40 protein-coding genes and 1 pseudogene are annotated in these 55,991 nt (G+C 39.6%); 23 read left to right on the forward strand and 18 right to left on the reverse strand.

The window, feature by feature from the left end:
- Nucleotides 1-699: 699 nt before the first annotated feature.
- From GWO68_RS15645 to GWO68_RS15655, 3 genes are all read right to left on the reverse strand, one after another.
- The gene (locus tag GWO68_RS15645; protein WP_162347411.1) at nt 700-1,275 is read right to left on the reverse strand and encodes a recombinase family protein; all 576 of its coding nucleotides are present in this window, start codon (nt 1,273-1,275) and stop codon (nt 700-702) included.
- A 209-nt stretch (nt 1,276-1,484) separates the two neighbouring features.
- Nucleotides 1,485-2,012: a hypothetical protein gene (locus tag GWO68_RS15650; protein WP_162347412.1), complete on the reverse strand. Its 528-nt coding sequence runs from the start codon at nt 2,010-2,012 to the stop codon at nt 1,485-1,487.
- Nucleotides 2,013-2,210: 198 nt separating this feature from the next.
- Nucleotides 2,211-3,416 (reverse strand): hypothetical protein, encoded by a 1,206-nt coding sequence (locus GWO68_RS15655; RefSeq protein WP_162347413.1) that lies wholly within the window; start codon nt 3,414-3,416, stop codon nt 2,211-2,213.
- Between the two features lie 52 nt (nt 3,417-3,468).
- On the opposite strand from GWO68_RS15655, the gene GWO68_RS15660 reads away from it, so the two are divergent.
- On the forward strand, nt 3,469-3,909 hold the full coding sequence (locus tag GWO68_RS15660; protein WP_162347414.1) for a hypothetical protein: 441 nt from the start codon (nt 3,469-3,471) through the stop codon (nt 3,907-3,909).
- 6 nt (nt 3,910-3,915) lie between these two features.
- On the opposite strand, the gene GWO68_RS15665 is transcribed toward GWO68_RS15660, so the two are convergent.
- Entirely contained in the window at nt 3,916-10,092 is a 6,177-nt protein-coding gene (locus GWO68_RS15665; protein WP_162347415.1) for a DUF6443 domain-containing protein, read from the reverse strand.
- A 100-nt stretch (nt 10,093-10,192) separates the two neighbouring features.
- Nucleotides 10,193-13,597, reverse strand: coding sequence for a hypothetical protein (locus GWO68_RS15670; RefSeq protein WP_162347416.1), 3,405 nt, complete (start codon nt 13,595-13,597; stop codon nt 10,193-10,195).
- 1,172 nt (nt 13,598-14,769) lie between these two features.
- Between GWO68_RS15670 and GWO68_RS15675 the strand changes: the two genes are divergently transcribed.
- The 9 genes and pseudogenes from GWO68_RS15675 (at nt 14,770) to GWO68_RS15715 (ending at nt 30,512) form a co-directional block, all read left to right on the forward strand.
- Complete coding sequence (locus GWO68_RS15675) at nt 14,770-15,849, forward strand: replication initiation protein (RefSeq protein ID WP_162347417.1); 1,080 nt, start codon at nt 14,770-14,772, stop codon at nt 15,847-15,849.
- Between the two features lie 522 nt (nt 15,850-16,371).
- A complete protein-coding gene (locus GWO68_RS15680; RefSeq protein ID WP_162347418.1) occupies nt 16,372-17,130 on the forward strand; it encodes a ParA family protein in 759 nt (252 codons plus the stop codon).
- 62 nt (nt 17,131-17,192) lie between these two features.
- The gene (locus GWO68_RS15685; protein ID WP_162347419.1) at nt 17,193-17,477 is read left to right on the forward strand and encodes a hypothetical protein; all 285 of its coding nucleotides are present in this window, start codon (nt 17,193-17,195) and stop codon (nt 17,475-17,477) included.
- Nucleotides 17,478-17,804 carry a GIY-YIG nuclease family protein gene (locus GWO68_RS15690; RefSeq protein ID WP_162347420.1) on the forward strand — a complete coding sequence of 109 codons (327 nt, stop codon included), beginning with the start codon at nt 17,478-17,480 and terminating at the stop codon, nt 17,802-17,804.
- Nucleotides 17,805-18,508: 704 nt separating this feature from the next.
- On the forward strand, nt 18,509-22,480 hold the full coding sequence (locus GWO68_RS15695; protein WP_162347421.1) for a hypothetical protein: 3,972 nt from the start codon (nt 18,509-18,511) through the stop codon (nt 22,478-22,480).
- A 29-nt stretch (nt 22,481-22,509) separates the two neighbouring features.
- Nucleotides 22,510-28,227, forward strand: a complete 5,718-nt coding sequence (locus GWO68_RS15700) for a DUF6443 domain-containing protein (protein WP_202923787.1) — start codon at nt 22,510-22,512, stop codon at nt 28,225-28,227.
- A gap of 10 nt (nt 28,228-28,237) precedes the next feature.
- Nucleotides 28,238-28,804 carry a hypothetical protein gene (locus GWO68_RS15705; protein WP_162347422.1) on the forward strand — a complete coding sequence of 189 codons (567 nt, stop codon included), beginning with the start codon at nt 28,238-28,240 and terminating at the stop codon, nt 28,802-28,804.
- Between the two features lie 395 nt (nt 28,805-29,199).
- Nucleotides 29,200-30,102 (forward strand): annotated as a pseudogene (locus tag GWO68_RS15710) (RHS repeat-associated core domain-containing protein); the annotation flags it as partial.
- Complete coding sequence (locus GWO68_RS15715; RefSeq protein WP_162347423.1) at nt 30,102-30,512, forward strand: hypothetical protein; 411 nt, start codon at nt 30,102-30,104, stop codon at nt 30,510-30,512. The pseudogene GWO68_RS15710 and the gene GWO68_RS15715, both read left to right, overlap by 1 nt.
- Before the next feature lie 368 nt (nt 30,513-30,880).
- Here GWO68_RS15715 and GWO68_RS15720 read toward each other — a convergent pair whose 3' ends face one another.
- The 3 genes from GWO68_RS15720 to GWO68_RS15725 all read right to left on the reverse strand — a co-directional run bounded on the left by GWO68_RS15720 (nt 30,881) and on the right by GWO68_RS15725 (nt 33,012).
- On the reverse strand, nt 30,881-32,017 hold the full coding sequence (locus GWO68_RS15720; protein WP_317164536.1) for a transposase: 1,137 nt from the start codon (nt 32,015-32,017) through the stop codon (nt 30,881-30,883).
- Nucleotides 32,018-32,023: 6 nt separating this feature from the next.
- Nucleotides 32,024-32,416, reverse strand: coding sequence for a transposase (locus GWO68_RS17865; RefSeq protein WP_235942099.1), 393 nt, complete (start codon nt 32,414-32,416; stop codon nt 32,024-32,026).
- Nucleotides 32,417-32,586: 170 nt separating this feature from the next.
- Nucleotides 32,587-33,012 carry a lipocalin family protein gene (locus GWO68_RS15725; protein ID WP_162347424.1) on the reverse strand — a complete coding sequence of 142 codons (426 nt, stop codon included), beginning with the start codon at nt 33,010-33,012 and terminating at the stop codon, nt 32,587-32,589.
- A gap of 140 nt (nt 33,013-33,152) precedes the next feature.
- Between GWO68_RS15725 and GWO68_RS15730 the strand changes: the two genes are divergently transcribed.
- The 6 genes from GWO68_RS15730 (at nt 33,153) to GWO68_RS15755 (ending at nt 37,850) form a co-directional block, all read left to right on the forward strand.
- Nucleotides 33,153-33,380: a helix-turn-helix domain-containing protein gene (locus tag GWO68_RS15730; RefSeq protein WP_162347425.1), complete on the forward strand. Its 228-nt coding sequence runs from the start codon at nt 33,153-33,155 to the stop codon at nt 33,378-33,380.
- Between the two features lie 47 nt (nt 33,381-33,427).
- Nucleotides 33,428-34,318, forward strand: a complete 891-nt coding sequence (locus GWO68_RS15735) for an 8-oxoguanine DNA glycosylase (RefSeq protein WP_162347426.1) — start codon at nt 33,428-33,430, stop codon at nt 34,316-34,318.
- A gap of 250 nt (nt 34,319-34,568) precedes the next feature.
- The gene (locus GWO68_RS15740; RefSeq protein ID WP_162347427.1) at nt 34,569-35,777 is read left to right on the forward strand and encodes a PfkB family carbohydrate kinase; all 1,209 of its coding nucleotides are present in this window, start codon (nt 34,569-34,571) and stop codon (nt 35,775-35,777) included.
- Complete coding sequence (locus tag GWO68_RS15745) at nt 35,770-36,360, forward strand: 7-cyano-7-deazaguanine synthase (RefSeq protein WP_162347428.1); 591 nt, start codon at nt 35,770-35,772, stop codon at nt 36,358-36,360. The genes GWO68_RS15740 and GWO68_RS15745 overlap by 8 nt, the downstream gene beginning before the upstream one ends.
- Before the next feature lie 163 nt (nt 36,361-36,523).
- A complete protein-coding gene (locus tag GWO68_RS15750; protein ID WP_235942100.1) occupies nt 36,524-37,021 on the forward strand; it encodes a nitroreductase family protein in 498 nt (165 codons plus the stop codon).
- A gap of 100 nt (nt 37,022-37,121) precedes the next feature.
- Nucleotides 37,122-37,850, forward strand: coding sequence for a hypothetical protein (locus tag GWO68_RS15755; protein WP_162347430.1), 729 nt, complete (start codon nt 37,122-37,124; stop codon nt 37,848-37,850).
- Between the two features lie 70 nt (nt 37,851-37,920).
- On the opposite strand, the gene GWO68_RS15760 is transcribed toward GWO68_RS15755, so the two are convergent.
- Nucleotides 37,921-38,430 carry a PIN domain-containing protein gene (locus tag GWO68_RS15760; RefSeq protein ID WP_162347431.1) on the reverse strand — a complete coding sequence of 170 codons (510 nt, stop codon included), beginning with the start codon at nt 38,428-38,430 and terminating at the stop codon, nt 37,921-37,923.
- Nucleotides 38,430-39,491 (reverse strand): helix-turn-helix domain-containing protein, encoded by a 1,062-nt coding sequence (locus GWO68_RS15765; RefSeq protein WP_235942101.1) that lies wholly within the window; start codon nt 39,489-39,491, stop codon nt 38,430-38,432. Before GWO68_RS15765 ends, GWO68_RS15760 begins: the two co-directional genes overlap by 1 nt.
- Nucleotides 39,492-39,986: 495 nt before the next feature.
- On the opposite strand from GWO68_RS15765, the gene GWO68_RS15770 reads away from it, so the two are divergent.
- The 3 genes from GWO68_RS15770 to GWO68_RS18065 are packed head-to-tail and all read left to right on the forward strand — an operon-like array spanning nt 39,987 to nt 42,419.
- Complete coding sequence (locus tag GWO68_RS15770) at nt 39,987-40,694, forward strand: multiubiquitin domain-containing protein (protein ID WP_202923788.1); 708 nt, start codon at nt 39,987-39,989, stop codon at nt 40,692-40,694.
- Nucleotides 40,651-42,084: a ThiF family adenylyltransferase gene (locus tag GWO68_RS15775; RefSeq protein ID WP_202923789.1), complete on the forward strand. Its 1,434-nt coding sequence runs from the start codon at nt 40,651-40,653 to the stop codon at nt 42,082-42,084. The genes GWO68_RS15770 and GWO68_RS15775 overlap by 44 nt, the downstream gene beginning before the upstream one ends.
- A gap of 5 nt (nt 42,085-42,089) precedes the next feature.
- Nucleotides 42,090-42,419 (forward strand): DUF6527 family protein, encoded by a 330-nt coding sequence (locus GWO68_RS18065; RefSeq protein ID WP_394367166.1) that lies wholly within the window; start codon nt 42,090-42,092, stop codon nt 42,417-42,419.
- A 283-nt stretch (nt 42,420-42,702) separates the two neighbouring features.
- On the opposite strand, the gene GWO68_RS15780 is transcribed toward GWO68_RS18065, so the two are convergent.
- Both GWO68_RS15780 and GWO68_RS15785 read right to left on the reverse strand, forming a co-directional pair.
- Complete coding sequence (locus GWO68_RS15780; RefSeq protein ID WP_162347432.1) at nt 42,703-43,575, reverse strand: hypothetical protein; 873 nt, start codon at nt 43,573-43,575, stop codon at nt 42,703-42,705.
- 33 nt (nt 43,576-43,608) lie between these two features.
- Complete coding sequence (locus GWO68_RS15785; RefSeq protein ID WP_162347433.1) at nt 43,609-44,463, reverse strand: DUF4236 domain-containing protein; 855 nt, start codon at nt 44,461-44,463, stop codon at nt 43,609-43,611.
- Between the two features lie 968 nt (nt 44,464-45,431).
- Between GWO68_RS15785 and GWO68_RS15790 the strand changes: the two genes are divergently transcribed.
- The 3 genes from GWO68_RS15790 to GWO68_RS15800 all read left to right on the forward strand — a co-directional run bounded on the left by GWO68_RS15790 (nt 45,432) and on the right by GWO68_RS15800 (nt 49,299).
- The gene (locus tag GWO68_RS15790) at nt 45,432-46,007 is read left to right on the forward strand and encodes a hypothetical protein (protein ID WP_162347434.1); all 576 of its coding nucleotides are present in this window, start codon (nt 45,432-45,434) and stop codon (nt 46,005-46,007) included.
- Between the two features lie 368 nt (nt 46,008-46,375).
- Nucleotides 46,376-48,505, forward strand: coding sequence for a cell division protein FtsZ (ftsZ, locus tag GWO68_RS15795; protein ID WP_235942103.1), 2,130 nt, complete (start codon nt 46,376-46,378; stop codon nt 48,503-48,505).
- Nucleotides 48,502-49,299, forward strand: a complete 798-nt coding sequence (locus GWO68_RS15800) for an HNH endonuclease family protein (protein ID WP_162347436.1) — start codon at nt 48,502-48,504, stop codon at nt 49,297-49,299. Before ftsZ ends, GWO68_RS15800 begins: the two co-directional genes overlap by 4 nt.
- 13 nt (nt 49,300-49,312) lie before the next feature.
- On the opposite strand, the gene GWO68_RS15805 is transcribed toward GWO68_RS15800, so the two are convergent.
- Nucleotides 49,313-50,296, reverse strand: a complete 984-nt coding sequence (locus tag GWO68_RS15805; protein WP_162347437.1) for a hypothetical protein — start codon at nt 50,294-50,296, stop codon at nt 49,313-49,315.
- A 52-nt stretch (nt 50,297-50,348) separates the two neighbouring features.
- Between GWO68_RS15805 and GWO68_RS15810 the strand changes: the two genes are divergently transcribed.
- Entirely contained in the window at nt 50,349-50,888 is a 540-nt protein-coding gene (locus GWO68_RS15810; protein ID WP_162347438.1) for a hypothetical protein, read from the forward strand.
- A 102-nt stretch (nt 50,889-50,990) separates the two neighbouring features.
- On the opposite strand, the gene GWO68_RS15815 is transcribed toward GWO68_RS15810, so the two are convergent.
- The 5 genes from GWO68_RS15815 to GWO68_RS15835 all read right to left on the reverse strand — a co-directional run bounded on the left by GWO68_RS15815 (nt 50,991) and on the right by GWO68_RS15835 (nt 55,976).
- Nucleotides 50,991-51,551 carry a hypothetical protein gene (locus tag GWO68_RS15815; RefSeq protein ID WP_162347439.1) on the reverse strand — a complete coding sequence of 187 codons (561 nt, stop codon included), beginning with the start codon at nt 51,549-51,551 and terminating at the stop codon, nt 50,991-50,993.
- Nucleotides 51,552-51,645: 94 nt separating this feature from the next.
- Entirely contained in the window at nt 51,646-52,545 is a 900-nt protein-coding gene (locus GWO68_RS15820; protein ID WP_162347440.1) for a hypothetical protein, read from the reverse strand.
- A 211-nt stretch (nt 52,546-52,756) separates the two neighbouring features.
- On the reverse strand, nt 52,757-53,128 hold the full coding sequence (locus GWO68_RS15825; protein WP_162347441.1) for a hypothetical protein: 372 nt from the start codon (nt 53,126-53,128) through the stop codon (nt 52,757-52,759).
- A gap of 114 nt (nt 53,129-53,242) precedes the next feature.
- On the reverse strand, nt 53,243-54,070 hold the full coding sequence (locus GWO68_RS15830) for a DUF4163 domain-containing protein (protein ID WP_162347442.1): 828 nt from the start codon (nt 54,068-54,070) through the stop codon (nt 53,243-53,245).
- An 82-nt stretch (nt 54,071-54,152) separates the two neighbouring features.
- The gene (locus GWO68_RS15835) at nt 54,153-55,976 is read right to left on the reverse strand and encodes a S9 family peptidase (RefSeq protein WP_162347443.1); all 1,824 of its coding nucleotides are present in this window, start codon (nt 55,974-55,976) and stop codon (nt 54,153-54,155) included.
- Nucleotides 55,977-55,991: the final 15 nt, after the last annotated feature.

A 55,991-nucleotide genomic window follows, 5' to 3' on the forward strand; every position in this document is an offset into this window, starting at 1 on the left:
TTTTCCTGCTATGAATTCTTTAGCAGTTTCTAAAGCTAATCTCAGATTTGTTTTGTCAACCATAAATTTTTATTCCATTCTTTTCCTCACCTTGAACGGAAATTCTAAATTACTAATGCACCACAACTATTGTATAAACGAATGTCTATTACGTTTATCTGCACTATATGCGAAGGTGGTTATGTCTCTAAAAGTGTCAGATTTTAAAGATTAGAAGGCCATTTAGCCTTTTCTTCCCTTATATTTTGCTTATTCAATATAAGAAAATAAATCAGCTTTACCAGCTCCTCTCCTACTCTTCTCACCCAGTGTACTAAAAAAACAGAAAACTCAAGCGTTGGTAGTGGCAAAGTGTTTAGATTGGTTGCAGATTTTTATCTTTCAAAACAATCACTACTACTAAAGCCAGCATCGTTCATCATACAAGCAACTATTACCACTTCATTTCAATGCGATTTTCCTTAGCTACTGCTAGCCGTATGTATCCGGATAATACGGATATATCCGTGTATACACGGATAAACACGGGTATAGTGATTAATACCGCACTTTGGTCAAAAGCAGGCTTGAAGTCTGGAGACTTTGTTGATGCACTTTACTTGATCTTAACCCCAAAAGCAGTACAATTTCCTTTTAAGGAAAACAAAATGATCCTGTAGCCTTATTAGGTGCTCAATAGACAGACTACATAGTGTTAAGTTAAACTACAACAGGAGCTACTTGGGAAAGATAGCGGTAGCAGGTTGCCCTGGAGATATGCAGGATTTTAGCGATCTCTTCTACTGTCTTAGTTCCAGAATCAAATAGAATACGCGCCGACTTGGCTTTCTCTAATGCAGCTTTTGATAAGCCTTGTGGTCTTCCCCCTTTTCGGCCACGGGCCTTAGCAGCATCAAGTCCGGCTTTGGTTCGCTCGCGAATGATCTCCCGCTCAAACTCTGCCAGCGATGCAAAGATGTTGAAGGTAAAGCGGCCGGTAGCGGTGGCCGTGTTGATGCCATCCTGCAAACTGACAAAGTCTACTCCCCTTTGCTTAAACTCTGCTACCAGGTCAATCAAATCCCGAAGCGAGCGGCCTAACCTATCCAGCTTCCAAACTACCACCGTATCACCAGCTCTAAGCTGGGTTATTATCTTCTCAAGCTCGGGGCGTTCTTTACTTTTCCCTGATTTCTTTTCTTTGTAGATATGATCGCAGCCGTAGTGGGAAAGGGCATCAAGCTGCAATTCTAATTTCTGGTCCTGGGTCGAGACCCGGGCGTAGCCTATCTTCATGTTTTGTCTCAGTAACTCGTCTCAAATATAAAGAAAAACATTTGATTTGTGAGACGGCAATTTGAGAAAGAATTTAAAAGGATAAGAAGTTAATGGTGCCATAGTCATTTAGTCTCATATAACGGAGGTTTGATGAGATAACAATATTCAGGGCTAGACAAACTTATGTGCTTATAAAATACTTTTTATCTCGTTATAATCTCTGCATTCTATATTTCTGGGTTAGTTTGTCTTCTATCCATCCAATAAAATAACATTACAATCACAGGAACTAAATTTATTCCTAATTGAAAATCATGTGGAATACCATAAAAGAAACTAACATAACTTCCTGGCTCAATATCAAATAATTTACTAGGGAATTTATTGATATTAAAACTTACCAGTGTTTGGCTTCTATATGAAAAATTATTGATTGTTATTATCGGAACCTGCATAACCAAGGTTGATAGCAAAATTGGAAGTGCTATCTTAGGTGTTTTAGTATAAAGTAAGCCTCCAATTGATTGTGCTATAAAAAACATAAGTATTAACACATATACTGTAGAATAAGACTCTAATAATGTTTGATTATAAATCGTAATTATAATACCTAGTATTCCTCCCACAAAAAAGAGTAGTGAGGCAAAGCCAGCAAAACTTCTCTTCTCAGGAACCTTGCGAGTCAATAGCTTATACAGCCACTTAAGACACAGGACTAAAAGAATTATAAAAAAACCATTTAATATATCTCCCATTATGTTTTATATAGTTAAGCTTACTGATAGATGAGATGCTTGTACATACTTTAAATTTTATCCAAACTACTTCAAATCTAAATAAAGGTGGTTGAGTTATCACCTTTATTTAGATTAGAATCGATACTATTTATTAACTAAAGAGTAACGATTAACCACCTACAAAGCTTTTGTAGGTTCTATACAATTTTAACCTTATTATTTAGCTTTAAGGTTCACAGCCAATTGGTTAGCCATAACAAAAAAACCAATACTAGCCTGAAAGGGGTGTAAATAAGGAGTTTTATTATGCTGGTGAAGCAGGTTGTATTGAGCTAATGCATAGCCGCTTACAGATTTATAAAATGTATATGTTTTGCCTAATCCTAATGAAAATCCTTTTACCCACTTATTCTGAGATGATTCCAAATTGTTCAATGGAGTAGATCGGGGAACTACATTATAGAGATTTTCAAACTGTATTCTGCCAAAGAATCCATTCATAATCTTACTATCTAAGTAAGAGAAATGCCCCATGACTTTATCATCCGTGTTTAACCAGATCTTGTCCTTCTCATTAAAACTTATTCTGTATTGAAATCCAGTTCCTAACGAAAATATATCTGTGAGATTCCAAGCTAGATTTGGCCCTATATCCAAATGGAATTGCTCTTGATTACTGTAACGCACTAGCATATCAAGTTTAACCCGTTCTCGCCAAGGTCTATTTTTAAGTGGATTAAGGAATAAAAATCTGCCTTTTACTTCTCTTAAATCACCTATACTATCTAGTCTATTAGTATAACGCGATAATTGTTGGCGAGCATGGTTAAGTTCGCCCTTATGATGCTCAAAAAAATCTTTAGCCCCCTCTGTTACCTGTTCTACATTTTGAATTATGGGTATGGGGTTAGGTATAAACTTAGGTAGAATATTGGGTACTGAGATAGCGCTGGGGAATAAAACTGTATTGAATTTATTAATATTTTCATTCAGAGAAAGAGTAGTGGATTGATTTATTTGATCATTTAGACGGAATTTATTAGAATCAAATAGCTGATTTTTTTTGAGTAAACTATGCTGTGCTAGCTGAAATTCAAAAACTATTCCCTCTCTAACTTGAAGTACATGATTATGGGGTAAAATAACTACCTTATGGAGACTATCAGCAGTCCTTAGACCATTATTTAGAAAACATCCTAAGGAATATTTAAGGACTAGAGTGTCTTTAGAGTTTGATCCAAAATTGTAGTCCTTCAGAATCGTTTGAGGGTTTACTTTAAATTTCTCAATTTGCTTTTCATTTAAGACTTCTTGTATTTGAGAAAAAGAAGGAATTGGCAAAAAAATTAAAGAAATGAATAAATAGATTTTACCTATTGATACAGGAAATCGCAGGAAGTTCTCTAAATAAAGCTTACTCATAATCAGTTGAAAAAATTTTTACCTTTACCATAGCTAAATATCAAAAAATCAAATGAAGAAATTGTTTTTTGCTCTTGTTATTCCTGTGTTTTTAAGCTCATGTAATGTTCCTCGAATTGAGTTGTCTGACAGGGAAAAAGAACTCGAACATCGATTGAAGGTTGCTTATAAGTGCGATTTGGAGTTAAGACATGATTATGACGCCGTATCAGAAAATAAAAGTAATGGCCAGTTTTGGGTTTCAATTAATAATTCAACCCCAGATATATGCAAATTGGATAGTACATCAATTAAAGATTTAGCTGTTGCCTTAACTGATTCCATTTTACCCGTACTTACCCATAGAGAAAATTATGAATTAATTAATTTCCATTTTAGCACTAATATTGCTATTGATGAAAGGATGGATAAACAAGTATGTAATAAGGGCATACTTGTTTATCTGAATCCTGGTAAGACGACTAAGTTTGAATTTTATTATGAGAATTTTTAAACCTCACTAATCTCTATAGTATAAAACACCGCCCTCCCCTTCTACTCTTTTTACATCTGGACTATTAATGAATTGACCTAAAAGATCTACAAATGCTTTGAGTGCTGCTCTGGTAGGTGTTCTGCCATGAGCACTACCTAGCCGGTCACCCAAGTCAAGACTTTTAAAATTCTTGTAAGTCATTGAGTAGTCAACTCCTTTCAAATCATAAAATATGGGAGATACCCAATCAAAAAGATCATGAATGCGAACTGTAAGAGGTTCTTCAGGTGTTTCGAATTCATCTGCTTCATCAGGCGAAAAATGTAATACCCATGAAACTTCAGGTGCTTTTTTATCTGTTAATCGTCGCATAATAAAATAAGCGGCCATTCCTGCAGCAAAGGCAGAACCTTCACTATGAGAAACGAATTTAACTTTTTCCCCAGCTTTCATGTCTTTTATTATGTTTTTATAATTCCTGTGAGCGTATGTATAACCTATATTATACCTATCTGCGCCACTTAAATCCCCCCCAATTAAAGAAGATCCATCTGCGAAGAAGTTATTTTGATCATTCCCGAAGAACTCATTCACAGCTGTGACAAAACCTGGATCAAAATACCTCCAATAGTCTAGTTTTGGTTTTGTTGGCCCAATTCCTTTTTCACCGAACATTTCATGCCCAAAAAGCTCATTATAATATCCATTTACATAGATTACTAATCTACCATCTGGATCTATGGCATTAACAGGATTATTTAGAGTATAAACATAAGGAGATGTGCTTCCATATTTTTCACTGAGAGGATCACTTACATGCCATCTTCCAATTTGAGAGTCATACATTCTAGCTCCATAATCAATCCAATTAATACCCAAATCTGTTTGTTTTTCTTTGCCATTAAATTGAAACTTAGAGTCTGGACTCCCTAACTTTTCGATGCCTGTTAAATTAAGCCCCCAAGGATCATAATGATTTTCTTGTACAACAATATGTTCATGCGATATAGTCAAATCATCGAAATAGACATCCACATTTTCAATTCTCTCATGTGTTAGCTCAATCTTAACATATCCGGCCTCTGAGATAGGAGGCAAAGTGAGTGAAAGTTCTTCATGTGGAGAATTAAGGCTATTAGCATCCCACACTGCAGCATTACCTGACACACGTTTGGCACCAGAAGTAATAAGATTATGGTAGTCATCGTAGTAGTAATACTTCAAAAAAGCAAGCGGAGCGCTCTCCCCTGAGCTAGCAGAAGCTGATCCTAAGGAACCAACTAATGTACCGTTCGTGGTTGTAATAACAGAACCACCGGCCTCAGGTATAATTGAAAAACCACTTCCCCCAGCTATTGCCGTAATAAGTGTACTCACGTTTACTGCATCCTGATTTGATCGTAAATCCAAATATTTTACATACACTTTTGCTGATACTTTATCTCCAGGCATTACATGGAAGCTACGTCCGGGCGCTGGTTTTATTTTTTCTCCTGCATTAAGTCTTACTACTTCAGTGTTATCTCCTGTTGCTTTGTTTGTAAGATGCGTATGGTCAAAGGAAGGATTAACAATCGCTCTTGTAGCATCTAAACCAGTAAATAAGCCATTCTCATCCAAGTATTCAGACTCCATTGAGGCAAGAGCAACTTCGGTCTTCGGCTCCCCTACAATCATACGTGAATTACCTAAATGATCATTAATAGTATATTGATAAGTCCATGGTCTTTCTGGTACAGCTGGTTGGTACAATATTCGACCATCTGGTATCTGGATAAATTGTAGCTTTTGGTTTTCGTAAACCATACTTCCTACATAATCAGTGGTGTTTTGAAGAACATTATTGAGGTAGACTGTTTTCTTTAATTTAGTGCCTGTAGCTGAATAATAAAATTCAATCCAGTTGCTGCTACCGAATTTTACTTTATGCGGTAAGTTGAGATGATTGTACAGAATCTCTGTTATCCCTTTATTATCGTCTTTTGTTAAATTCCCATTCGCATCGTAACTGTATTCATAATCACTCGCAGATCCATTAAATAGTTGGCTATTTTTATCCTCAAAATCATGTAAAGTGCCTGTCATGATCTGAATATTATTGAGATTCTTATCATCCACTGCCACCAAATGGTTACTTACAGAAGTATTGGTTGTACCATTAATCTCTCCATAATGATAACTCAAGTTATCTAGTAAGCCATATGTCTTATTTCCATTTATTTCAGAAATTAATCCCCTCCGTGTTAGAGTCTTGATATTACTATTTCCATCATATGATAAGTTACCAGTAGTAAATCTTTCTACTTCTTCTGTCCAGGAATTGGTATAATCTAAATCGGCTCTATAGTTTGCATCCAGTAACCTATTAAGCTTATCATAATTATACGAATAGCCTCTGAGTGTATTGTCTGTGGAGGAACGCCAGAGGGCTTCCGAAATATTCCCATTAAATTGATTTCGATTTGGGTAAAAGCTATCAAGCTTAAGATCAGAATTGTATTTAAGTTCGAGTCCGAATACATCATTATCATCATCATTTGTATTCAATGTACTCTGATCGTTTTTAATGTTGGAATTATTAATATGAGTAAGCCATCCTCGAATATTATAACGCCTGTCTATTGATTGTAGGAAGGTAGCACCTCCGTCCATTGAATGCACATTCTTGTCCACTAATTGTCCTAATTCATTATACTCATTCCTAGCCAGTATAACTTGTGACTGCGACATAATGGTATTATAGTCTGTGCTTATGCGTTGCTTAGTTTCAAGCAAGCGCCCGCCATCATCGTAAATAAATTCTTTCTGCACAGCAAAGTGCTCGCTACCATAACTGCTTCCTTTTATCTGTGATAATAAGGTTTCTTGTACCTTACCGGCGAAGTCAAGGCGTGTTGTTATCCGATCAATTCCTGCTAAGTTATTATCTTCAATGGTCTGAATTGGCTGATACTTATCATTGTAGAAGTTAACTTTAGTTAACCAGATAGGGGTGTTTAACACTTTAACTTTCTGCCCTGTTACTTGCCCTTTAACCGAGAGATTTACGTTATTGTATGTTTTGGCTTTACTCGGGTCATTGGTTACACCTATCTCACTTGTAAAACTTTTTCCTGCAAAAGCTGCATGATCATAATGATCGTAATAAGTATAAACCAAAGGCTCTTTTTGAGCAGCCTGCATTACATAAGGAGCCCCATTAGTGTTTTGGAACCAGTTATCTAGTTCAGCCTGTAAACCCTGTCTGTCAAGCTGTAAAGTTGGTCGATAAATACCAGTTTCCACAGGTCGGTTGATTGCATCGTAAATTGTATAACCCCATTCATGTTGCTGCCGTTGGCGGGCATCCTGTGTGAACGCAAGTCGGTCATAGTTATCATAAATAAAGTGCATCCAACCATTTCCAGGAACATGCTTTTCTATCAAGCGTTTCCGGGCATCGTATAAATAACTAAAGCACCAATTGGCAACAAAGCTTGAAGTAATGTTAATTGTTATATTCCCCTCCCCATTAAGAGGAGGTAAATGATTGCGGTACCCTTCTGGCTGAATTACCAATCGAAGATTATCAAAGTCATCATACACATAATAGGTCAAGAGAAAGTCACTTTCCCCAGTTGTGTTTGTCCCCTCTCCGCTTACCTGAACTTTTTTTAAGACCAGCCTTTCATCAAAGTCTTTATATTCGATCGCAACGGCATCGGCTTCGTCTCTAGTTTCGGTTACATACAGGGTATTGGGTGCGTAAAAGCCTTTGCTCTCAATGTTTTTAGAATTAAAATCAAAATCCCATACTCTCACCTCTCCTGCCAGATTTGTACGGTAAAGTGTTTTAATACTATGGTCAATGCTTTGAGAAGTCACCGTTTCAATGGGCTGCCAAGCTATACCTGGCGCCCCCTGTTTTACCACATGGTTTAAAGGAGACGCATTAAAAATAGTTTGGGCAAAGGGTGCTTCATCCTGGGAGTGTTTCCCTGCAATAGCTTTTGTAGCCTGGTAGAAGGTATACTGATCACTTTTGATATAACTGTTATCTTTTACTATAGCGTTTGATTTAAAGAAACCATTGCCATCGTTAGCTGCATAAGGTAAATATGATTTTTCTTTTCGTCCATAAACATCATAAGCAAACGGCTGCACGAGATCTTTCCCTAAAGGGCTACCTTGTGTAATTATCGTTTGCACTTCCCTACCAAGTCCATCAAGATATGTAACATTCTGCTCCCGCTTATCTGCCCCTAATTGTTCTAAAGACTCAACTGTCTTCTTACCTTCTTCTAAGATAATATTGCTAACAATGTAGTTGTAGTTATTCGGAGATACTGTGATAGAAGCTTGGCTATAACATGCACCATTCCAAAAGGTCGCTGTATAAGTTGTCGGAACTACGGGATTGACAATGACAGTAGTATTGGCTCCATGACTTGCTTCAAACTCCTCGTCTAAATTGAGATCTGGAGAGCGGGTCCATGAGCAAGAAAGTGGTACTTGATTTTGATCGGTGACCTTCAGAATGGTAGATAACGTTACTCCTTTTCCTTGCTCAGCTGTGATAGTTAAAGCGGGTTTAGTCAGAACGTCAAGAGCTAATTCTTTTACTTCACTCCACCCACACATTGTATTATATGCCTGAGTCCTGATGATCCATTTGCCAGGTGTAGTTAAATTCAGTGTAAAAGAGCTGCCAGGGGTTATATCATTATAGATATTCCATGTTACTCCACCATTATTTGATACCCAAAAATGGGGTGTTCCATCGTATCCACTAACCAGAATGGTGGTTGAGACATTTTCTCCAGCGCAAAATATGGTTCCACCAGAAGAAGAAAGGGTTCCTGCTTTAGCTTCATAAGCATCTAAGAATATAATATTAGAGGAGGCAGTAAGGTTACCAGGTAAGCTGCTGGTTACCACTACTGATACTTCATCGTCAGTGTTAAAGGGCCCTAAAGAAGTGAGGGTAGCACTATTTTCACCAACGTTATTACCGTTAAGTTTCCATTGGTAGGAAGGGGAAGCACCTGCATTTGTTGCTGTTGCTGTAAATGTAACACTACTATTCTTACAAACTATATCCCCTACTGCATTAGATACAATTGATACAGTAGGTGGCTGGGCTATCGCCTGTATTTGAGTAGTGATGCTACCTGCATTGCTACCAGAACCTTCTGAAACTACGTAATACGTCCCAGGCTGAAGGTAGGTGCTGAGAGAGGCGCGGCTGGTAGTACATACTGGCCCATTCCCTCCATTTGATTGCAGTAAATTCCCATTACTATCTAATAGATGTAAGTAAGTAGCAATGCTGGATGCACAATGGGATATTTGAATATCATTGGCTTCTGAAAGAGTAAATTTATAATAAATATCATCACTTGGCTGGCCGTAATTTTGACAAAAATAATTACTTGATATGTTGCTTTGCGTGTTAGAGTAAGGAACTCCACCTAACGAGATGGTTCCAGCGTTGATCGCATTTTCTTTGGTTGATCCGGCACGAGCGGGTACACTTATCTGTGTCGTGATACTGCCGTTTTCCCCATATGCGCCCTCTGTTACAACATAATACACACCTGCTGCCAATGTTTTCCGAATGGATGCTTTTCCTGAACAAATAGGGCCAGTACCATCGTTGAATTCAATTTCCTGAAAGGAATTGTTCAATAGGTATAGAAATGTGCCAGAGAGGGCTGAACCACAATGTGAGATTTCCACTTCCTGTTGTTCATACAGCGTAAATTTGTAAAAAATATCATCTCCTGTATCGCCATAATCATCTGAATAATAGTTGGCAGGAATCATATTGGCCGTATGGGTAAATGATTTGCAGGGTGTTATGACACCTGCATCTACAGGGGTCTCCGCATATCCTCCAGGGGAGACGACATCTACTGTAAGTTCAAATTCCCCATCAGAATTAATATATTTTATAACATTGATACCAGGAGTTGTCCATTGTATATTGGCATAACTTTTTGAGGTATAGGTCTTCGTACCGCCAGTTACTTGCCAGGAATAGCTGTCGGGGAGATAGGTATCAACAAAATCATATGTATACGTTTGACCTACTGTACAAAAAGTAGGGCCATCTATATGTTGTGCAACAGCTAAATTAACGACTAGTACTAAGGGCAGCAGAAGAAATCTTTTAACTTTTAACAAACTTAAGCTGATTGGTGTGAAGTAAATCTTTTGCAAAGTTTCTTTTCTGTAGAAAGGGATCATAAATGTCTTAACAACTATAAATAGATTAAATACTATCTCTTAGGATAAAATTAAATGCCTGTACTAAATATGGCTATTGCTTGTACTTATAATCAAAGTACTTTATGATATTACCATTCGTATCCTTAATTAACTTCAACCGATTTAAATCATCGAAGGAAAAGAAGCTTGTAGAGCTATTGGGATCCGAACTGGAACTCATATTTCCGAAGCGATCATAAGTATAGGTAGTCATTTGGGCATTAATAGGGTGCAAGCGTACATCATCTATGTAGTTTAAACCGCTGTTGTTAATTGTTACAGAACCCGGATTGATTAACACCCATTTATATTCCTTCCATGCACTTCCTTCCACCGGAGTTACTATCATCGGGGCTTTACTGTTAACCGTAATCGGAGCGGTGCCCTGAGCCCATAGACTTATTTGATAGGTATTATTAGGCAGAGTAGTTTTAGTAATGGTACTACCTTTAAAACTTATAACCCCTGAGCGTGAGGTGCCTACTTGAAAGGTCTGAGAATAGGTCCAGTTACCATAGTTATTAGCTTCTTCAAAACTTGTAAAAGCAACTTCGCCATTCCCTGCGTGGAGTACTTGAGCAGTTGGAAGCTGCTTATAATTTCCCCACAGGTAAGCTCCATTTCCGATTGTATTGCCATTAATATCAACATAACGGTATGAAAGTAGATTACCTACTTCATCGTATTGATCAAAATTTGTTGCGGGTTTAAAACGGGTGTCTAAATTAAAAGCAGATGTTGCTGGAGTATAATCACTTAGAGGTGCTGACGTTTCTAACTTTAATTGTTGTGCAGGTTTAAAGGTGCCACCTTCCAGCAGGTTCGTTACAGGATTAAGTGAACAACCATAACAATTATACAGAGTAGCTGCCCCCTCAATAACCTTGTTGCCTTTGTAATGAATTCCTTCAACCGGGGTGTTTATCAAATTTATACTCTTCATCGAATTAAAAACTTGATTGGCTGGAAAGTCATGTGGGTATTTATAGCTATTTTTATTGATTTGGCCGCGGCTATCTATAGTTTGTTCTTCTTTCAGCTGCTTATAGATAGGATCATATGCATATGAAATCATGGATGTTACCGCGTTTCCATTTTTATAGGAAATCTTGGTCTGCTTTTGAAGGTAGGGGTAGAAAGTATATATCTTCTTGGCAGCTAATCTTACAATAAAGCTGTTATTTGCTTCAAGAATTATATTGTTAATACTTTTAATATAATCTTCATATCTGTTTGGATCATTATTGTATTCCAAAACAGTCTCTTCAACAGGCTGATTATTTTCATCAAACACTTTCTTTGAGAGAAGTAGCCCTCTTTCCAATTCTTTAGATGTTATTGCATTATAAACCATTTTCCCTTCCGAATTATAAAAAAATGCAACCGGAGGTTCATCTGGATACAGATCAGTATTAGAATAATTAAATATAGTATACCCGTTCCCTATCATCTTCTCGACAACTCTGGAATAAGTTACATGATTGCCGCTGGTGTTACTCATGGGGTTCTGCGGATACTCCGTATGAATCCAGTATGTTTGATTAATTTCTAAATCTATATTAAAATAAACTGTACCAAGAAATCCAGAATATTCAAAATCCACCTTATGTTTACCGTAAGTTTTGTAAATCGGTATACCTGAAAGTATACCACTTGAAGTACCATCTTCGTTTAGATAGGAATATTCCCAAACCAGAGGCTTAGGATCAGATGGAGATGTGCGTGAAATTATTTTTTTGACACGAAGCCCTCCAGCAATACCTGGATCATTTGCTAATTCAAAGGGATATTGTTTTGCAATTTTTGAGTAATCATGGGCTTCAAATTTAAATATAGTTTCTCCTCCTGTTGGATAGACAATCTTTTCTAAGATTTCCGCTTTCATAAAAGCTGTATCAGCAGCTCTATAATTATACATTGCGCTGAAATCAACCCCGTTATAATTTTTATTGTTGAAGTATCCCCAATTATCACTCAACTTGCTGTTATAAGGAGGTAAGGTGTGGGAATTATAGGTAAAAGTGTAGTTCTGTTTCGTTGCTTCATCATAAGGTGAAGCAATAACTAATGCTCCCAGGCGTAAACGTTGATTTGCATTATTACTGTAATTGAAAGTTGCTTCTAATCTTCCTTCAATTTTTATTTTATCTAGTTGCAAATAATAATTACCAAGAAAGAATTCAGGATAGAATGCATCATGAAGGTTATCAAATACATCTACATGATAATTATCTGAATAATCATACATCAACTGTTTTGACGGGCTGGTCATAAATTCAACTGTTCTTCCGTCAGGCGCAACAATTTTCGAAAGATAGCTTGGGTGCTGCAACGAATAACTCATTTCTGCTTGCTGGCTTAGCACCTGAGGATTACAAATTGTGTAATCAGTATCTTCATCATCAGGAACAACTACGCACTGTTGATATTTACTTCTTCTTTTTACAAATACATCTCCTTCCTTTTTATACTGAAGTGTGACTGCATATTTATCAGGTGATTCAATTTTAGTTAGGTGCCAGCTTGTTGCAATTGTCGTATATGTCCCCCCTGTTCTTACTGTATTCATATCCATGGAAGTTACATCACCGCCAAAATAGTACTTCATTCCATTGGGCCGGGTGATAGTAAAGGCCATGAAAGATCTCTCCATTTTGACTTTAAAATCATACTCAGGATACTCCCAATTTTGAAAAATACCTTGTTGAACAGTACCAGGGGAAACAACAGGTTCAATTTTTAAATGCTCTCCTGTTTTTGATTTCACTTTTACAACCAAATTTCCATTCTGATCTTTAGCCATATAAAAGCTACCACTCAGATCCCCAACATTGAAGACGAATTCATCTGGCTCTGCATCAAAAGGCATTAAGCCTGCATAAAGTAGATTATCATTTTCTGCATAGTCAACTATAAAGGACTGTGTAGCCCAGTTAGGATCATCTAACTCAGTTGATCGATAGAAATAACCATATTCTTTATTAGTAGGATAAGCGTAATCTCCTTCTAGTACATTTTTGTTAATATCCCGAACATGAATTTCATCATGGTATCCATTAACTATTCGCGTGATAGAACCTCCTGCATTTAAATTCCATCCTAATCCTACCCAACCAGGTGAATCTTCTGTTCTAATCCCCCCGGCATGATAACTTAAACTGATTGGTAATTGAATGTCTTTAAAACGGAAATCATAAATGGGTACCGAAATTGAGGGCAACCCGTTAAAGGTACTCACAGGTACTTGCCCATACTGTCCTAAGGAAGCAGCATTAGGAGTGGGTATATCTATTAAAGATTTATTCTGAGAAACGCCAGGAAATATTACAAATGGTATGAACAAACAGCTTAAAATAAGTTTTAAGCTAAAATTTGATAGGAATGAGCTTAACTTTTGATAGGGGTTAAATAATGCAAGTATGTAAATAAAACATGTCTTAGCAATCCAAGTTTTCATAGGTATAATATAATTATTTTGATATATTTAAATAAATATATATCAAACTTATTTTACTACCTAATAAAAGTATAGCTTATGTTACTGATTTAGTCTAAAACGATAATTGCTATAGAGAAAGGATATAAAGCCTTTATTAGCTTGTATTAGTAGTTCCACTTCTTTTAACTTTCATTCCTACTCATATATAAGAGTGGACTATTTATAGCTCTATAAATGACATTACTACAGAAGATGTTTTGTGTTGAGAATATGTGTTATATCTAGAGTTTAGCTTTCATATAACAAACGTTATGATAAGTGAAGTTAAAGAGTAAATAGTTGTTGAACATTCAAGTTAAAGTTATATTTATAAAGCATGATTTCTACATATAAGGGTATCAAAAAAAACCTATGTTTATTTTGATACCGGCAAGGACTATAGTTTTACAATTCTAGGTATCTTAGAATAGTTATATCTCATAATATCAAATAGATACATTTTTACCAAATATTATCATTATTTAGTAAAATGTGGTAAAATCACCTATATGTGTACAAAATCCCACTATTTTTAAAGAAGGTATTTTGGATATATGTACAGGTTTTATTTGATACCCCCAAAGGCATAAATTCATTGTACACCATAAAATATAAGTAATTGATTTACAACCGATTAGATTAACTGCTTAAAATCGAAATTCCTCCTGATATGACCTCATAAATGTACAAAATCCCACTATTTTAAATAGATGAGACATCCTATTACAAAGTTTATAGAGGCATATATGTACAAAATCCCACAAAAGCTGATCTCTTTATTCCTTGTAAAGCATCAAAATGACCTCATTTATGGCCTTTTTTAATGTTTTTAATCTAAAAAAGAATGGAAAATCTATTTTTTTTATTCTTTATTCTTTTTCTTATTTATTATTAAAGAGGACATAAGTACTTAAAAGTAAGTCTATTATGAGCTAATATATGTACAAAATCCCACCTTTACGTGTACAAATTCCCACTTTTACATGTACACTTACCCACTTTTGTATGTACACTTACCCACTTTTACATGTACAGATTCCCATTATGTGTACAAAATCCCACCCAAAAGGTATTTAAGGGTTTAAATCTTTGTAATTATATGTACAAACAAAATAATTTATACATATATTTAAGAAAAGATATGAAAACTCATGAGTGAATTATTAAATACACCTGTTAAGCAGCCGAACAAGATAGTTACGCAACATAACAATTTAATTAATAGTCATTTTGACATCCCAACTGTTCAGTTACGAGCATTTATTTATGCATTAGGCCATATTCATAAGGATGACAAAGAACTCACTCATGTAAAAATACCTATATCTGCTCTTTATACATCTAAAGGCGGTAAGAACTTTAAACAAGTAGCTAAGTTAGCGTCTGATTTACAGGAGATAAAATTCAAAATTGAGAATTTGGGTGCTGATAAGAATGGTCAAGTTAAAAGAACTTTTGCCAGTATGGTTATTTTCCCAACTGTTACTTATACTCAAGATAGTAAATACATAGTAACTAAAATTAACAATGACCTTGCACCTTACTTGCTTGATTTAAAGGGAAATTATACCCAAGCAGAACTTGAACAGCTTCTGGGCCTTAAAACAATCCAGGCTTACAGGATTTACATGCTAATAAAGCAAGGTCAATTCAAAGACAAGCCCACTACTATCTCCTATAGAGAGCTTCGTTTGATGTTAGGTCTTGATATAGAATTGAGTGACGAAGAAGCTAGAAAGCTAGGATTACCTGAGGGAGAGACTGTACAGGTTATCAAGTATCCACTTTTTGCTGAATTTAAGCGTAGGATTTTAGATGCTGCCAAAGAAGATTTAAAGGATACAGACATGGCTTTTGATTACAAGATTAACAAAAGAGGTCGGAATGCAGATTCTATTACTTTTTCATTAATTAAAACTATTAGAATACAATCACCTGAATCTGGGAGGTCAAGTAAGTTAGAAGCTTCTTTAATTCAACAAGAGCTTTTCTTCTCCCCTACTCCGAACCCAGCTATAGATAAAGTGACAAGAAATGCAATTCGTATTATGAAAGAGAAATACTCTTTCTCAGACGAGTTGATTGATAGATATATCCGACTCTTAGATCCAGTTGTTATTACAAAAGCTAACAATTGGTTTTCAACAAATAAGGGGACCTTGAGCTTTACTTCTGAAAGTGAATGGTTTTCTAAACATTTAGAAAATAAAATAGAAAAGAACAAACGTTAGTTATAAAGCATCATATAAATGTTTTATTCATTGTTAATACTTTATTAACTATTTGCAAAGGTGCGTTTTTTAATAATGTGTGCAATGTTAATACTGTTAATAACCTTAATAATTTAGCTTTAGTTAAAATGTATTTTTGGCCATAGATATAATCTGGTGTTAGTTCCTCTACTTCCATCAACTTAATATTCATGAATAGTAGTATTGTCCATCATAGTTTTAATATTAGATACTGCCATACCTAATAAATCTGATAAACTAGTTAGCAAATTTGGCCCATGGAGGATATTGAGTAAATCTTAAGATCTTCCATGAGCCAAATGCATGATATAGTTATGCAATTAAATATTGATCTACTCTGCTTCATTTATTCTTTGCCCAATATCATCAATATATGATATATTTATTAATAGTTAATAAAATTAATAAATTACCAATTATGAATAATTTGCTAATATTAAATAATGTTAATATAATTACGTGATTATTTAAATTATTAACTTTTAATACTTACTGAATGTCATGGCAAAAGTTCTTTCTATTGTAAACGCAAAAGGTGGAGTAGCCAAAACTACAAGCACACAGAGTATAGGATTTGCATTAAAGGAGATGGGTAAGAAAGTTCTTTTAGTAGATCTGGATGCACAAGCTAACCTAACAACCTCAGTTGGAATATCGCCCAAGGAAGATCTAAACATATCTGATGCTCTTCTTGATAATTGTAAAATTACAGACGTAATTAAATGGGTAAATGGAGTAGACATCGCTTATTCAGGGCATTCTCTTATTTCTAGAGAAAATGCTGTAGCGCATTCAGTAGCTGGTGCGGCAAAACTTAGATCAATTTTGAAAAAGGTTAAAGAGAAATATGATTTTGTAATCATTGATTGCCCACCTTCTTTGGGTATCTATACAGTAAATGCTTTAATAGCTTCAGATAAGGTTTACATTCCTATGGTTGCTGAGCCTTTTGCCTGGAATGGATTAGATAAGATGCTTGAAACAATTGATATAATAGTCGAAGAGGAGCTAAATCCAAAGTTAGAACTTGGAGGTTTGTTCTTTACAAATCACTCTAAAAATGCACAAACTATACTAGGGAAAACAATTGTACAGGAAGCACAGCAACAGTTAGGAGATAAGGTGATGAAGACTTCTATACGAACAAATGTAGCACTGCATGAATGTTTAGTTATGAACCAAGATGTGTTCTCTTATGCTCCAGACTCTAATGGGGCAAAAGATTATAAAGAATTAACTGAAGAAATTATTAATAGTTAATACTTTATTTAATATTAATAAATTATTAATTTTATTAATTACATAGAGTATAGTCAAGAATCATGGCAAATAAAGAGACGAAGAGATTTGATAATGTTTTAGGGAAGCTACATGGATCAAAGCCTTCTGAGACAACTATAAATACATCAAAAGCAGAAAAAACTATAACTGTTCCATCGAAAAAAAAGAAGGAATCAAATAGAAAGCGAATTACTTTCTTCGTTGATGAAGTTTTAGAAGATTATATTGACAAAGGTACATTGCATGAAATGTATAGAAGCAAATCAGACTTTGTTGAATATATCTTAAAGGAATACTTTAAGGGGAAACCTTATCTAAAAAAATAGATGATTTTAGAAGGCCTCAAAACCTATAGTAGGAAAGAGGTGCTAAAGGCATTTAAGCACCTGCGGTACGTTCGTGATAACAACACATATTTTCTTTATCTCATCTTTGAAGGTAATGCCTGTGTTTATGTAGGAGAGACAAGTAACATCTTCTGGCGCATGGCCAAGCACAAAGCAAAATGTAGCGACAGTTCGCAGATATACTTAAGAGAGTATACAAGCAAAGAAGAGGTTCTCCGCTTAGAAAAGCATTTCATCTGGATGCTCAAACCAAAGTTCAACAACCGCTATTGCCTGGAAGGACAATTAGAACTCTTTGCTGCATAAGGGTAGGGGAGGGGCTATATCTATTATTTTGTGAGGCGCTACTGAAAGGATAGCGCCTCTTTTGTTTTCTCTCTATTTCGAACCAGATAGAGGATTTAGTCTGGTTTTTAGCCTGGCTTATAAGTAAGCTTATGTTAAAAACAAGAGAAGGGCTTAGACTTGAAACCTTTTGCCAGATTAGCATAAAGCCTGTTATGGATCAGCTTAGATGATTAAATCTTGATGAAGTCCTAACAGAGGGTGTTTTAATATATCCTTAGAAAAGCTATTCCGCTTCTTAAACAATTAAATTTCAATGTTTAGATGCAACACTCCTTATTCAGCCCGTCTGAGTCCTAAACCAAGACATATTAAGTAGTTTAAACAGGATCCCCATCCTTCAGTTGGACTTCATAAAACACAATCAGTCTGTGAAGTTTTGAAAAATATTTTTTGTCCTGTTTTTTTCAGCCCTAGGACTTACAAAAGATGCTCCCCAAGGCATTTTATCAATTCAAGGGGTGGGAAACTGCTCTAACCAGTTGCTATCAAAAAGGGTAGGTTAGTACATTTCCATTTCCTATTTTGAACTATTCTAATGGTTATTTTCTTTCCTAACAAAAATTTAGCTGTAAGTGGTCCCAGATACGCAGTTTAAATGTGCTTCTGGACAGGATCTACTTATGCCTTATACGCAGGAATACATCATAAATTAATAATACGATATGAAAATAACTTTACCCTTATTGGTATTTCTTCTTATTTTTTTCAATTCTCTTGGGCAAAGTGTTGCACAAAACGAGGCATATGATGCTGGGTATAACAACTTTGTTCCTCCTTCGCCTACGGCTTATGAACTTGGAAAGTACGGTCAAATACCCGTCAGTTTGTCCACTGGTACACCCAATATCAGTGTTCCGCTTCATACCTTTTCCACGTCTAATTTACAACTCCCTGTTTCCCTTAGCTACAACTCTAATGGCATTAAAGTAGACCAGGTAGCTTCCTGGGTAGGACTCGGCTGGTCCCTAAATGCAGGAGGTGTTGTAACCAGGATTGTTCGTGACAGACCCGATGAAGACAACAGTTTCCCTTATCCTGAGAAGCTTTCTTCAAATGATATATATAGTATCAAATACATGGAAAAGGCTATGAACGAACAGACGTTTGATTCAGAGCCAGATTTATTTTCCTTCAATTTTATGGGCTATACGGGCAAGTTCCTCTTTGACAGAAATGGCCAGGTACGGGTAATGCCCCACCAAAATATCAGAGTTGAGCGCATGAGAAGTACCCAAGAAGATCGGGTTGTGGTCACTACGCCGGATGGAATTAAATATTATTTCGGGGGGACTGGGGCCACAGAGTATACAAAGCAGATGGGTTACTGTACTCTGAACCGGGATCGCGCTATACAAACAGCCTGGTATCTAACGAAAATAGTGCACCCTAAAGGAGATGAAATAGACTTAGAATATACTTCCTACACCTATTCCTATATCGCAGGCGTCAACCAGACGGTAACCAAGAACCTGCAAACCCTGAATGAATGTACCGAGTGCCCTGTCGTCAATACCCTAGATTCATGTTCCGGGATGGTCGTCATGGAAGGTGTGGTGCTTTCGCGGATTAAAGCCAAGAACTTCGGGGAAATTCAATTTCAGGCCAGTGACGATCGATTAGATATTATTAGAGAAAAAAAGCTAAACGCGCTGGTCATTTTAAAGCCAAATGGACAACCGCTGCGAAGGTTTGATTTTGTTCATCAATATGCTCAAAAGAGACTCTTCTTGAAAGAAGTGGTTGAGAAAGATGTAGCCAATAAGCAAAACCAGGTGTATAGTTTTGAATACAACCAACTAGATAAGATGCCCGCGATGCTATCTTTCGATCAGGATCACTGGGGCTTTTACAACGGAGCAGCAAACAAATATTTTGTACCAACCAACACAGGTGTAACCGATTTTTACGGTAGGCTTTTGTTTACGGGTGTTGGCGGAAGTGGCAACCGGGAACCCAATAGCGCATTTTCTGGGATCGGGTTACTGCAGAAAATTACCTACCCCACTGGCGGACATAATGCGTTTACCTATGAAGCCAATACCTATTACAGTTGGGAAATGCATTGCCCGGATTATAGGGAATTTGAGCTCTTAACACCAGCTAGCCGGACAGAAGAAGTGGTGACCCAAACACAGGATGTAGTTATTTACAGCGATGAAATCACGCTTAATTATTTTGTAGAAGAGAATGATGATACCGTTAGCCACCGGGAGCTAGAGTTCATAAGTGTTAAAGTAACAGATAAACTAACGGGTGAAGTTAAATATAATGAAGCCCTCTCTTCCGGTAATGAAGTTAGTGCCGTTCTAAAACTAATAAGTGGTAACACCTATACCATCTCGCTAATCTCTCATGGATATGAAGTGTATGCAGGTGTTAATTTTGGCTACTGTGCGGCGCCTCCTTATCAGGTTTACCGCAATTTCGAGACAGGGGGCTTGCGCATTAAAGAAGTGACTGCCACTGATCCGGTTGTGGGTAACAGTCAGCTAACCCGTTATCATTATGGGAAGCTAGACAGTCTGAATGCATCCTCTGGAGTCATAGGCTATTCACCAGAGTATTTTTCTACTTATGCCAGACCTGAACTTTGTCCAGTAGATAATGGTGCTTCTACCTCAAATGGCCCTTCCTATATCTCTTGTTATGAAAATGCTTGTAACTATGGTGTGTTACATTCCAATAGCCAAAATGCCCTTTTCAATACCTCGGGGCAACATATAACCTACCAGTATGTAACCGTAAGTTATGGCCAAGATTTTGAAAACGGGGGAGAGGAGCACCGCTTCCTGGTAAGCGAAGATGTGCCCGGCGAAGCGATATATGGTAATCCTATTGCAAGTGCGCCCTATTCGAACACAGCGTGGGAAAATGGCTTGGAAGATAGAGTGCTGATAGTTAAGAAAGGTCCAGATAACACCTTTATTACGTTGCAGGAAACTACCCAAGAGTATGCAAAGGATATACGGAATGAGCATAGAGTGAAAGCCATCGTAGCAAAGAAGAAAATGCTGACAGATTGCGTCACCAATGCCACATTTACCTGTGATGGGACCGCGAACAGCCTTTACAGATGGCAATGCACTGCGGATCATGAGCATACCTATGCCGTGTCTTGGTTTTGGGAAGGGTGGAAATGTGTCTCTTACTATAAAAGTTTGACAGAAATAGTACCACCCCATAACGTTTGGACAAAATATTGGACTTCGCCATGTGAAGGAAAAGCGGCCGGTGAGACTATTATCATGGGTAATGTGATGGATAACTGGGATGTAACCGAATATGAGAATAATACTTACTGGCATTACCTGGCATCCACTATAACCAAACAATACGATGATAATGGGCAAAACCCTGTCGTAAACACTATTAAATATTATTACGATAATCCTGTACATAGTCAGTTGACCCGAACCGTAGCCACTTCCAGTGCCGGTGATACGCTTACTAGCTGGATTGCCTATCCCGATGATTACGATAGTATTGACTTTATCCCATCCCTGAAAGAAAAACATATAGTATCGGTACCAATCAAGACAATCAACACGGTAAACGATAACCAGGTGGCCGGTCAGGTGTTAGCGTATAATGCTGTAGGCCAAGTCACACAAGCCTACGCTTACGAAAGTAGTACACTGAAACAAGCGACACCGCATTCGCCTGCTCTGCTTATTCCTTCAACGGACTATAAGCATAAGGCTAGCCTTGGGTACTCCTCTAAAAACAGAATACAGGAATCTATCGGAGCAGATGGCATCCGTCACAGCTATATCTGGGGGTATGATGACACGCAGCTCATGGCCCATGTCCAGGATGCTGCCCCCAACCAGGTTGCTTACACTGGTTTTGAGCTGTCTGGTACAGGGAACTGGATCATAGAAAAAAACAAGACACTACAACTGACATCCCAAAGCAGGCAAGTCTCTTTCCAAACCTACCGTACCCAGCAAGTCGATTTTACCAATTCCATGTCCCTTGGCACCGAGGGGAGCTTAGAACTGATCTTTACGAGCGAGGCTGGAGAAGAGGTGAGGACTACGGTGACGGACGCAAATAGCCACGGTACTGTGCAGCTGGTACCCGGTAGCTGGACTGCCCATATCGTAGGAAAAATAGTTACTATGGGAAGCATAGCATTGGATGTTCGCCTGATAGAAGAGACAGATTTGCCTAAGAGTTCAGAATACAAACTCGGAGCCCAAAGTCTGAACATGGCCCTTATAGACCATATTGCGAAGAAAGGCTTAACAGCGGGCAGTTATCAACTCCTCTACTGGAAAAAGAACGGAGCAGTCATCGCCAAGTTAAATGGGCAACTGCTACCTGAGACAGTGCTGAAAACGGATGCGGATGGGTGGGAATTGGCGCGCATTACGCTTCCTGTCGCTCAGGCAACAGACGAGTTGCTCCTAAACGGAACAGGCCTTCTGGACGAGTTGAAATTATTCCCGGTCGACGCCTTTATGACAACCTATACCTATGAGCCCGGATTAGGACTGACTTCTAAGACGGATCCAAATCAGGTAACCGAATATTACGAGTACGATAGCTTCGGACGCATGAAGGGGATTAAAGACGACCAGCGCAATGTCTTGAAATCTTACCAGTATCATTACCAAACCAGACAGCAATAAGGACTAAAACAAATTATTACCCTTAATTTATGGAAAACCTCTACTTACGAAAGCAGCTAAGGCATGTCCTGTTGGTTGTCGCTTTTCTGGTGCTAGTCCCATTATCTGGCTACTCCCAAGAGAATAAAAAAGAAACTGAAATAAAGAAGGAAAGTGATGTAACAATGAATGCCATCATTCCTCCGGGTGGTGGCGACACCCCCATGTGTGATGCGGCGTACCTGACGCGCGTGAGCCAGGGTTGTACCAATGCAGTCCTGCAGGCTTCCCCGCCGGAAGGCTGTAGTACTATGACCTTCACCCTGTATGGTCCTTCCGGATTCACAAATAACGGCGGAGGCAAATATACGGTCACACAGAACGGGAACTATTATGTGGTAGGACAGGGCCCGGAAGGGAGCTTTACCAGCAATACGGTGACGGTGACCAGCATTCAGCCGGTTGCCTATACAGTGACGGGTGGAGGGAGTTATTGCCAGGGGAGCAGTGGCGTGCAGGTAGGTCTGTCGGCCAGCCAATCGGGCATGAGCTATCAATTAAAACGGGATGGGAGCAATGTTGGGGCTGCTGTAGCAGGATCGGGGACTGCTCTTACCTTTGGCAATCAAACCACTGCAGGTACTTACACCGTGGTGGCCACAAATACTTCCTCCAGTTGTGTCACGACAATGATAGGCAGCGCGCTAGTAACCGTAAAGCCTTTACCGACTGCGACCATCACGGCTACAGGGCCGTTAACCTTCTGCCAGGGAGGGAGCGTTACTTTGAACAGCAGCACTGCGACAGGGTATACTTACCAATGGCATAAAAATGGCGTAGCCCTTTCAGGGGTGACCTCTTCGAGCCTGCTAGTACAGGAGTCCGGATCTTATACGGTAACGACGACGCTTAACAATTGCTCGTCAACTTCATCAGCTGTCTCAGTAACAAAAAATGCGTTGCCAGCAGCCCCGAGTACACCTGTTATTTCAAGTACTTGCGGGAACAGTACCTTAACGCGCGGTACGCCGCCTTCCGGCATGACCTGGTATTGGCAGGGAACAAACGCGGCCGGAACAGACACGACGAAAACTAGTACGACCTATCCTGTTTCGACTAGCGGGACCTATTATATCAGGGGCCGAAGCTCGTCAAAGTGTTGGGGACCAGCAACAGGGGTATCGGTAACCGTAAATCAAATCCCAGTCAAGCCTTCGGTATCTTCTTCTGCGCGCATTGGACAAGGAAGTTTAACCTTGAGTGTGAATTCCCCAGTCACGGGGTATACCTACCGCTGGTATACGGCTGCTTCCGGAGGTACACCCGTGTTCACCGGTGCTACCTATACCCTGAACCTAAGTCAAACAATAACCTATTATGTGACCGCCGTCAGCCAGCAGGGCTGTGAGAGTACCAGTCGGTCGGCTTTTACAGGAACGGTACATCCCTGGCCAGAAGTGGTGGCAAGCGGCCCGCTGATCTTAGCGCCAGGAGAGAGCGTAACCCTTTCAACAAGCGCTACTTATGCTACCTATCAATGGCTAGCATCTGGTAGTGAACTGGCAGATAAAACGGCACAAACCTTGAAAGTCCGGGAGCCCGGAAGTTATACCGTGCGCGTAACAGCCCTGGATGCGGCGGAGAGCGCTACGTCCGAGGGGGTACAGGTGCTGCACGCAAGGGATGTGGTTGATATGAACTATGTCGTGGAAAACACGGTAACGGTACCAGGTGTGAAGAGTGCGGAAGAAGCAGATCTGTTAGCAGTAGGTTCGCTGGTACAGCAGATAAATTATTTTGATGGGCTGGGGCGTTCCCTACAAACAGTGCTTACCCAAGCAAGCCCTTTGAAGCAAGACATCGTCACGCCCTTGAGCTATGATGCATTTGGGCGTCCGGATACAACGTACTTGCCTTATGTGCAGGGGAAAGGTGGTGCCTTCCGCCCCCTAGCTATCGCTGAACAAAGTGCCTTCTACCGACCTGATGTATCAAATGTTAAAAACTATAGTACGGATAATAGGCCGTATGCCGTGCCCGAATATGAAGCCTCTCCCCTAAACCGGGTCTTAGAGCAAGGAGCACCAGGCGTCGCGTGGCAACCTATTGCAGGAGCGGCAACAGGCAAGACAATCAAGGCTGCCTGGCGTAGCAACCAGCCTGGTGAAGTGCGGCTTTGGAAGTATGATCAGACAAGCGATGCTTTTACAACAGCTGGATTTTACCCTGCCAATACCCTGCAGGTAACTGAAATACGCGATGAAGCGGATGCTTTGACTATGGAGTACAAGGACCTGCAGGGAAGAGTGGTGCTGAAAAAAGTACAGGAAATAGATAATCCGCAAAACGCGCAGGCCCAGGTAGGTTTTATGGTAACACAGTATATGTACGATGACCGGGGGCAACTGCGGGTAGTCATGCAGCCTGAAGGGAGTAAGAAAGTACCGGCCACTGGAACATGGTCCCCAACATCCTCTTTTGTAGAGACTTGGTGTTTCCGCTACAACTATGATGGCAAAGGCAGGTTGATTGAAAAGCAGGTGCCCGGAGCCGGAGCCGTGTTTATGGTCTACAATCAACGCGACCTACCGGTGCTCACGCAGGACAGTGTGCAGCGCGTGCGGGATGAGTGGAGCCTTACCAAGTACGACCGCGTAAACCGCCCTATCCTGACAGGGAAGCTGGTACTGGCAGGGAAAACCCGTGCTACCATTCAAAGTGAGCTGGACGCTTCAACGGAGACCATACACTTTGAAGGCCGGCTGACAAATGATCAGATTGGCTATACCCTAAATAATGCCTACCCTCGTGGCCTAACCGAAAAAAGCCTGCTTTCAGTTACCTATTACGATGACTATAATTATGCAGCACTTACTGGGTATGCCTTTGCGGCACAGCTAGGTCTTCCCGATGCGGCGGTGAACAAACAGTTGCGGGGACAAGTGACCGGCGCGCGCACGAAAGTGTTGCATACGAACCACTGGATCACCAGCGTAAACTACTACGATGAAAAGTACCGTGTACTCCAGTCCCTTTCGGATGGCTACCTGAATGGTCAAATCGTGTCAAAAGGAGAGCGCCTGACCACTAGCTATGACTTTAGTGGGAAACCTATCCAGACACTAGCCACGCATCAGGTACCGGCTAATGGTGGAAGTATGGCCAGAACACATACCGTGCTCGATAGTATGGCATATGACCACATGGGCCGACTGACGCAAACTTGGCAGCAAATCAATAACCAGCAGCAGGTACTGCTCTCGAGCCTTACCTATAACGAGCTAGGGCAGATGGTGGACAAGCAGCTGCATTCGCGGGATCAGGGATATACTTTCCTGCAGTCAGTAGACACGCGCTATAATATCCGGGGCTGGCTCACTTCAATCAACAACGAAAACCTGAACAATGACGGTGGTATTAAAAATGAAGATAGCGGGGTAGGAGAAGACTTGTTTGGGCTGGAACTTAGCTACAATATAGGCTTGCAACTGGGGGTATCCCCTGCGCAGTTCAATGGCAATATTTCGGAAATACGCTGGAAGAGCCTGAGTGATGGGGTGCAACGGGGCTATGGTTATAGTTATGATAAATCGGGCCGTCTGGTTAAAGGGACCTATCGGGCCAACATTGGTGCCGGGTGGAATGCTGAGCTCGACAATTATTCGGTAGAAATGCAACTCAAAGATGCTGCCGGCAATGTGATAGAAAGCGGCTATGATAGTAACGGGAACATCCGTCACCTCGCACGCCAGGGCCTGCTGCTGGGCAACCCGAATGATCAATTGGATCCAAGCAGGCAATTTGGACAAGTGGACAAACTAACTTACTCCTATATAGGTAACCGCCTGGTAGGCGTAGACGATGCTTCCCCTGCAGCTGGTTCTGCCGGTGATTTTCGGGACAATGGCAGCAAGTATGCTGTAGCTGGCACCGAGTACAGTTATGATGCAAACGGGAACCTCATTGCCGATAAAAATAAAGGGATTAGCCACATCCGCTACAATCTTCTGAATCTACCCGACAGTGTTGCTATCACGGGCAAAGGATATATCTTGTACCTTTATTCAGCAATTGGTGCAAAGCTGCGTAAAGAAGTCCATGAACAAGGTAAGCCGGTGGTCAGCACCGATTATGCCGGGTTGTTTGTGCACCAGGCCGATACCTTGTTTGCCCATACGCCAGAAGGGCGGGTATTGTACCAGCCTGAGGCAAGTGAGCCATGGCGGTATGAGTACCACTTGAAAGATCATTTAGGCAATCTGCGTGTTTCCTTTGCTGAAGAGACCAGTACTACCCAGCAAGCTACCATGGAGCCTATGATGGCAAGTACGGAGGAAAGCAATTTTGACAATGTCGCTGAAACCAGGCACCTGGATAGGGGCAGAGCAAGAACGGGTAGCCATGCGGCCCTTTTAAATGCAGGTAAAAATAAGCCGGTAGGCCCTAGCAAAAGAGTGCAGCTGCAACAAGGGGATTCGCTGCAGGTGGAAGTATATGGTATGTACGAGACGGTCAAAGAACAGGACCTAGCTTTTAGCTTGCTTTCCTGGCTGGCTGCCAGCGCTGTGGTAACCACTACTAATCCTGTTGGAGAAAGTAAAGCAAAACAAAACAAGTACTTGCCATACCTGGGGGTAGGGCTGGCGCTGGCTCCCCAAGTGCTACAAAAAGAAAAAGGTGTGCCCAAAGCCTATTTGCGCTATATTGTCTATGATAGTGATTCCAACTACGTGACAAGCGGTTATCAGGCTCTAGGCCGGGAAGGCAAAGGCAACTGGGAAAAGCTCGAACTAACTTATAAAGCCGAAAAAGATGGCTTTGCGGAAATGTATGTAGCCAATGAGTCAGGCAATGATGCGTGGATGGATGACTTGAGCATTACGGTCACCACGCCGATGCTGGTTCAGGAAAATCATTACGATCCGTGGGGATTGAACTTGGCTGGCCTCGAGCGGCAGAATACACCGGATCACTTGTTTCAGTATAATGGAAAAGAGAAGCAGACTGAGCTGGGGCTGAACTGGAGTGATTATGGGGCCAGAATGTATGATGCCCAACTCGGTAGGTGGCATGTCATAGATCCAATGGCAGAAAATCACTACGGATTCACCCCCTATAACTATGCCCTGAACAACCCACTTTTATTCACGGACCCTTTTGGTATGGACACACTTAGTGTTCATACAGAAAAGCCTATTAAGAAGAATGATGTACTTAAGTTAGATGATGGATCTGAAATACTAGTTAATACAGGAGAGGCAGTAATTACTGCTGAAGCCCCTAAGGAAGAAAGTCGTGATGTACTATCTACCTCAGGCCGTCACGCTGCCATCGATTTCAGTTTTTGGTTAAGAATGAAGCAAGCAGGCTTAAAGCAACTGGAAATGCTGGGCTTTCATAATGAACCTACTGAAGGTATTCCTCAATACATAGGTGGGAGCGGTCCTTCTCCTTCATTGGTTGGAGTAAGTCCTAAAGTATTGACACAGTTCTCGTCCAGTGTAATAGATGATGCAGTTGGGCTTTTGGTTAAAGATCCAAATAAGCTTAATCATCTTTTTCCTGCTAAACACAACCTTAGTTCATTAGTTAGCATGCTAGGAGGTAAAGAAAACACAATTAGAGCTGTATTGAATTCGGCTAATGGTAAGCTTCCTGCAACTGGAATATTTAAAGATGTTCCTGTTAATGTTGCCGGTCAAACTGTACTTATAAGAGGTAATGTTATCAATGGAGTTCCTCGTATCGGAACAATGTTTATTCCTTAATTATACTTAAATGAATTGGAAAGAAAAGTTAGCAGAAATAGAATGCCATTTTGGGCATCACGAGAAAAGAGATTGGCGCCCTACTATTGAATTGGTACAAAGATTTAGGATGGAGCAGCTAAGTAATGTAGAGTTACGAATACGGATAATATATTTGTTACACAATATCTTAGTTGAGGAAGAATATACACAAGAGGAACATGACTTAATCGCTAGCCTGTTAAAGTTAGAGTTTGCTGAATCTTACCAAAAGTTTTCAGATAATAGCGAGTATTTATTCTTCATTGGCAAAATTCTATATGTCGCTGAATGGTATTTTGGAATAGATGATGATACAAAACCATTAGAAGATAAGTTTGCCTTCAAAATGCAGAAGAAAGCTTTTGAAAAAGAACCCCATAATAAATTATATGAGTGGGCTTTTCTGTTTTCCAAAAATGATAAAGAAAAATCTTTCCTTCTAGCAAAGCAATTACTTTATAGTGATGCTAGTTGGTTGAATTGGCTTAAAGTTAAGGGATTTCCTGGGCTATATATTATTGAGGCACTAAAGTATTGTTATGAGAATTATAAATAGGCACTAATTTTTGTATTTTTTATTCTAACCCGATTTTGAAATCCAGTTACTCTGCTAAAAGCTTATATAAAAATTTATATTAAATCCCCGTGTGCTCACTCCATTTTATAGCAAAAGCCCTCTATACACAGATTGGGCTTTCGCTTTTTAACAGCAATTCTATAAAATTAGAGCTATCACAATATCTAATGTCAAAGGCAGGATAAGCGGTGTTCGTGCGCTCCTAACTTAGTTATGTCAGCTAACAAAGCAATACCTTCCTGTGACTTATTCATGCCGTGTAAGGTTTTAAATAGTTACTTGCCATTAACATGTTATAATAAATACACTATCTTCAGTATACAAGCTGCGCCAATCGGGTGTAGCATTGACTATAAGAGCACTACGATCCGTGGGGTCTGAACCTTGCGGGTATTGTAAGGCAGAATACGCCGGACCACCTGTTCCAGTATAATGGAAAGGAACGTCAGACCGAGCTGGGCTTGAACTGGAGTGACTATGGAGCCCGAATGTATGATGCTCAACTGGGTAGATGGCATGTCATAGATCCAATGGCAGACCAGATGAGAAGATATTCACCATATAACTATGCATTTAATAACCCGATTCGATTCATTGATCCTGATGGAATGGCACCTATAGATTGGGTCAAGTTAGGAAACGGAGCTATCAAATTTGATTCTAAAGTAACTAATCAGGAACAAGCTGTTAAAAAATATGGTGCAGGTTCTGTTAGCTTAGGGAAATCTGCGACTCTTATTAGTGAGAGCGGTGACCAAGTTACTTTAAATGATGATGGTACAGCTAGATCATCTGTATTATTATCTGAAGTAACAGTAACAGGAGAGAAAACTGATCCATCCTTAGCAGATATGACAACAGGAGTGAGCGACGCTATAGGCTTATCGAATGAAGCCCATGGTATTATATTAGGTGCTGCTCAATCCTTAGATAAAGCTGGTGATGCAGCAGGTGGCTTTAAAGCCGTCGGAAAAGTATTGGATGTTGTTGGTCAAGTTTCCGGCGTAACTAGTGCGATAAGTTCAACATCAAATGCAATAGATAATCCAACGGCTGGGAATATCTTGAAAGCTAGTTTAGACGTTTCTCTTGCTGTTTCTTCTTTTACAGGAGTTGGATTGTTGTCAAAGCCTCTCGTAGGTTTAGCTGACGGAGTTTTAGGGGCTACAGGAGTGAAAGATGCAGCTTTTAAGTACTTTGACACCAAAGTAGATAATTTTAAGTTTAATCAATTGCTTGATTCTCAAAATGTTGACACAAGTAAAATTAAATTATAATGAATTTTATAAATAAAATGATTGTTGCCCTTTATCAAAGGGAACAAATAAATATGCAGTATTCAGGTGGCACTGCAAGACTTTTCATAGCTAAATTAGTTTTTTGTCTTCTAATATGGATTTGGCTGCTACCAATTTTAGGGATTTTAGAAAACAATTTAAACTTAATTGAAATTAGTTTCGAAAAACCATCAACTAAATGGGGTTATGTTCCTATACTTATCATATTATATCTTGCTCTGCATTATTTTACATGGAAAGTTAAGGAAGTGGATGAGTTTATAGAAAATGAAGAAAATATTGAAAGTATAAAATCAGCTAAAAGGTTATTTTTTATTTTACTAGTAATAGGGTTTGTATTCTTGATAGCAGTTGCAAAGTACAATCAGGGGAACCCACTTTCAGATTAATATTTGCTCCATCAATTTTTTAAATTTATTCCTTGAGTTTATTATGCTAGAGTCCACTTGAAGAGGTGGGCTCTAGCTATTTTATTGACTGACTAAAAACTAAAAGTTGAAAGGATTGAACGATGTTACCTTACATCTTCAGGCACTAATGCATTGACGAAACCCATATTTATGGTTTTTGTATAAGATGTAAAATGCTGGCAGGATTAAGTAATAGCTGTCAACCCAGGGTAGGATTAACAGTGTAAACTGTCAACTTTTTTCAGGACGAGGCACAAGGACGAGGCACTAATCACTTTATCTCACAAAACCTCCGTGGCTGTTGCACAACTACTATTCTTATCATACGCTTTCAGCTTCTAAACTTACTAAACCAATAGCTTCACACTGGTTTCGGTAGTTTGCGTTGCATAGCGCAGTAAAAACATAAAAGGATTAGTTAAGATAGCTTCTTTTTCCAGTACCTGGGCCATGCTTACAGCTCTGGCTGGCTTACACTTCATGTACTTTTTGAGATTGAAGGCAACAGCTGCCAGCAGCATCACTTTGTGGGCTCCTGATTTTCCCAGCACGTTGATTTTGCGCAAGCCATAATGCTGCACAAGGCTTCCAAACACTGGCTCTATGGTGCTCTGGCGGAGTTTCTTCATGCGATCTCCTTGCCTGCTATGCTGTCTGGAGTAAGCCTGCTGGTATTGTTCGTCATAAGCGGTGCGGGTAATTTTGCGGCACCTGGTCTTAGGCGCACAGGTAGCTTTGCGAGGACATTGCCTACAATCACTGGGTACTGCCCAGTAATGCTTCAGTAACCTGCCGTCCGGCGTATGATCAAAGCTTTTGAATTGGAGCGCTTTTCCCATCGGGCAGCTGTACTGATCTGCTTTCTTATCATAGGGGAATCCATTGATCTCGGGCTTGTACATTCCAAAAACCGGTATCCAGGCAGTAATCCCCCGTAGTTCCAGAAAGTAATAGTTGGACCCATTCGAATACCCGGCATCAGCTAGCAGATCTTGCATCGATAGCCCATTGGTTAGGAGTCGGCTTTGCACCTGCCCAGTCAGGTTTGGCAGATACTGGCTATCACGGCCATCAGCAAAATCGGCCTGAATATGAGAGATCACCCCTTGTGCCGTATCAACTGCCATGCTGCAGTGGTAATTGAGTTTTCTGGCCTTTCCAGTCTTAACAGAGATGCGGGCATCGGGATCATGTGGGGCATAATGCGTTTTGTTGCTAACCAGCTGTGCCTTCTCATGACTTGCCCCTAAAGCGGTAGGAGCCCTTTTGAGATTTTGCTGATGCTTTTCCAGCTTCCTAAGTTGATGGGCAGGAGCTGTAATAAGTGGTAGCGGCTTTATGTTTTTAGGATATTGGACGTCATGTAGCGGAGTTGTCAGATATGGTTTTGCGGATTCCTGTGGCTGCTTTAACAGCAGCCTTTCCATCGAAGCGTTAGCCTTAATCGGGGCTGAATCGATTGCCTGCACACTACCCGACACCATGCCCTGCTATACGCACAGGCTGAAAACTTTGTCAAACAGAGTCTCAAACAGTTGTTCAGGGAATAGCTTTCGGGTTCGTGATACGGTGGAGTGCCAGGGTAGCGATTCGTCGAGCTGGTAGTCTAGAAAGTATAACAGGTCCAAACGGAGGCTACAGTGCTCGATCAGTTTGCGGTCTGATACGATGTTCTCCAGATAGCTTATCAGGCAGAGCTTAAAGAAGACGACCGGATCAATGCTTTGCTGGCCGCACTTGCCGTAGTAGGGAGCTGTTAATTCGTAGAGAAATGATAGGTCGATCCTGTCCTTGAGGCGCCGGTAAAAGTTATGTTCCGGCACATGAGCCGAAAGCGAAAAGAGCAATTGCCGCTCATCTTTAAAATTCTTCCTTCCCTGCATAGCACCTTAGAGTTAACCATTATTATTTAACGACTATATCTAAGTTGGTTGTGCAACAGCCACCTCCATTTTAAGAGATACAATTTATTTTAGTAAAAAAGTCAAAGCCATACGTTACATATATTTAACGTATGGCTTTGACAGGTGGGGAGCCAGAAGACTATGCTGGCCTAGTCTACATGCACCAAAGAGAGCGTAAATATATCTGAGCTGCCATCGGAGAAGATGATAGTTGATGTTAATTGCAAAGAGCCTTCTGTCAGAGCATCAATATTCCAGTTTTCTTCATTTGGAGTGCCTTGGAAAAGAATTAACGTATTTCCTATTAAGCGCCAAGTGCCTATGCGGGTATTGCTGGTAGTTGTTTCTGTGTAAGTGCCATTAGATTGATACTGAGCGCGAACACTGCGCATTTGAAGCATGTCTGGCTGATATGTCACGTCTTGATCATCTCGCATGATGCGACTGATTTTCCATGTCTTTTCTGTGAGTAGTTCTTCCTTGCTGGGCTGTGGATCCTCACTCTTGCTACAGCTAGCAGTAACGAAAGCGAAGCTAAGCAGGAGCATCAGGTAAAATAAGGCTTTGTTTTTCATGATTCTTTAGGTTTAGTTGGATTTTCAAAGCTAAGGAATAGAATTATATATGCATAATATAATATGTATTATATTTTATGTTTAATTAAGTAGGTAACATTAAAGATTGCTTCTGCGGAATTTCCGGCAAAAGCAGCGGCATGGATGACAAGAAACAAGACCCTAGATTAACAGCGATAGGAGATAAAATTAAACGGCTGCGCCTGGCTAAAGGCTACCGTTCGTATGAAACCTTTGCGTTCGATCATGGCTTACCTCGAGTGGGGTATGGGCGGCATGAAAAAGGAGCTAATTTAACTATGGCAAGTTTACTTCGCCTGCTCGACATCCATGGTATTAGCCTGCAAGAATTTTTCGATGATCTATAAAAACCTATTTTCGTTCACTACACTACCTTTGTATAAAAAATTAAACAATGCAATTAAGCATCCAGCTAAAAAGTGAGATAAAAATAAAAGGCTATGACTCGAATTCTGTGATAGATGAGACGGAATGCTTGGGAAGAATTTCTCTTAGTAGGTATAACATAGACTCACAAGAGGAATTATTACCAGGATTGTTGTGGGGGGATTATCATCAGTTATTTACTCCAGCTTACTGGAAACTTCAATATGATCTGTATAATGTTTCAACTCCTGTTCGCTCACACCGGCTTGGAGATAGTATTATAGAGGAAGTGGTTGCTTGCTTACTAGGAGGATATGGAATACCAGCTGAAATAGGCTTGCTAGCTCTTAGAAGGCTAAAAGATGAAGGCCTCATAAAGCAGAACGTCACTCAGCATGAGTTGGAGGCAGCACTTGAAAAGCCGTTGATTAAGTCTGACGGAAAGCAGATCAAATACAGGTTCCCTAGGCAGAAAAGTAAATACATAGCAAACTTTTTATCTGAAAACTGCCTGAACGTGATGCCAACTAACTGCGATGATCTTGATTTACGGGCTTGGCTCCTTAAAGTGAATGGAATTGGGCCTAAAACAGCTTCATGGATTACGCGCAATTGGCTTTATAGCGAACGAGTAGCTATTTTAGATATTCATATATTGAGAGCAGGGATGCTAGCAGGCTTCTTTCCTCCAGATGCTGATGTGACAAAGGAATATTCTGAGTTAGAAAAAAAGTATCTACTCTTTTGTGATGCAATTAAAGTACTACCTTCAGTCATGGATGCCATCATATGGGAACAGATGAAGTTCACTAATACTTTAGCAATTAAACTTTTAAAGAAACAAACTATATGTCAGGAAGTGGCAACACACCAGAAATCAGCAGTATGGGGGAGCAGGAGCCAGATTGCTCTCAATTAAGAATTCGAACACAGCTTTCGACACCAAATATCAGTGTGTTGGCTACTGTTTCAGTCGGCGATGTGCTAGATGTTTCATTAGCCAGTGCACAAGGACCTATACAAGTCATAACTGCTACTGGTCAGGTAGCAGGTGCTATCGTATCGCGTGAACAGGCAAGGCTTATCAATTGTATCAGCAACGGATTTACCTACCAGGCCGAGGTGTTAGAAATAGATGGAGGGAATTGTAAAATTTTTATTTCTGCTATATGATTAATATTATAGGAGGCACTTATCACGAGGTTTGCTTTGAACCTTATTGGGATGAGACGTATGGTTCTGGCCTTAGAGCCTGTCTTTCTCTGCTCGATCTAGATAGCGAGCTTGACCTGAATTTCCACACTTTCAGCGATAGAATCAATCAAAGTTATCTACAGTCTTTAGAAGCGCAATACCGAAGATTAAAGATAACCCTCTCAGAAGTAAAGGGTTCCCCGGTCTTTCAGTACGATCACCCCTTGGCTGTCCCCCGAATTTACCCACGACCCGATACACTAGAGAAAGGCTACATTGAGGCTGAGGCAGATAACGTGATATTTTACGGAATACTGGAAGGAGATGCATCAATCAAAGGAAGAAATGTAGTATATGATCCACAATCGCCTGCAAACCCAATCCCTTTCTCAAAGACTGGTTCAACAGCCGATTCACTGGCTGTCGTTGTAAATTACTCTGAGGCTAAGCTTATGAGTAAGAGAAAAGATGTTCCTGGCATTCGAGCGTTTTTCTTTGAAGAGGAAAATGTTGATGTGCTTGTGCTTAAGTTTGGCCCAAAGGGAGCAAAAGTTTTTACCCGCAATGGGGAAGAGTATGATGTACCAGTTTTCAAAACTAAATCAGTTTGGCCTATCGGCTCTGGTGATGTCTTTACTGCTGTATTTGCGTATTACTGGTTTAAAGGCATCCCGGTAGAGGGAGCTGCATTAAATGCTTCCCAAGCAACAGCAAAATACTGCAGCACGAGGTTGCTTCAGTTTTCGCCTCAGGCTGATGTTCTTAATCTAGAGCCTCTTTTGATAGCTGATTATACAGATAAGACGATTTATCTGGCAGGGCCTTTTTTCACTTTTGCTGAACGGTGGTTGATTGACCAAATAAGAACTGCACTTCAAGGGATTGGCCTGAAAGTTTTCTCACCCTTTCATGATGTAGGCCACGGATTAGCTAAAGATGTTGTGCAGAAAGATATTGAGGGGCTGGAATCGGCGGGGCTAGTTTTTGCAGTACTGGATGGTCTTGATTCTGGTACCCTGTTTGAAATAGGATACGCTGTAGCAAGGGGAATACCAGTGATAGCTTATGTGCAGAATGAAGGAGAAGAGTCTGTTAAGATGCTGGAAGGCTCTAATTGCATGCTGGAACGGGATTTGACAACGGCAGTTTATAAATCATTTTGGGTTTTGTCTGCACATGAGTAAGGCTATTTTACTCTCTGGCGGGTTGGACTCAATAGCACTTGCTTATTGGAAGAAACCTGATATTGCTTTTACCATAAACTATGGTCAGAAACCAGCCTTAGCTGAAATAAAAGCTAGTGCCGCTGTCTGTACTTCACTTAGGATTGAGCATAATGTAATCACTGTTGACTGTAGCGCGCTTGGTTCAGGGGATTTGGTGGGTGAGAATGCAATAAGTTTAGCTCCGGCTTCCGAATGGTGGCCGTATAGAAATCAACTGCTTGTTACCCTTGCCTGTATGAGAGGAGTGGGCTTGGGAGTTACGGAATTAATGGTTGGCACCGTTAAAACAGATGCATTTCATGCAGATGGTACTGAAGGATTTTACGAAAGGATGAATCAACTAGTAAGTTACCAAGAGGGTGGAGTTAGAATATCTAGTCCAGGCATCTGTTATAGCACCACAGAGTTAATTCAGATGTCTCAGGTCCCTGCCAGTATATTGTTATGGGGGCATTCCTGCCACACATCAAACATTCCGTGCGGCAACTGTAGGGGGTGCCACAAATATCTCTATGTGAAGCAACAGCTTGGCTATGACTAATATTCAAGACCCCTTCCCAAAGCAGAATGAGAAGCCGTACAAGCCATTCTTGTACCAAATCAAGAGAAAGATAAGCTTGTCGAGAATTGTTAAGAAAATTGATGTAAACTTTTTTGAGGTTATCTCTATAAGAAGGTCACGGAGAGATTTTGGAATTCTAACTTTGGAGAATATTGGAGATCTTTTGTGGTTTACCTCCAAAGTTATGGAAGTAGAAATGTTGGAAAGTGGATTCCTTTGGACCCACCGACCCACTCCTTCTGCCGGTGGAAGACATCCCATAGATATTCTTGTATCACTTCCATCGGAGTTTGGCTCTCGTAGTTTTTGCGTTTATAACCCCTTAGATCACAGTCTAAATGAACTTGAAGTAGATGCATCAGATCTTAATGCCCTTATAGAGCACACAGATAATATTCTTACCATTGGTAATGCTACAATCTTGTGGTTTGTGGCTCACTCATATAGAACATCCTCAAAATATGAGAATTCTGAAAGCCTTGTTTGGCGTGATGCAGGTGCTCTTTTGTACTGTCACCAACTTGTGAGCCAAGCATTAGGAATTAGATGCTGCCCCTTAGGTAGCTTAGGAGAACCTTATGTTTCTAATTTATTAGGAGGAGATACACTATACGGTGTAGGAGGGTGCTTGCTAGGTTAGAATCATATGATTTCATACAACTAATCTCAAATTAATATAGACCCTATTAAATAAAAGCTAGTTACCAACTATTCTTAAACGCTAAAGCTTTTTGAAGATAATGAAGACATATGATCTAGCTCATATTTTTGAGTCCAACGTACCTTTTTATGGGACAATGGAAGATTATGAGAAGCTGAATGAGGTGGTAGGGCATGCGAAAAGAAAAATTGATAGCAGTGACAGCCCAAGAGAATTAATTTTTGAGTCTTGGTTTTTATTTGACTATCTAATTAGAAAGCTGCTGTTAAAAGCATTTAACATTGAAAATTATGAGACTGAAGAGTTTGATCCAATGTATGATTACCTTCCCCAAAGTTTTGATAGTTGTCTCAAAAGCTTAGAATCTTTATTGAAGCAACAAAGAAGAGTTTATCAGCAGCAACTTCATCCTAATACAGTGAGAACTTACCCCATATTTACTATGCCTGGAAGTTTCTTTCTTTACCTTCATGATAAGGATCCAAATCTAGTAACTCAATTCATTGATAACCTTAGAGATTACGAATTGCTATACGAAGCAGAATATCAAGGTTTAAAGGAAAAATTTAAGAATGAAGACTATGAATGTGACTCAGTTTCCCGTAGGTGGTATGACACATGCCAAAATATAGATGCTAATTGGTTTAAATCTATAAGGAAACTCAATAAGACCAGGAATAGAGCCGCCCACGTAGTTGATGCGGAAAAAATTTATAGCTCTTTTGGAATTAATGGAGCAAATAAACTAATAAAGCTAAAAGCAGAGCTAATAAAGTTATTAGATGAGGCATTCTTTTTTAATGGTTAAGTTTCGTAAGCAAATTTCCAATTGCATTAAGTCTTATAATTATTCTTATGTTAAGTAGTAAAATGATAGACTAGCTCATCCATTGCTTTAGTCTCTTTTCTATTTCAGCAGCCAGGGTATTATTGTATTGGTAAATTATATTTTTGCCCATTAATTCTTTCAGCTTTGCAGCCGCTTCGTATGGTTGCAAATGCTTTTCAGCAATTAATTGATCAAAAATCCAAAGTAAACCATGATATTCTATTACTTTCTTTCTAGCATAGTTCCGAACAGCTTTGTCGCTACTCAAAACAAAAGCGTCTATCTTTGCTGCTAAGAATAAAACTGTTTTGTCATTATCTGATAAAGCTCTAGGAAATCCCTCTTCTAATATTTCCTTACGTTCATCCTCAGATATATTGTAAAGAAAAAGCTTACCACCTGACTGGTAAGCTTTCAATAGTTCTTGCTGCTCTGGATACAGCTCGTTATACACATCTATTGTGGTATGCAGCTCAATAGGCAAATTGAAAAACTGCGAAGCCAGTTTCAATTCAATTATATCTATAAAGATACATGCATCCGTTACTGCTACTTTCATTACATAATTAAGCTCTTCGATCTAAACTCAGCTAACTTCATGTTTGAAAGTTCTGCAGCCTTACTCATAGATATAAGATCCTCTGCAAGTGCTCTATAAAGGAGCTGTTTGAAGCGGTTAGACTTTTCCATTCCCCTATATCGATATTCAGAGGGTTCAACTAGCTTCCAACCCATTTGCTTCATATGAGCCATAAGCTGGTTAAAATAACTTACACTTATTATTTTCAGGTCTTTTAATCTATAAAGTAGGGCCTGTATAGAAATACCATACTGCTGCTTTATTACGCCTAGCTCATTAATAAACAATTTGCTTCTCTTGGGCCCTAATTCGATTTTAGCTATATCATTAGGGAAAAGCATGGCACCAGCAAAATAATTGCAGAATTCTTCTTTCTTCTTCTCATCTAAATGCGACATGTTCAGGAGCAAATGCGCAAGCTCATGTAGGGCGGTAAACCGCTTTCTATCATCCTGAATGGTTTCCCCAGAGTTGAGCACAATAACAGGAATAGATTTACTCTTTATCCAAGCCTGCAATCCCTCAAACCCTTCTGCCTCATCTAGCTCAATTACCTTTATATGATGGTCCTCTAGAAGTTCTACAATATTGTACAGTGGATCCGTTCCTAATTTCCAAACATCACGGATAGTAATGGCAGCAGACTCTACATCTGAGGTTGAATTAATCACTATCTTCTTTAAAGGATTATCAAAGACATGTTCAATTCCAATAATTTCCTCTAATTCTAGATAACGGGCGACTTCTTCACGAGTCTTCTCAACTACTATTGTCTTCTGCTTTGATGACATCTTCTCAGCCTTCCTAAATTCTATTTCTCCGAGTTCTACATCTATCTCTCTGAAAAAATAGTCAGGCCTCACTGACAAAGCATCACTCAAGTAACCCAGCATTTCACTATCAGGGATTACATCTCCCTTCTCGTATTTATGCAGCGCCTGCCGACTAATCTTATTGTTCAATTTATCGGCTAACCCTTGTAGTGAAAGTCCACTCATATTACGTGCAGACTTGAAGCGTTCCGAAAAAATATGATTCATGAGGTATCTCCTTTTTTATCCTTAAACAGGAATAGGCTTGAATAGGTTTACAAAAGTCGTAAATATTAAACAATTGTCAACTAAATTTTAAAAAATTCTTATTTACCTATCTGTCTGATATTCAGCCATATCTTATAAAATAAGTTATTTAAATGAGAAATGCAAATAAATCTTGGTTGACAAATGTAAAAATTTTTCCTATACTTGTAAACCAAAACATTAAATATAGTGTTTACTTATTAACTGATAATAGCAAGCTGATTAAAAAACAAAAAACCCACTCTACAGGTGGCTCCTTCAGAGTGGGCATTGGGAAAAAAGTTTGGCGACTTCAGGAGGCTGATCACCTCCAGGGCTTCCCATTTAATTCGAATACGAGCTGTAAGGTATGTAGTTTAAATGAACTATGCAATACTCTCCTGTTCCAGCCTGAGTAACCCAGCCCTGGGAGCTTTAAAAAGTGAGGGCTTATAGTTTATTTAACAATATACTTTTATGAACAATCAATACAATGAAGCAGGCAATGCGGAGAAAAAGCACGAGCCTGCAAACCAATACCACATCCTGGTGGACCGCGACAATATAAAAGTCGAGAAAGAGTGCCTTACAGGGCGCGAAATATTAACGCTTGCACAGAAGATACCTGCTGAGCGATACCAGCTGAACATGAAGCAGAAAGGCGGCAAAGTAACCAAAGTAGGTTATGATCAGACAGTGTGCCTGAGTGAGCCTGGAATAGAGAAATTCCTGACGCTTCCGCTAGACCAGACAGAAGGTGAAACATTAAGAAGAGAATGTACACTGCTGGAAGAAGACGAAGAATACCTGCAAAGCCTGCAGCTACCTTGGGAAACAGTTAATGTCGGCGGCATGCCTTGGCTGTTCATCCATAACTATCCTATACAAGGAGGGTATAACGTGAACACTGCCACTTTAGGCATAAGGATGACTCCAAGTTATCCTGTGGCGCAGCTAGACATGGTGTACTTCTACCCTGCACTGAGCAGAAATGACGGACAACCTATCGGAGCTCTTTCCCCCTTAGATTTAGATGGTAAAGTGTTTCAGCAATGGTCCCGCCATCGTACCCCCTCAAACCCCTGGAGACCGGGGCTAGATAACTTGAGCACGCATGTGCCGCTAGCGGATCATTGGTTGGATGATGAATTTAGAAAGCGTCCAGGTCATGCAATATCAGCTTAGACTATCAGGTTCGCATTACCAACAGCTAAAGCAACACCTCTTTCCCGGTGACGGGAAAGAGGCTGTAGCTGTTGCCTTATGCGGGAGGCATGAAAGGCAAGGCCTTTCAATGATGCTGGTGCACAAACTTATGCTGATTCCTCATGAAGCATGCATACGAACAGAAGACAATGTCACTTGGGGTACCGAGGTGTTGCTGCCTTTTCTGAAAGAAGCTTCTAACCCTAAAAAAAATATGGGTATTCTTAAGATTCACTCTCATCCAGGTGGCTACCCTTATTTCTCAGAAACAGACGATGCAGCTGATGCTGATTTATTTTCTTCTATTTTCGGATGGTGTGAAACGGACGCTGTACATGGTTCTGCAGTCATGCTTCCGGATGGTAGAATTTTTGGAAGGGCATTTACTCCTGATCTTATCTCCTATCCATTCGATAAGATCTCGGTGGCAGGTGATGAATTTAAGATATGGGAGCATAGCATAGGTGCTTATACTCCCGATGATTTCGCTGTAAGAACAGCACAAGCTTTTGGAGATGGTACTTATGCCAAATTAAAGCGGATTAAAGCTGGTGTCGTTGGATGCTCTGGCACTGGTAGTCCTACAATTGAGCAACTAGTTAGGTTAGGTATAGGTCAACTTGTATTGGTCGACCCTGATGAGGTGGAGCATAAAAACCTTAATAGGATCTTGAACACAACTAGGGATGATGCAGATGCAAAAAAGTACAAGACAGCGGTTTTAGCAGAACGTATTCAGGCGTTTGGATTAGGCACAGAAGTTTATCCTTATGCAGAAAACTTGTATGATTCTATTAATGCACTTGATGACTTAATTAGCTGCGATGTGATATTTGGATGTGTTGATAGTGTTGACGGAAGGCATTTGCTTAACCAGCTTTCTAACTTCTACCTGATCCCATACTTTGATTTAGGGGTAAAGCTAGAAGCAGACGGCATGGGAGGAATTAGCAGGATCGCTGGCACAGTGCATTATCTACAACCTGGAGCATCTTCGCTGCTTAGCAGGGGCATGTACACGACCAAAATGCTTTTAGACGAGGCCCTGAAAAGACAGGACCTAGATGAATTTAACAAGCGGCTAAAGGCGGGGTATGTTCATAATGCAAACGTAGACAGACCAGCTGTAATCAGCATCAACATGCAGCTCAGCAGTATGGCTGTAAACGAACTCCTTAATCGGTTGCATCCTTTCAAGTTTGAACAGCCACGAAACTATGCGAAGGTATCTATGGACTACAGCGATGGATCGATCTGTAATGAAGCAGAAGATGAACTAGTAGTTGATGACTACCAAGTAAAGTATGCAGGGCGAGGAGACATGCAGCCTTTTCTCGGCATGTCTGACTTCTCAACTTTAAGCAAGTAGTTATTATGTGGAGCTATCTTAATCGGCAGTTACAAAGGATTATTAATTTCTTTCGCCCTGCATACAGAGCGAAAGATGTGGAAGATTTTCCAGAGTTGTTGGAGCTGAAGACTGTTTATGCAGTTGGAGCGCCGGTTAGCCCTTGGGTTTTGGCTTTCCTATGCCCTTGTGGTTGCAAAGCTATCATACAGCTTAACCTGCTCAAGGAAGCACGACCTAGATGGAGCTATAAAGTCTCAAAAAAAGGTGACATTACTGTACAACCTTCCATATGGAGGAAGCAAGGATGCCAGAGCCACTTCTTTATTCGCCGAGGCAAGATTGTTTGGTGTTAAGTAATCAATAAGTAGAAAGGAGGTGATTTTAATGGCGAAGAAAACTACTGTGCACAGAAGTGCGGACACAGGTCAGTATGTTACAAAGCAGTATGCCGACAAGCATCCTAAAACTACCGTTAAGGAAACTGTAAAGAAATCCAAATAACGGAATCTAAAAAAAGCAGAGGTCATAAAGATCTCTGCTTTTTAATTTACTCTGAGTAAATTCCATTCTGGGTTTTATCCCTTAGCTGAAGGCAAGTCAAATTTTATTCTCGTAGGTTTCATCACTTGTAATAGACTAATTGCAAATCTTACAAGCGTCCATATAGCTCTGTGCCTCTTTAAGCGAAATTGGATCTACGGAAGCTGAGCATCGGTTCAGGCCCCGGCAGGAAGATGAACGGTGGTACTTGACAGTGTTACCACTGGCGCAGTAGTACACTGTTGCTCCTTTTTTTACTGAGGTTGTGGTAGTTCGTTTGGTTGTGGTTTTAGCTGGGGTTTTTGCAGCAGGTTTTGATTTAACAGGTACTACCGCCGCAGGTGCTGCATCTTCTGTAACCGGCGTTTCTTGTACTTCATCTGAAGCCATGGCTGCAGCAGCAGCTGCAGCGGCCATACGGGCTGCTTCTGCACGCTTAGTCTCTACTTCTGCTTCCCGAGCCAATCGCGCGCGTTCTGCCGCCGCTCTGGCCTCTTCAGCAGCTTTAGCAGCAGCTAGCCGAAAGGTTTTCTGCTTTTCTGCTAATCCCGTGTAGAAAGCCATCTCAGCTTTATAGGGTGCTACGTTCCATTTCGGTCTCTGCTGCTCTAGAAGCTGCACTTTTGTAGTTAAGTCAGGAAATGTAGCTGTATAGGCTTCGAGTTGATCGAGCTGCCGGGCATCATAAAGGGCTTTAGCCTGATTTAATCCCTGCTCCACGGCTAAAATCACCTCGCGGTGCTCTCCTTTTACCTGCTGAGCTGGAACACGCTTAAGCGGCACCCGCGTGCCCTCATGGGAGAATGAAGAGACATTAGCCTCCCCTTTGCCTGCTTTGTCTTTGCCACCGGCAGCGGCCATTTTTACGCCTGTTTGCAACAGAAAAATCCCTCCAGTTACAGGATCAAGCTGGGCCCGAACCTGGGTAGCGCAGAAGAAGATAAACACAATCAGTAAAAGATGTTTCATCGGATAAAAAATATAAAAGTAAGATTCAATCAGTTAGCGATCTTTGAAGCGGGTAACCAAACCATTTTCCAGTACAAAGACATCACCGCTGCTTTTGTTGCCATACACCAATGTTTCCTTTGTTTTGGTTTTCATCACTTCTACTTCTATTTTATCGGGGGCTCTGTTTTTGGCTTCCAATACCTGCTGACGGGTCATGCCAATCCAGAACGCTTCCTGTAGCAACTTAGAAGCTACTTCCTCGCCATATTTGGCTTGCAGATCTAAAATGCGCGCTTTTGTTAACCGAGCTTGTTCTAAAGCAGCATCGAGGTCTGCAATGGTGATGTTACGGTCTTTAATTTTGCTTGCATAAAGTGTTTTTTGCTCGCTACTTAATAGGCCTTCCACTACCCGGGCCTGCATTAATACCAAACGTTGCTGATAGGCTATGTCCAATGCCTGTGCAGCTTGCTGATGTTGGCGAAGTGATTCTTGCTGTACGGCCTTAACTTGCTGACGCTGGTCGTTGGCACTTAGCCCGAGCAACACCAGTAGCGCTAACCCTACTAAAAGACAAATGATACCCCCTGTACTTGGAAGTGTTGCCAGGCCTCCTAAAAACAGCACTACCCCTAACAGCCATAAACACCCTGTAGCAGATGTTTGCTCTGCTGGAGCATGTGGGGCAGCAGAAGTCGTAGAAGTGTTGCGCCGCTTGGTACGGTGGCTTTTGTAAGTGCTGTACGAAACACCACTGCCAGGAATACCCACTGTTGTGCGGGTACCTTTCCGGCTAATGTTGACAGTAGCCCCTTTGCCGCCAATGGATGTGCTCAGGCCAGACTTGCTTACATTCAGCCGGACGCCTGGCATCAGCTTAAAGCTTTTGCGAAACCGAAAGCCCATTTAGCAGCTGTGTTTCGGGTAAATGAAGTCTTGTATACTGCCGCAGATCGAATTCAAAGCACCAGGACGACAGAAACGAAAAGAAATATCATGTAAAAAGGGTGATGATGTGTGAAGGGCATGTGTTTTCATATAGTGCAGTATGGTAAAAGTTACCTTTGTATTAAAGCTACAAGATATATATAAAATAATATATTAACACGGCAAATCAATAAGATAATAAGCAAACAATACCTGTAACTGGCAGCTATAATTCAACAAGGCGAGAGTCGCTTGTAGGTCATGTGTTATTTTATGCAAGTGGTACTTGCATAAAAGTAATCCAGGCCTCAGCAAAGGATTGCATACACATTGATTTACCCCGGTATGTCTTTCATAACCAGAAAAGTAGTGCTTACAAGTACCAATAAGCCGGCGGATTAACTTACCGCAATAAATTTACTGTTGTTGCTGGTATTGAATGAAATAAGTGTTTCAAAGTAAAACTCTAGCATTTAAGCATTTACAACAACAATAGTGTGCAGATGCGCCACGTTAATTCATTTTTTTTGCATCAGCGTCCAATACACTATAGACTTATCCATTTGAACACGAGAATCATGTGCTAAGATCAAAGCAGGTCAGGCGTGAGGTTAGCTAATTCCTTAAAACACAATCGGTGATACCACTACTCTTGAAGTAGCACTAGGATAATTACTGGTAGTCAAAAGAATACCTTAATCATATCTGTAATAAGTAGTTTCAAGTATATTTACTTAAAGTTTTACTTTAAGTAAATATACTTGAAGCATTATGGGTGCTTGCTATAAACAAAATCAACCTTATACGTTACTGAGAAAGCGTGTCGCCTTAATAGCTAAAGCATTAAAATAGAAAGTGGATAAATTACGTAATTATTGCGTAATTTATATATAATAATATGGCAATAATTACGTAATTTGTTGTCCCACAAGAAAAGTCTGCTACTTATGCCTAAATATAGCCGAGATGAATTTCCAGTAAACTCGATTGTTTACGAACGAACTTGTCCTTTTTGTAATCAAGCTTTTTGGGCCAATAAACCCCGCGCCATCTACTGCTCAGCCAAATGCCGAGTCTATGGAAACAAGAAAACACGAGAGTTGCAACAGACTGTTATAGACGCTTATGCAAAAGATCCAGCCGAAGCAGAGTTGCGCTACGGTCCTGTACTTATTGAAAAAGGGAACTTGGTGCAACTGCTTTATTATAACCCAATTGAAGAAGAACTTAGGGCACTAGATCCTGATGGTACTTTTGCACTTGAACATATAACAATGAAACAAGTCCAGCCATTAGAAAAGGTAATTGCCTACCACACCCTACATATGAAACATAACAGGTTTTATTATAAATGTATGCGTAGGATTTTGGAAGAGGATCAAGCTCAGGGCACTACCAAACTGACAGCTAAACAGCGTATCTACCTGGAGAAAGAACAAAAGAGAATAGATGGAAAGATAATGGAGCTACATGTACAATTGCAACGACTTCATAATAGCGATGAAAGTAAGGTTAACTGGTAGATGTAATACAAATACATTTATTTACCTGGTGAAATAATTACAGGTAGCTTTGCTACTGCTTTCAATCAATTATACAATCGCAAAATAGTAGCGGCTGTTCTAACACTTTGTAAAAAAATCTTTAAATGAAGATACTTGAAGTCAAACTGGAAAATATCCGAGCTATTGAGAAGCTAACTTGGAAATTACCTGATAAATGTCCCGCTGCTGGATGGCATGTTATCTTAGGTGACAACGGTTCGGGTAAATCATCTTTCTTAAGGGCTTTAGCTATAGGTTTACTTGGGTTAGAGAGATCCACAGCGCTTTGGGTAGACTACGCTTCCTGGCTAAGGCAGAATGCAGAAGAAGGCCTTATTTCCATCAAGATGCAGGCGGATACAGGTGATGAATTGAGTAATGCAAATGAAGGTCTAATCAAAGTTATTGGTGTTGGAGGCGGTGGAAGCAACGCTGTGAACCACATGTATAACCAAGGCATCAAAGATGTTGAGTTTATCATTTGCAACACAGATGCCCAGGCCCTTAAAAGCAGCAGTGTTCCTACAAGACTTGCCATCGGTCAAAACCTTACTGAAGGTCTGGGTGCTGGTGCTAACCCTGAGAAAGGCCGTCAGGCTGCTCTTGAAAGCAAAGAAGAGATTCGCGAGATGCTGAGCAATGATACCAAAATGGTATTTATTACAGCAGGTATGGGCGGTGGTACTGGTACAGGTGCTGCTCCGGTAATTGCTAAAGTTGCTAAAGAGCTTGGTATACTTACAATAGGTGTCGTTACCATTCCTTTCGGTTTCGAAGGTCGTAAGAAGAAGCAGGCTGCCGAAGATGGCGTTAGAGAACTGAGCGAAATCTGCGACACGATCCTGGTAATTCCATGTGATAAGTTACGCGAGATGTTTGGTAATATTACTATCCGTGAGGCATTTGCAAAAGCTGACAACGCAATAATGACAGCAGTAAAGCCTATCATCGAATTAGTCACGATTACTGCTGAAGTCAACATCGAATTTGAAGACGTAATTGACTTTTTAAGTAATACAGGGTTTGCAATAGCAGGTTCTGCAGATACAGAAGGCGAAGGCCGTGCGTTACGTGCTGCTCAAGAAGCGCTTTCTTCTCCGTTATTGAACAACACTGACATTCATGGGGCTCAGAAAATCCTTCTTTCAATTATGTCTGGTGAGCAGGCTGAACTTGAAATGGACGAGCTGACTGAGATCACAGAATACATCCAGGATAAAGCTGGCCATGAAGCTGAAGTTATTTTCGGACATGGTATTGATTCTACATTAGGCCATGGCATTCGAGTTACTTTAATTGCTACTGGTTTTAATCCTAAATTTACAACTGATACTTCAGTTAGCTTAACTTTAAATGATTCTGATTTGATAGAGCCTTCTCAAGAAGAAAATAACAATTTATCCGAGCATTCAGGATTTGATAAACTATCAGAAAGTTATTCTGAGGAACATTTACAGCATAAAAAGTATCTATTAAAAATAAACTTTGGGTTTAATAGTTTATTAAATACATACTGGACAAAGTCTACAGAAAACGGAGTTGATTTTTCTTATAAAACAGCATGGGGCCTAAACAACGGATGGTTTTCAGCAGGGTTTGGTCCCTTCAGGCGATTTACTGGAGGGGATGCCGAATATGAAAAGCTTTTGGATGGTCCTAAAAACAAAAAGCTTGCCGCCCACCTCTCACTTTTCAAAGAAAATGTTGCTTTGTCTGAGGCACTTAGCTGGCTAAAAGAGCTAAAATTCCGCAGCCTTGAATCGCATACTTCTGGGTTTTTGGACCTAATGAAGTCTTTTATAAATCAACCTGATTTTTTACCCCATAACACTCGGTTAGAAGAAGTTTCGTCCGAAGGTATTTTCTTTTGTGATGCGAACCATAGCAAAGTAAATATTTTTGAATTAAGTGACGGCTTTCGCTCTGTGTTAAGTTTAGCATTTGAACTGCTCCGTCAATTAGAAAATAATTATGGAGAAAATATTTTTGAAGTAATACCTGATACTGAGATGATTCGGGTTAAAGTGCCAGGTGTTGTTTTAATTGACGAAATAGATGCTCACTTACATCCTGTATGGCAAAAACGGATCGGGTATTGGCTAACGAAGCATTTCCCGAAGATTCAATTTTTTGTAACTACACATAGCCCTCTTGTCTGTCAAGCATCTGAAAAAGGATCGGTTTTTCGCTTACCAGTACCAGGAACAGATGATTTAGGAGGTATGGTAGAAGGGGCTGATTTAAACCGCCTGATATACGGCAATGTATTAGAAGCTTATGGTACAGAAGTTTTTGGGTTGGCATATACGCAATCAGAAGCAGGTCAGGCTTTGGCGACACGGCTTACTGCTTTAAATGAAAAAGCACTTAAGGCGGAGTTGACTGATGCGGAAAAGATAGAACGAAATGATCTGCGTACTATTCTTCCAATAAGTGACTCTGAAGCTTTTGTAAAGAAATTATTAGGTGATTTATGATCTACCTAAATGCCCCTCTAGCTCTTGAGGTAGCTGATCAACAAGCTCTGCAAGCTATCCAACAGCAAGTCAATAATGAAACAGATTATAGCACTCGGGTTTCACAAGCTAATCAACGCTGGAAGTCTAAGCCGGTGGCACTTTTTCAACGAGTTCGTACAGCACTAGAATCAACCTGTCCGGGAGCGCGACGTTGTGGCTACTGCGAAGATTCTCTTGCTGATGAAATAGAACATATCCGTCCTAAAAGTTGGTTTCCTGAGCTATCCTTCGACCCAGACAACTACCTTTTTGCGTGCGGTCCTTGCAATGGTCCGAAAAATAATTACTATGCTGTTGTCGATGCAACCGGCATATTAACAGAAGCAATTCGTTCTAGACACCAAGCTGTTGAGCCACCTCCAGCTGGCCAAGAAGCATTATTACACCCGCGCCATGATAATGCCATTGAATATTTCTTTCTGGACTTAGAAAATACGTTTCAATTTAAACCAAAGTTTACTCTTAATACCCAACAGAGAGTTCGCGCTGAATATACATTGAAGGTGCTTCATATTAACAAAGACCCTTTGTGTATCGCTCGTAAAGAGGCTTTTCATGATTTTGTTAGTCGTATAATGAGTTACTATCTAGCAATGCAGAGAGAAGAGTCGTTAAGTAACCTCACTCGCTACCGTAGGGAGATACTTCAAAAACAACATATAACTGTTTGGCGGGAAATGCAAAGACAATCTACCTCTCTGTCGTTCTTACAAGAACTCTTTAGCCTAGTACCGGATGCGGTGGAGTGGTAAAAGACACTTACTTTTAATTGTTAATTTTTAAAATATATTGTGCGATTAGTTTATTAGAAGCTTCTGACAATTTCACAGATGCTTCCAGAATCTTAGCTTCTTCCTTTCTAAAGCTATTAATAACTACTTCATTAGCACGCTCTTTGTCTAAAAATACATTTGAAGTACGGTCAAGCTTTTTTATTAAATCTTGTAGGGTTTCATCATCTTTATGCTTATCCTTGAGGAAGACACTTACTTCGTCAACCCATTCTTCTTGAGCAGTTAGTAAGTTAGCGTTATTAGCCGCATTTTGATTATAATTATCTAATCGTTCTTGTAAAAATTGAATTAGTTGCTTTCCTTCTTCATCACTCGAGTTTGGTTTAATACCTGAGTTGGCTTTGATTCTTACTAAATCTCTTGCTATATGGGCACTTTCATTTAATAAACCTGTATACTCTCTCTTAAGATCGTTATGATTCAGTACAGATTGCTTAAAAAGTTCATCTAATTGCGGTAATCCCATATTAAGGAAATCTATATAAGCATAAAATCGTCGGAACTCATATACAGTTTCATTTTTTAAACCAAACTTCGTGATGTAGGCATGATAGTACTCCTCATGGTTCAAGCTCTCTGAGAATCTTTTTATATCCAGAGTGGATACAAGAGCAGGTCTTGGCATGAAAAAAGGATCCTTGTTAAAAGAGTCGCAAAATCGGTTCAAATGCTCCGCCTGCTCTTTACTACTGCTAATTATCTTATGTGTAAGCGCTGCAAAGTAATGAAGCTTTCTTTCTATAGCAGCTGCCTCACTTTTCTCAGCCTTTTCTCTATCGATTTTTAGCTGATACTTAAATATTAAAAATGCTCCCACAAAGCCTAGTAATGCACCAATTGAAGACACCAACAGATCCTTTAACCAAGAGCTATCTTCTCCATGAAATTCCCCAAATTGAAGAACTATACTATATACAATGAGCTCTAATACGGAGAGTAATAAGCAGTAAGACATACAACAAACTGAAAATTAAAGAAAGTAGTAATTATATAATGCTATTTAAGATATGAACGATTCTAGGCCAACGCTTGCAGAAATAATAGCTTTAACTGGTTCCACACTATTACAGATTCAAAGAACTGAATTTATTATTCAGGGATTAATTGCGCACTTAAAATCAGACATTTTACAAAATAATAAAGCCTTTAAAAACCTTACCCCTTTAACCTTCTTATCCGATAATGAAGAAGCTAAAAAGTGCAGAAGGCAAACTTTAGGAGTATTATTAGAATTTTTTAATAAGGAAGTGAATCTGTTAAATGAAAGAAAATTAGAAACCTTCCTCATCAACCGGAATAAACTAGTGCATAGCTTTTGGAGAGAAGAAATAAGTAATAGGAGCAACCCAAGTAAAAATTTTGAAATAGCATACATATGGCTTAAAAATTTACACAATGAGGCCATAGATATTGAAAAAACATTTAAAGGGTTACTTTATATATTCATCGAAACTTTGGCTAAAAAACATAATAAATCAGACGAAATGCAAGTCTCTTTACAATCACTTGAGGGAAATCTGAAGAATTTGTTTGCTGCAATAAAATAACCCTATAGTAAAATATTTCAAATCACTCTTCCTTCTGATTGATAGCTTGTGTAAGATTGTATCAATATACCTTGCTAAGGTGTTTTAAATGTTTTAATCTATTTATTTTATATTTAGTGTATGCGCTTTCCTTATTGTTGTCTTTATTTTATCCATATCTAAGGTCGCCATGTTTATTTTGAATATTTTAAATGGTTTTGCATTAACTAACCTATGTTGTAATATCTCGCCAGCTATCCTTAAAACGCCTGCATACCCTGTTGAAATTATTATTGGTTTATCAGCATAGGAGTCAAAATGAGGGAATTCCAAAAATTCTTTTTTTACGTATTTTGCGAATTCATCGAATACTTTTTTCTCTTCCTGATTTAGCTCGTGGATTTTATCCTTGGTTCCAGAGCTCTTGACTTGAATCAGCATAATGTGCCAGTAGCCATTTCTTCTTGCATAAGAGATTAGGTCTGCTGGACTCTGACTCCCATTAGACAAAAAAGCTGAATAAGTTGGACTCAGGTTCTCAATTTTCTTTTTAACATACTTTTCAGCTATATCTCCATACTCTCTGTTTGAAAGTCCACTTAATCCAGCACTCTCCAATATAGCCTTTTTGTCGATTCGCCAATTAGTTACTACATGGTATACAAAGTCTTCAAAATTCTTCATTAATGGTTTACTTTTAAGTTTAATAGTATTGTATAAGCAATTCGTGAGGCTTCTTTATAAAGTAAGCTAATACTAACTTCATGTTATCACATTCTTAGCTTATCAATCTACTTTGAATAAATTCAATAGTATTAAATGGGATATGGATCGATTGATAACTCAAAAGTTCTCCATTCTTTTTAGCCTTAAACTTATGAGCAATGAAAATTTCTGCGTTGTCGTTTCGAAGGTGGTCTGTAAGCTTTGATATAAAGGTCGAAGCTTTTACAAGCTCATCTTTGTGCAATAACTCAATATTACGTTCAATTTCTTGAATATTACTTGTCATTTCAACAATCAAGGGTGTTATATCAAACTCTGCATCTTCTTTTACCAAATCCTTTTTTACTGTTCCCCAGCTGTCATAGTTTGCAAGTAGCTTATTCCTATTGAAAGCTGCTGTTATAGTACCATTTAATTTGTTATTCTCTTGATTATACTTTGATGAAAACTGAAAGCTGTCAATAGGAAGACTTATGTGTTGCGCATAATTTCTTAGCTTATAAAAGAACCGGTAAGCAAAACTATTATCAAAGTAGAAAGAAATCATTTTTTTAAACTCTAGAAACTGTGAAGAACCAGCTCCATATTTTCTTTTTAGAAATGTCTCAGAGTGATCCAAAAATGTTCTAATAGAGCTTAAATAGTTTAAGAAAAGTCTGTTAGTGTTTAGAAAAGCTTTGTCCCCATCTTCTTGTTTTACGCCATCCAATGATGCTGATTTGATTATGAAATCATGCAGTGAAGAGTATAAATGGTCTATTACTTCATCGCCATTAATTGCCACGAAGCTCATAAGCCTTATAATATCATGGAGCTCATCTATCACGGATATTGAAAATTCAAATTCCTGAAATTGTTCAACCGATAGACAATCTAAAAGCTCAACTTTAACTCCTTCACCTGGAAAACCATTATATATTTTACCTAAACGTATTTCTTGTTCAGTATCCATCTATATTTTGTTAATTCTGAAGTTGCAGCTATAAATCTGTATTTGCAGATAATAATGCTCAATAGCCTTACAATAGTTAGTTTAACTGTTAGTCTCAGGCAAACGAGGGTTTCATGAGATGAATTCAAATAAATATTACTAACGTAATCAAGATCTATACATTTGATAATCGTCAGCCTAGTCAAATCAGCAATAGCTTTAGCTTAAGTAGTTACTTAGCTACTTTAACATTTAAATTCTGGTCCAGATTATCATAGCTGATAACCTTATCCTGGTAGAAGTACACCGTGCTTATTCCGTAAATAAATTTCTTTGCTTCGGGCGCGGTTTTAAGGTAAGCTGTAGGTTCGCCCATAGCTTCTAATACTTCCTTCTCTGTTGAACCTATTGTAAAATAAGCTTTAGAATTTTTGACAGGCTGCTCTTGAGATTCTGCTTCACTTTTCAATGCCTGTAATTCTTTCTCTAACGCTCTATTCTTTTCTTCTAAGTTCTTTATGTAATCCTTTTCTGTCTGCGATATACTTTGATTACATCCAACAAGGATTAAAGCAAGAAAGATGGTATAGTAAATTTTTATCATGTTATAACCTATAAAAACTTTACATTAAAAAATGCTAACGGTTTTGGTACATGAGGTGAGGGAGGCCTTAAGCGAAGCTTTGCTCAAGTGCTGGGTTAAGGGAAGAATTATACCTCATTCGCTACTTTTTAGATACTTTCTAATTTGATCCCGAGATACAAAAATTTCTTCATCAAAGTCGGTTAGAGGGGAGAAATGAAATGAAAACCCCTTGTCGGAAATACTATAGACCGGTAGCGATAGTTCCTCATCTGGTTCGGCCCCATATACTTCCTCAATTTTGATAGGATTATAGCTCTCTGTATTAAAACTATCCAGTCTAGCCTCTACTATGTTTTGAATGAAAAGCCGAAATTCGCTAAAAGTAGATTCTTCAAATAAGTCCTGATGCCCTAACTTTTTCCCAGTCTTTAAATCTAGGTTCAAAGTTGAAATAGAGCCAAAAGAACGACCTGCACCATCTCCGCGCCATGAAGAACCAATAACTATGCTTAGCACACTATCCTTGGTGATATAATGCTTTTCAGCTCCTTTATTGTATTCATCATCTTCACAGTCAGGATTGGCTATAGAATTTTCATCAACTCCGAATGCAGCCTCAATTATCTGATTCAATCTTTGTTCTACCGCCTTATCACCTAGCTGTGTAACAACAGGGTATGTAATGTGTATAGAACAATTATTTTTCCTAGAGGTGTAGTTATATTCCTTTTCAACTATCTTAACATTGCCAGAGTAACTGTCCGCCTGCGGCGAATTTACTTCTAGTATAGAATTTACTTCTGGCAGACGCTGTTTCTCAGCCTGAACGGCGACATCTTTTACCTCTCCTTTTATTTCTTTGAATTGAGTGCTAGACTCCTTGACTTCTTCACCCTTCACGCCACATTTGGTTAGAAGAATTGTTGCAATAAGACATGAGAAGAGTAATTTATTTTTCATTCTTTAGTTTGTTTATTTTCCGCCCAACGGATTTGGCTAAAGCACGCTTTAGTGTGCTTTAGGTGTGGTTAGGCATAAGTCATTATTCACTACTGCCATTTATAAAACTCTTAACCTCTTGTTTTAAAACCTGCTTATTAGCAGATAAGTTAATCAAATGTCCTTCATCATGAAACACTACTAGCTTAACCATTTTGCCTGCTTCTTTGGCTTTGTTGTAGAAGGCTACCGCATTAAGCTCTGAAGGAATCTGGGTGTCTTCTTTCCCTGCTATAATCAGTAGTGGGGCTTTAAGCCGTTCGATGTTCTCGAATGGAGAGAACTCCTTATACTTATCTTCAAGCTCAGCAGGCGTCCCTCCCATTCCAAAAGGTAAGCCAGCCATCGACTTCCGCTCTGCCTGCTTTGTCCAGTCTGCGGCTCCATTTATAGCTATTCCGCCCGCAAACACTGAAGAGTGCGTCAGGTAATAGTACACCATTGTAGCCCCGTGGCTATGACCTAGGGCAGTAATTCTGCTCTGGTCTATGGAGTGGGCTCTGCTTAGCTCGTGGATGAACTTCTCAGTATCTTCTAGTTGGAGTTTGCCATAGTTGTCAGTTTGCCTCTCATAGTCAATTCCCCTTGTGTTCGGGAAAGCTATTATATAACCTTGATCGAGATAATCAAACACGACATCGTTTAGAAAGTAGCCAAAATCGGGGTATGAGTTATTGTAGCCACCGTATGGCACTACCAGTAGCGGATACTTTTTCTCGCTCAGCGGCATAAAGCTTTTCGGAAAATATATCTGACTGGAAGTGGAATCCCCGTCTACATTTTTATACCAATAGGTTACTTGCTTATACTCCTGCAATCGATTATTGCTGCTAAAACTATAAAGAGAGTCAATCTTGCCAACTCTGTCCTCTTCAACAACTGTTCTTAAAAGGGACTTCGGTTGCGTTGGTGACTCAGTTAAAAAATAAAGTTGTCTCTTTTCTAAACTACCATCATACCTTAAGTACTCAGCCCCGTTCCCAACTAAAATAGTCTTCGTTTGTGCAACTAGGTCATAAAGGCCTATTCTGCTTTCGCCCCTTTTTGTATCTGCATACAGAATACTTTTCTTGTTATAGAAGGTGATGGGCTTTTCGGTAGAAGCAATGTGAAGTTTTGATCCTTCTTGTAAGCCTTTCCGTCTATTAAAGATAAATATTTTACTGTTGTCCCCATTATCGATGGCAAGGAGGTATGTGCCATCATCAGACCATTTCAGTTCCGAAAAAAAGCTGCCTTTGTATAAGCCTGTTTCAGCAAGTATTTTTCCGCTATTTGGATTGAGGATGGTTATCTTTGTTTGTGGAGTGTTATCCGTAAAATCGTAAGAGGCATAAGCCACATACTTTTGATCCTTTGAGATGGAGACGTTGCTGACATGCAGAGGTGAATCAGTTAGCTGCCTGATTTCCCCGCTCATGATGTTTAGCCTGAAGAGTTGTGTGGGAGCTTCTGGCTGATTCTTCAACCCGGCAGAAAAGAACAGTTGATTTTGATTGTCGATAGCAGTTTGCTGGATTAAATAAAACTGGAATAATGAAAGAGAATCCAGGTACTGGTGATGTATGAGTTTAATGGTCTGCGCTTTGCAACTATATACGTTCACATTTTCATCCTTCTCATAAATAAGGCTTTTCGAATCAGGTGTCCAGTTCAGGAATCGTTGGTTGCCATTGTCCCTTAAGCCATTGTCAATAAATATCGGCTTCTCTGCTTCAGCTATACTTTTAATGAAAAGGGAATCTGCATCTTTAATAAAAGCTATTTTCTTTCCATCCTGACTTAGCACGATGTCGGAGATGCTTTGAGCATTTAACATGCTGCCCGTGAACAGCCAGAATAGTATGACTAAGCCGATTTTTTTCATTAAGGTTGTTTATAT

It is taken from the genome of Pontibacter fetidus (assembly GCF_010119545.1).
In the GTDB taxonomy this organism is placed as follows: Bacteria; Bacteroidota; Bacteroidia; order Cytophagales; family Hymenobacteraceae; genus Pontibacter; species Pontibacter fetidus.

What these genes read in the sequence shown, in the direction of transcription:
- GWO68_RS15740 (WP_162347427.1), top strand. Translation starts at nt 34,569, where the DNA reads ATGATTAATATTATAGGAGGCACTTATCACGAGGTTTGCTTTGAACCT.
- GWO68_RS15725 (WP_162347424.1), bottom strand. Translation starts at nt 33,012, where the DNA reads ATGAAAAACAAAGCCTTATTTTACCTGATGCTCCTGCTTAGCTTCGCT.
- GWO68_RS15810 (WP_162347438.1), top strand. Translation starts at nt 50,349, where the DNA reads ATGAACGATTCTAGGCCAACGCTTGCAGAAATAATAGCTTTAACTGGT.
- GWO68_RS15720 (WP_317164536.1), bottom strand. Translation starts at nt 32,017, where the DNA reads ATGGTGTCGGGTAGTGTGCAGGCAATCGATTCAGCCCCGATTAAGGCT.
- GWO68_RS15700 (WP_202923787.1), top strand. Translation starts at nt 22,510, where the DNA reads ATGGAAAACCTCTACTTACGAAAGCAGCTAAGGCATGTCCTGTTGGTT.
- GWO68_RS15765 (WP_235942101.1), bottom strand. Translation starts at nt 39,491, where the DNA reads ATGAATCATATTTTTTCGGAACGCTTCAAGTCTGCACGTAATATGAGT.
- GWO68_RS15660 (WP_162347414.1), top strand. Translation starts at nt 3,469, where the DNA reads ATGAAGAAATTGTTTTTTGCTCTTGTTATTCCTGTGTTTTTAAGCTCA.
- GWO68_RS15745 (WP_162347428.1), top strand. Translation starts at nt 35,770, where the DNA reads ATGAGTAAGGCTATTTTACTCTCTGGCGGGTTGGACTCAATAGCACTT.
- GWO68_RS15695 (WP_162347421.1), top strand. Translation starts at nt 18,509, where the DNA reads ATGAAAATAACTTTACCCTTATTGGTATTTCTTCTTATTTTTTTCAAT.
- GWO68_RS15820 (WP_162347440.1), bottom strand. Translation starts at nt 52,545, where the DNA reads ATGGATACTGAACAAGAAATACGTTTAGGTAAAATATATAATGGTTTT.
- ftsZ (WP_235942103.1), top strand. Translation starts at nt 46,376, where the DNA reads ATGCAGGCGGATACAGGTGATGAATTGAGTAATGCAAATGAAGGTCTA.
- GWO68_RS15655 (WP_162347413.1), bottom strand. Translation starts at nt 3,416, where the DNA reads ATGAGTAAGCTTTATTTAGAGAACTTCCTGCGATTTCCTGTATCAATA.
- GWO68_RS15685 (WP_162347419.1), top strand. Translation starts at nt 17,193, where the DNA reads ATGGCAAATAAAGAGACGAAGAGATTTGATAATGTTTTAGGGAAGCTA.
- GWO68_RS15645 (WP_162347411.1), bottom strand. Translation starts at nt 1,275, where the DNA reads ATGAAGATAGGCTACGCCCGGGTCTCGACCCAGGACCAGAAATTAGAA.
- GWO68_RS18065 (WP_394367166.1), top strand. Translation starts at nt 42,090, where the DNA reads ATGTGGAGCTATCTTAATCGGCAGTTACAAAGGATTATTAATTTCTTT.
- GWO68_RS15815 (WP_162347439.1), bottom strand. Translation starts at nt 51,551, where the DNA reads ATGAAGAATTTTGAAGACTTTGTATACCATGTAGTAACTAATTGGCGA.
- GWO68_RS15755 (WP_162347430.1), top strand. Translation starts at nt 37,122, where the DNA reads ATGAAGACATATGATCTAGCTCATATTTTTGAGTCCAACGTACCTTTT.
- GWO68_RS15675 (WP_162347417.1), top strand. Translation starts at nt 14,770, where the DNA reads ATGAGTGAATTATTAAATACACCTGTTAAGCAGCCGAACAAGATAGTT.
- GWO68_RS15760 (WP_162347431.1), bottom strand. Translation starts at nt 38,430, where the DNA reads ATGAAAGTAGCAGTAACGGATGCATGTATCTTTATAGATATAATTGAA.
- GWO68_RS15705 (WP_162347422.1), top strand. Translation starts at nt 28,238, where the DNA reads ATGAATTGGAAAGAAAAGTTAGCAGAAATAGAATGCCATTTTGGGCAT.
- GWO68_RS15715 (WP_162347423.1), top strand. Translation starts at nt 30,102, where the DNA reads ATGAATTTTATAAATAAAATGATTGTTGCCCTTTATCAAAGGGAACAA.
- GWO68_RS15835 (WP_162347443.1), bottom strand. Translation starts at nt 55,976, where the DNA reads ATGAAAAAAATCGGCTTAGTCATACTATTCTGGCTGTTCACGGGCAGC.
- GWO68_RS15790 (WP_162347434.1), top strand. Translation starts at nt 45,432, where the DNA reads ATGCCTAAATATAGCCGAGATGAATTTCCAGTAAACTCGATTGTTTAC.
- GWO68_RS15780 (WP_162347432.1), bottom strand. Translation starts at nt 43,575, where the DNA reads ATGAAACATCTTTTACTGATTGTGTTTATCTTCTTCTGCGCTACCCAG.
- GWO68_RS15770 (WP_202923788.1), top strand. Translation starts at nt 39,987, where the DNA reads ATGAACAATCAATACAATGAAGCAGGCAATGCGGAGAAAAAGCACGAG.
- GWO68_RS15800 (WP_162347436.1), top strand. Translation starts at nt 48,502, where the DNA reads ATGATCTACCTAAATGCCCCTCTAGCTCTTGAGGTAGCTGATCAACAA.
- GWO68_RS15670 (WP_162347416.1), bottom strand. Translation starts at nt 13,597, where the DNA reads ATGAAAACTTGGATTGCTAAGACATGTTTTATTTACATACTTGCATTA.
- GWO68_RS15735 (WP_162347426.1), top strand. Translation starts at nt 33,428, where the DNA reads ATGCAATTAAGCATCCAGCTAAAAAGTGAGATAAAAATAAAAGGCTAT.
- GWO68_RS17865 (WP_235942099.1), bottom strand. Translation starts at nt 32,416, where the DNA reads ATGCAGGGAAGGAAGAATTTTAAAGATGAGCGGCAATTGCTCTTTTCG.
- GWO68_RS15825 (WP_162347441.1), bottom strand. Translation starts at nt 53,128, where the DNA reads ATGATAAAAATTTACTATACCATCTTTCTTGCTTTAATCCTTGTTGGA.
- GWO68_RS15830 (WP_162347442.1), bottom strand. Translation starts at nt 54,070, where the DNA reads ATGAAAAATAAATTACTCTTCTCATGTCTTATTGCAACAATTCTTCTA.
- GWO68_RS15785 (WP_162347433.1), bottom strand. Translation starts at nt 44,463, where the DNA reads ATGGGCTTTCGGTTTCGCAAAAGCTTTAAGCTGATGCCAGGCGTCCGG.
- GWO68_RS15775 (WP_202923789.1), top strand. Translation starts at nt 40,651, where the DNA reads ATGATGAATTTAGAAAGCGTCCAGGTCATGCAATATCAGCTTAGACTA.
- GWO68_RS15680 (WP_162347418.1), top strand. Translation starts at nt 16,372, where the DNA reads ATGGCAAAAGTTCTTTCTATTGTAAACGCAAAAGGTGGAGTAGCCAAA.
- GWO68_RS15650 (WP_162347412.1), bottom strand. Translation starts at nt 2,012, where the DNA reads ATGGGAGATATATTAAATGGTTTTTTTATAATTCTTTTAGTCCTGTGT.
- GWO68_RS15805 (WP_162347437.1), bottom strand. Translation starts at nt 50,296, where the DNA reads ATGTCTTACTGCTTATTACTCTCCGTATTAGAGCTCATTGTATATAGT.
- GWO68_RS15690 (WP_162347420.1), top strand. Translation starts at nt 17,478, where the DNA reads ATGATTTTAGAAGGCCTCAAAACCTATAGTAGGAAAGAGGTGCTAAAG.
- GWO68_RS15730 (WP_162347425.1), top strand. Translation starts at nt 33,153, where the DNA reads ATGGATGACAAGAAACAAGACCCTAGATTAACAGCGATAGGAGATAAA.